Origin of the sequence: Gilvimarinus sp. 2_MG-2023 (assembly GCF_030547685.1) — a bacterium.
In the GTDB taxonomy this organism is placed as follows: domain Bacteria; phylum Pseudomonadota; class Gammaproteobacteria; order Pseudomonadales; family Cellvibrionaceae; genus Gilvimarinus.
Map to the genome: position 1 here is coordinate 230,687 of NZ_JAUOQM010000048.1, position 49,556 is coordinate 280,242.

The window sequence follows — 49,556 nt, forward strand, 5'->3', positions numbered from 1 at the left end:
CCCTGCCCGACTTGGTGGTCGATATTGATCAAAGTGTGCCCGATTTGATTGGCTGTGCTGCTGAAATTCAACAGGTATTACTCAATTTAGTACGCAATGCCGCCCAAGCATTAGGGCCTAATTTGGATAATCAAGCCAAAATATTTATCCAACTTCAGCAAAAAGACGATAACGCCATTTTAACCGTTAAAGATAACGGCCCTGGCATGCCTGAAGAAGTCACACGTCACATATTCGAGCCGTTTTTTACCACCAAAGAAATAGGCCTAGGGACTGGCTTAGGTTTATCGGTATCATACTTTATAATCACAGAGCACCATGGAGGGTCGATCAGTGTCAATTCGACCCTAGGTGAGGGAACGGAGTTTGTTATTACTCTTCCTCTGTCCAAGCCTGCTACGGAAAGTACACATAATTCCGCCCACCAAGCCTCACCGGAGTAAATGTTATGTCATCACAGATGGTCATATTTCGTACAGCCGTATTGGTAATGCTGTCAATGTTAGTCATTTCTTGTCAGACCAAAGAGCCACCACCGGTGACTGACGCAGAGATCTTACAACTATCAAAACAGATTCACCCCCGCGCGATTGAGCAAATGGTGTCTTTAAATGGTTGTATGAGCCTCGGTGGTGAGATTGGTGATGAGGCCAACTCCCTTTACCTTGACTGGCTCAAAGCAAATTCAAAGCCTATAAATGCCAGTGAGTTGTACCTTGCTCACACGCGACAGGACTGGGTTCAATGGCAAGGGGGTACTTTTTCACTGCAGGATATTAAACAGTACCGAGACGTTGTAGTGCGGGTGCAAAAGCAACAGAACTTAGCCAATCGCGGCCCAGACGCACGCTATGACATTTGTCAGGCTAGCTTTGAACAAGCCAATGCCTTTTATGATTCCTATGCAGAACCTCGAAAACTATCAGCACTTTATGAGCAAGTTAGCTCAATTAATGCCGGCGCCCTGGGAGCCTTTGAGTTGTTCAAGTTATTACCAAAACTCCCTACGCCAGGCAAATCTTTCTACCAGGTCACCCAATCATTAGCCCAAACTTGCCCCCGAGCGGTTGAATTGCTCACGCTAAACAACAGCTGGCCCCAAGAAACCTATGCGAGCTACTGTCAAAATTCTGGGTTGGCATTAATCGAATGTGACTGGGGAAAGTGTAGCAAGCAAGAACCTACCGATATTCAAGACTAACTTAGAGATAGCAATGACAATAGTTCCATTTTCGGATGAAAGTTACCCAGCACAGCTTGATGAAAAGCTAAACAAAGTAAGACGCTTACTTTCTGATACTGACATTCCCGAACCAGAAGTGTACGAATCCCCCGCATCCGGATATAGGATGCGGGCAGAGTTTAAAGTATGGCAGGAGGGCTCAACGGCTTTTTATGCGATGTATAAAAAAGGTGAATATAAAACCCCTTACCTAATCGAGGAGTTTACACCGGGCTATCACCGCATCAATGAATTGATGCCTCGCCTTTTAGCTGAAATTAACCAAAGTGAAACCCTTCGCAAAAGACTATTCCAGGCAGAGTTCTTGACCACTCTAGCGGGTGAGACCGTCATCACTCTGATTTATCATAAGAAGCTGGATGATGCTTGGCACGCTGAGGCTGAAGCTCTAACCAGCTTACTTAGTGTGAGTATCATTGGTCGCAGCCGCAAACAGAAAGTGATCATTGGGCGCGACTATGTCATAGAAAAGCTATCCGTTTTGGGCCGTGAATATACCTATCAACAAATTGAGAGCAGCTTCACTCAACCTAATGCTGTCATTTGTCAAAAGATGCTGACATGGGCGGTGGAAAAAAGCTTAGACATTGGTGGTGATTTGCTCGAACTTTATTGTGGTAACGGTAATTTCACCCTGCCGCTCGCGCAGAACTTCGATAAAGTTTTAGCCACAGAAATCTCTAAAGTTTCGGTCAATTCTGCTCTGTATAATATGCGCGAAAATAATGTGGAGAACATTAATGTGGTTCGAATGTCGAGTGAGGACTTCTCGCAAGCACTCGATAATGTGAGGCCATTCAGGCGCTTAAAAGACATTGCCTTAGAGGATTACAACTTCACTACCATCTTTGTCGATCCGCCCAGAGCGGGCTTGGATGAACACACGACCGAGGTGGCCAAGCGATTTCAGAACATCATGTATATTTCATGCAACCCTGAAACCATGGCCAGAGACATACAGGCGATGAGTGCTAGCCATAAGGTGGTTGAATTTGCCGTGTTCGATCAATTCCCATTTACTGATCATATCGAATGTGGTGCTGTATTGATGAAACGGTAATAGATCCATAAAATGTCATAAATCACTGGAGGGTGCTACACCCTCCAGCCATACTAAAAGTTCCGCCCAATAATTTCTTTTGCCGCCTTAAGCACGGCCTCCTGATGTCGCGCCTCGGCCGCCACTCTCTCTTTAGTTAATCGGCGTTTTTCCTGCTTGTCCAGCTTCTGCCATGCCTCAAGGAAAGGTATGTGGGATGTCGCTTCCCGGAGCTGATAGAACGCTGAAAATTCAGTATTCACTGCCGGGTCGACATCAAGGCTGTCTAACAGCATAGATATACGGATACTGGCTTCGGTAAGAGTGATGTCTTCACTACCAACGGCTTTTGCAATCACCTGGATGCTTGTGTTCACCCTACCCCTCTGGGCTTGTGTGGCCTCGTGCTGGCGTTCAATCTCATTGTGTTGCTGTAATCTCAGCTTTTTCAGCTTCCAAAGGTAGACGCCTGCTGTGATGGTTAATATTAGGATAATAAATAACGCTAACAATAATACCCATGCTGGAAACTCATTCATTGTTTTCATCCTGATTCGGTGATTGATTTATTGCACTGTGATAATGCTCGGGCATGATTTTCTTAGTTTTAGCGCCGAGCTTTTTCATATTGTCCACCTTGCGCAATAGATTGCCTCGGCCGAGTTGTAGTCGTCTTTGGGTTAAATCGAACGCCTTTTGGGTGCGGTCCAGGCCATCACCCACAGCCTCGAGAGACTCCAATAACAATATAAATTGATCGTGCAACGCACCCGCCTCATTGGCAATACGCTCAGCGTTACGGTTTTGCTTATCGTTGCGCCAAAGGTTCTCAATGGTGCGCAACATGGCAAGCAATGTCGTTGGACTCGTTAGAATTATATTTTTATTATACGCATCACTATAAAGTGACATGTCGTTTTGTAAGGCAAGCATAAAAGCGGCCTCGATGGGTACAAATATAAATACAAAATCGAGCCCTCGCACTTCAGGCAATTGCTCGTAGTCTTTGGCGCTTAAGTTTTTAATATGAGATTTAAAAGAGTTAATGTGCGCCTGCAAGTGTGTTTGGCGAGAATCTTCATTATCGGCGCTGCAATATTTCTCATAATGAGTCAAGGAAACTTTTGCGTCGATAACAATATGCTTCCCCTCAGGTAAATGAATGACAACATCAGGGATTTTCTTTTGCCCTTGCGCATCCTTCATTGACTGTTGTGTTTCGTATTCTCGTCCTTTTTGCAGGCCGGATTGCTCCAGTAATCGCTCTAAAATAACCTCACCCCAGTTGCCCTGTGATTTATTATTTCCTTTTAAAGCGTCGGCAAGCTGAATAGCGTCTTGACCAATTCTTTGAGCTTGTTTTTGTAGCTCAATGATTTGCCCAGCAAGTTTACTTCGGTCTGAGTTCTCTTTTTCATAGACATCTTCAACTTTTTTGCGAAAGGATTCGATTTGATTTTTAAATGGTTGTAGCGTGCCTGTTAATAAGTTTTGGCTGGTAGCATCAAACTGATGCGCTTTACGATCGAACAGTTTGTTGGCCGTATTCTCAAACTCCTTAGTCAGTGCCTGTTTGGCATCATCTAAAATAGCCAACTTTTCAATAGACTGACTTCGTTCACTGTCAAGCTCCGCCTCTAATTTAGCATTCGAGGCGGTTAAGGATACAAATTGGCGCTGTAGATTTTTATAATCATTTTGTAATTGTTCAAACTGCGCCAATTTGGTTTTCGCTGTGGTGTTAAATTCGCGCAGTGTTTCATGGCGCTGTTTGTACGCCTCCAATTCAGATCGAGCGCTTTGCAAGCTAAGCTGATGCCTAGATACACTTTCTTCCAGCATACTCATTTGATGTTGGTGGTCTTTATTGTTCAGGTTCGCGGCATGAGTGAGTTCTGATATTTGCGCTCTGTACTCTCGAATAAGACGGCTGGTGGGGCGAATATAGGTTAGCCAGAGTGCCAGAAGCAGTGTGAAGAGTACCACAGCGAATATAACCGCCATCTGACCATCAAAAATGTTTACAAATTGATCAAACATAGTGTTTTTTCACGGTTGAAGCTAAACAATCTTGTATTGTATCGCTATACTGTTGATGCATTGACTGATGTGTCTCAATTCTGCATAAAACAAAAAGATGCTATCGAATGAGTGACAACCTACTAACACGCCAAATTCGTCGATTCTGCGCTGATGGTTACCGTTTATACGACAAGGGCGAGTACAGGCTAGCATTGCGCTCATTCTATCAAGGGTGGCTTACAATCCCCAAACCCCAAATAGAACACCAACAAGCCGGCTGGGTACTAACCGCTATTGGAGATGCTTATTATAAGCTCAAACAATACGAGCAAGGGGTGGAGTCATTAATTTCGGCAACCCATTGCCCAGGTGGCGACAAGAGCCCTTTCGTCTATATGCGTTTAGGGCAATGCTTGTGGAATTTAAGACAAGATAGCGAAGCTCGGAAATACCTTTTTAAAGCCTACCGCATGCCCACTGGCAGCGACCTACTGGAGCAAGAAGACAGTCGTTATCTAACAGCCATAGCGGATTTATGCGAACATGGTTGAGCCCTACCCAAACATATTGGTTTTTGACTCAGGCGTCGGCGGACTGACTATTGTGCATGAGGTACGACAGCACTGCCCGTCGGTAGGCATAGATTATCTGTCTGATAATGCCGGTTTTCCCTATGGTACAAAATCCGAAGCCTTTGTTATTGATCGCTGCGTCCATTTAATACAACAAACTTTAGAGTTATCAGACAATCCCATCGATTTGGTGGTGGTTGCTTGTAACACGGCAAGCACTTTGGCCTTACCTAAGTTAAGAGAGGTCTTGGACCTACCCATTATCGGGGTTGTGCCGGCCATTAAGCCGGCAGCCGAACAATCTGCCAATCAGTATTTTGGTGTGCTGGCCACGCCAGGCACAGTCAACCGCCCCTACACTAAGCAGCTAATTCGTGAGTTTGCTTCCCACTGTACGGTTGTGTCGGTGGGTAGCTCAGAGCTTGTGCAAATTGCCGAGAATAAACTGAGAGGAGTCGAGCCAAACAAAGAGGCGCTTAACGCTATATTGGCCCCGCTATTGACTATATCTCGAGATAATCCAACACCCGAAAAACTAGACACCCTGGTGCTTGCCTGTACACACTTCCCCTGGTTAAAGACCGACATTGAAGCTGTTTTAGCCAGACCTATTCAGGTTATAGATTCGGGGCTAGCTATCGCCCGACGAGTAAGCTCTATTTTAAACCTCGACAATTCTCAAGAGCGAATATCGAACGTGTCTGCCACTAAGCAAGGGGTTTACTGGTATACCCAACCACCCGGATACAGTGACAGTAGGCCTGCGGCAACCACAAGTAAGACAAACTTCACCTTAAAGAACCGCCCCCTTGAATTAGCTTTCGCTGCTGGTCTCAGAGAACAATAAGGTCATAAAGTGGTCCATGGGCAATGGGCGACTATAATAAAAACCTTGACCAATATGACAGCCTCGCTGCGCCAAGAAATTATGCTGCTCCAGAGTCTCTACACCCTCTACAACCACTTCATAATTAAGGCTTTTAGCCATGGCAATAATGAGTGAGGTGATTTCACGGTCTTCTTCATCGCCGGGCAAATCCTGGACAAAACTTCGATCAATTTTCAAACAGGTTATAGGCAGCTTCTTAAGGTAACTTAACGAAGAATAGCCGGTACCAAAGTCATCAATTGCAATGCTGCAGCCGCGCTGGCGTATCTCACGAAGCTTTGCAATAACCGCTTCAGTATCTTCCATTAGTGTGCTTTCTGTTACTTCTAACTCCAGCAAAGATGGGTCTAACCCTGCTTCATTGATACAGGCATCTAATATTTTGATAAAGTCGGGCTCACTCAGTTGGCGCGCGGATAAATTCACTGATACGCCAAATTTTCGACCCAGCGCTTTTTGAATCCCTTTGGTTTGATAACACGCTGTTTTTAAAACCCATTTTCCAAGCGGTACAATTAATCCAGATTCTTCGGCTGCAGGAATAAAGTCACAAGGTGGCACTAAACCATGAATTGGATGATTCCAACGCACCAGAGCTTCTGCACCCACTATTTGACCGGTTGTATAGCTCACAAAAGGTTGATAGTACACTTCAAACTGACCACTTTTTAATGCTTGTCGCAACTCCCGCTCAATGGTTAGACGCTGCTCCACCACATGATTCATGTCCGCGGTATAAAACTGGAATGCATTGCGGCCTTTTTCTTTCGCCTGGTACATGGCAAGATCGGCGTTTTTCATTAGCACATCGATATCAACACTATCATCCGGAGCAATCGTAATACCGATACTGCCACCAGGTATGACTTCTTTAGTTTGAATATCGATAGGTTTGTTTAGAGCTTGAATAATCTTATCGGCCACTACATAGGCATATTGTGGACTTTCGACATGGTGCAGTAATACCGCGAACTCATCGCCACCAAGGCGAGCCACAACGTCCTCTTGCCTTAAGCACTCTCTTAGCCGACGTGAGACTTCTATAAGCAAGTAATCGCCCGACTCGTGGCCGAATGTATCGTTAATACGTTTAAAATGATCCAAATCAATATAGAACAGGGCCATTTTTTGACCGCTGCGAGACACTCGCCCGAGCGCTAGCTGCAGCTGTGATTTAAACAGTGTCCGGTTAGCCAAGCCTGTGAGATGATCGTAGTAAGCGAGTTTTTCAACTTCTTGTTGTTTTTCTTTTAAGTCAGTAATGTCTTGCCCGACACAAACATAATATTCAAGTTCTTGATCCGGGCCTAAGATGGCAGTTACGGTTTGCATTAGCCAGAATTTATGGCCACTGGCTGTGATCGCAAGGTATTCAGCTTGCCATTTGCCGGAATCCTCACTGTAAAATCCACGCAGAATTTGCTCTTCTAGCTTGGTTTGAATTTCTTGAAAGGATAGCTTCTGCTCATCGTTGGCATCAAACAGTAATGGGTCGAACTCTAATGGCATATTTGTGGAGTCATAGCCACTAATTTGCCAATATTGTGAGTTGGCATATTCAATTTTCCAATGCTTGTTGAGTATAACGACTAGACTGGCGCTATTTTCAATGGCGCTCATCAAACGTCGAGACTCTTGGCTTGCACGGTCTAGCAAGTCAAGCTTATCGTCCAAACCGTGAACTAGGCGACGTATTTGATCAAGCATGTTATTGATGCTACTGCCTAAGCGAGCTATTTCATCGTTCCCTTCTTCGGGTACACTCAACCCCCAATTGTGCTGATTGATTTTGCCGGTTGCATTGGCGAGTGCGACTACACGCCGAACCACATATCGTCTTATGCTGAAAAAAAGCACCACAAAAAGGAATGCCGCCCAAACAATAATATTGGTATAAGCACCGCGCATAGAGCTTTGGAAATTTTTTTCAATATACGACTGTGGATAGTAAAAGCTAATAAACCATTCCATGTTGTTGAACTTTTGAGCCACAATATTGAGTTCGTTGCCGCCACTAGTTACGGCCGCCATTTCACCCAATTCGACATCACCAGATACAACTGACTTCATATAGGCTTTAAAGCCACTTTGCGAGGCTTTAAGAATTGGGTAATGCTCACCAGTGGTAATATTCTGCTGGGGTGAGTCTCCGCTATGTATAATTAATTGTCCTTTCTCATCATAAATAAAAGAGTGTATTTGATTGCCGTCAGCATCTAATTGATTTAACTTGTCAATTAAGTAACTAATGTTAATGTCCCCACCAACAATGCCAATAAAGTCATCATTGATATAGACTGGATACAGCAGTGATATCATCCATGTTTGTGAATACTTATCGAAGTAAATTGGCGTCCACTGGGGGCTTCTACTAGGATTTTTTTCGGGTGCGGCTTCAGTGAAAAAGATTTCTTTCGTAACATCATGCTCGGGTAAGTGGCCAGTAACAATATTAACCGGCCAAACCCGAGATACATTATTATGGCTAATAAAATAAAAAGCGTTGAATGTTTGCTCAACGACTGGTGTTAGTGTTTCCCAGGTCTTACTACTAACGGATACCCATTTATTTACATCCTCGTTAATTTTACGAAAGCTCGGTACAAAAACGCCTGAGTATTCTTCAAATAAACGATAGGCTCCATCGGCGTCCCGGTACGGTCTTAAGTCGATAGCAGTGTCCGGAGAATACAGAGAGTGATTATCAATAAAAATCGAACGAGAAGCGGCCAAGATGTTGGCTCGTTGTTGGAGCTCATCCTGTAAAAATTGTATGTACCGAGTGGATAGACCCTGCAGACGATTATTATAGAGGGCCTCGATTCTTTGCGATTCTGCAAAACCCACACGAATAGCGCCTAGTATGCCACTTAAAATGACAAAACCGATCACAATCAATAGTAACTTAGTGCTCAATGAGCGATTTATAGCGTACAACGTAACTCCATGGCTTTTAAGTGGCGCCTAAATGTCATTCTATATCAAATTTAGCCCTTTGGGATGCCTACAGCAAAAATGTTGCGGTGCACTCCCTTACAGCTTTAAACTTTAAAACTTAACGCAATTATGGGATGGACATGTCAGCTATTTTAATGGATATCAGTGCTTTTGAGCCGGCACTGAGAGCGGGAAAACTGATTGTCACCGCCAACAATAGGCAGAAAAATCAGATACTTAGAGCCTTTAATAACCTGCAAAATAATCATTCATGGGTAGCTCCGCGGGTATTGACACTGAGCCAATGGCAGCAACAATTGTGGGCTCGTTATCAATTATCAGGCCTGCCAGATAATGACCTGTCTTTGATTGGCGCCCATCAGCGCGATTACCTCTGGCGAGTTGTGATCGAACACTACGCCACAGCTCAGCAATTGCTGCAATCCAATCGCCTGATTTCACAAGCAGAATCGGCCCGTATGGCGCTCGATGCCTGGCTTTGCCCAATACAAACCTTGCGTGAAGCGCAACAAACCAATGAGACCAGCCACCCATTTGATGTGTGGTATTTAGCCTATCATAAAGCTTTAGCCGACTATCGACTATCCACCGAAGAAAACATTCAACACCTGTTAATTCATGCTATAAACGCCGGCCACCTACCCTTTGAAGAGGGTGCCCTACTCTACGGTTTTGATGACTTTACCCCATTGGTCACCCAATTTATTCAGGCGGCGCTGCCAAATGCGGAAACAATAACCTCTCAAACCAACCCAAATCAGGTTCACCTGCAAGCGCTCACCGATACCCCAGATGAAATATTGCAGGCGGCGTTATGGTCGAATCGTATCCTACAGCGACAACCGGATGCCGTTATTGGGGTTGTTATCCCTAATTTAGGTCAAATCCGGCATCAGGTGGAAGGTATTTTTCAATCGATTTTCTCGCCGCTGCAACCGATGCCCACAACCCCTGCTGAAGTTGCTCCCTATAACTTTTCGGCTGGCACCCCTCTGGCGGACACTCCTATCATTGATGCTGCACTGATGCTGGCACAAGGGCTATTGAAAAAACACAACTTAACCTCGGCCTGTGACTTTATTGGCAATCGGTATATTGGCCAATATTCGATCGAGTGGCGAACACGGCAACAAGCGATTAATCAAATTCGCAAAAAAGCTGCCCAGCAGTATTCGCTAGGCAGTATCCGACAAGTATTTAGTGATTTGCCAGACATTGAAAGTGACAGCGAGGAGCTCTACACGTTACAACGCTGCTTAGTGAAAGTGGCGTCTCAATCTAGAAATTGGAATGCACAGAAAAAATTTCATCACTGGAAGCAAGAACTTCTTCAATTACTGAATTTATTTTATTGGCCGGGTGATCGTGTTTTAAACAGCATGGAGCATCAGCAAGTAGCCATGTTTTATCAAGTACTAGAGGAGTTAGATACTCTGAGCTTGGTGCACCCTATTTGCAGTTTTTGGGATTACCTGGAAGCGTTGAGTAATACGCTTCGCCGTACCCCTTTTCAGGCGCAAACACCAGACTCCCCCATTCAAATTTTAGGCACGCTAGAAGCGGCTGGGTTACAATTCACGGATTTATGGGTTATGGGTATGCACAATGGCGCCTGGCCACCGGCGGCCAGCCCCAACCCTTTGTTGCCGGTACAACTGCAACGTGACTGGGGTATGCCTAAATCGAGCTCAGAACGTGAGCTCAACTATGCAGCTCGCTTGACCCAGCGCTTGTTACATAGTGCTCCACAAGTGGTTTTCAGCTATCCCACCATCAGTGGCGACCGGCATTTACAAGTAAGCCGAATCATTGAGGAGCTTTGCCCTGCACACTCGATGAATGAGGTTGTGCTCACAGAGCAAAGTACTCAGCAAAAAAACTATTTAACCGTATCGACATTATCCAAGCTTGAAATCGTTAACTGTGAATACGCACCCGCCTTACCACCTGGCCGCCTACCTGGCGGCACCGGAATACTCAAGATGCAGGCCACCTGCCCGTTCTCGGCGCTGGCTAAATTTCGTTTGGGAGCCAGAGCCTTTGATGAACCAATCCTGGGTTTGTCAGCTTTAGACCGTGGCAATATTTTGCATCAAATTCTGGCTGATTTTTGGCAAACCGTCGGCAACAAAGCTGCGCTCATCGATATGTCAGAGGAGAAAATCCAGCAATTGTTTGCAAGCTTAATCGACCCGGTCTTAGCGAAGGCTAACAACCAATTGAATCAAACCTTAGGGCCGCGTTTTATCGCAAAAGAAAAAATACGTCTCATTAAATTATTGAATAAATGGATTGACGAGGAACGACAGCGGCCTGACTTTACAGTAACCGCGATAGAGCAGCTCTACGCTATTGATTTATCCGGTTACCAACTGAACGTACAAGTGGACCGAATAGACACCTTAGATGGGAAAGGCACACTGATTATCGACTATAAAACCGGGGCGACAGCCACTAAGAACTGGCAGGCAGCGAGTTTTTTTGACCCACAGTTACCGCTCTATGCCTGTGAAATCAACCCTTCAGAGGTGCAAGGAATTAGTTTCGCCACACTCAACAGCCATTCAACCGCTTTTACCGGTTGGGGCGACAACATAAGTATTAAGGGTATAAGCGAACCAGAGAGTGAATCTTGGCAGGCGCAACTGCAAGTTTGGCGAGAACAGCTATCGGGCTTGTTGAATGAAATAACCACGGGGTATGCGCCTGTGGATTACCGCTTTGAACAAAGTAAAAGATTTGAACAAGACCTTATCAGCTTAAACCGTATTAATGAACACAGTGAACTCGATCGCTGGAGCCAAAACCGCCCATGAATACAATCGTACAGCCTAGTGATCACGTTGCACGCGAAGAAGCGCTTAATCCGGAGCGCTCTTTTGCCGTATCAGCTCCCGCCGGTTCTGGTAAAACTGGCCTTTTAACGCACCGCTTACTCAAGTTATTGCTAACCGTAAAAAGTCCTGAACAAGTACTCGCCATCACCTTTACTAACAAAGCTGCGAGCGAGATGCAAGAGCGTGTGCTCCACGCATTAATTGATGCACGCGACAACGCCATGCCGGGGCAAGCTCATCAACAATCACTTTGGCAAACTGCCAAAGACGTTTTAGCCCGAGACAGCGAGTTGAATTGGCAGTTATTAAACAACCCCAACCGGCTAAAAATACTGACCATCGATGGCTTATCTCGCTCTATCGTCTCGCAGTTGCCTATTGACAGTAAATTGGGTGGTGCGCCTGACAACTTAGATGACCCAGAGAGTGCTTACCGGGAAGCAGCGCAAAATTTATTAAGCGAAATGGAGGCCGATAACGCCACCGGCGAGGCTTTAATCGAGCTTGCAGCACACTTAGATAATCAGCTGGAAAAGGTCGTTGAACTTCTTGTTCGCCTATTGGGCAAACGCGAACAGTGGTTACCTTTAATTATGTCGGTAAACGGCGAATCCGCAAGACAATCTCTCGAAAGCTCTCTCGAACAAGTCGTTGAGGAGCATCTTGCTTATCTGACGGAGCTGTTATGGCCAGTGCAATCCGACATAGGCCAATTACTGGACGGAATTGGTAGCTATTTAGCAGAGGAGGATCCCGACAACCCTTACACGTGCTTTAAGGGGACCATTGGTTTACCCGCCGCTCAAGTTGATAAGTACAACCTGTGGCAAGCCTTGGGGCAAATCTTTTTAAGCTCAAGTGGCGACTACCGTAAGCGACAAGATAAACGTACCGGATTCCCTGCCGGCAAAGTGGGAAAACCACTTAAAGATAAGTTTTTAATGATCGTAGAGACTTTGCAAGATTGCGCCCCCGAGGCTCTACTAGCCTTGCGTGAGATCAAAACGTTACCTGCATTTCGTTATAGCGATAATGAGTGGGCAATATTAAATGCACTGTCTCAAATTCTACCCCGTTTAGTGGCGCAATTATGGGTGGTTTTCGCCGCGCGTGGCGCTAGTGATTTTACCGAAGTGGCATTGGCCGCTTTGCACGCTTTAAAAGATGAAGAGCAAGTCAGCGATATACTTTTAAAGCTGGATCATCAAATTCAACATATTTTAATCGATGAATTTCAAGACACGTCATTACCACAATTTGAATTATTAGAAAAATTAACCACTGGTTGGGAGGCAGGCGACGGTCGAACACTATTTCTAGTCGGCGACGGCATGCAATCGTGCTACGGCTTTCGCAATGCCAATGTGGGTTTGTTTTTAAAAGCCAGGCGTCAAGGAATCGGTGATTTAACGTTGCACCCGCTGGATTTGACCGTTAACTTTCGTTCGCAAGCAGGCGTTGTAGATTGGGTCAACCAAACGTTTGCCCAGGCATTTCCTTCACAGGATGACATTTCCCGGGGGGCCGTCAAATACAATCCCTCTGACGCTTTTAAGCCCAAGACGCAAGAGCCGGCGGTGGTTACCTATCTCAGTCATTTCGATTCGGCCATTGTTAACAAAGATCAAGCCCGTCAGCGAGAAGCTGAGCATATTGTCGATTTAATTATTCAAACTCAAGAACGTAGGCCCGATGCATCCATTGCGGTATTAGGTCGGGCGCGCTCGCATTTGCAATTAATCATGCAAGAGCTGGGAAAACGTCGCCTGGATTATATTGCCCAGGATATGGAGTCACTGGCTGGACGCATGGTTATTATTGACCTGCTTACCTTAACCCGAGTGATGCTGCAGCCCGATAATCGAATTGCCTGGTTATCGCTTTTGCGCACGCCTTGGGTTGGACTGAATCATTTTGATTTATGCACACTTGTGGGTGAACCTGACCGCGAGGCCAAAGATCGCGACATTCAGGGCTTTGAGTTTATCTGGCAGATCTTGCAAAACGACGAGCGTTTACAGCAGCTATCCAATGACGGACAAATGATTTGTACTCGGTTAGTAACAACTCTCAAGTCGAGCTTTTCACAATCGGGGCGAAAATCCTTAGCCAGTTGGATTTATGGCACATGGTTGGCCCTTGGCGGCCCGGCCGGACTTCTTCGCGATTCGGACCATCGTGATGCCGAACAATATTTCAACCTACTTCAAAACCACGATAGCGCTGGCAGAATTACCGACTGGCCAGCGTTTGACCGTGCAATTGAAAAGCTCTTCTCAGACACGGCCAATGCACACAGCAACATCCAATTAATGACCCTGCACAAATCAAAAGGGCTTGAGTTTGATACCGTGTTTATTGCCGGTCTAGACCGCCGCTCAGCCAATGATGACAAACAACTTATACTCTGGCGAGAACGTCTCGATCTACAGGGGCAGGCTCATTTGCTATTGAGCCCGGTGGCCCCTACAGGCGATGATCAAGGGGCCCTTTATCAACATCTAAAATACGAACAAAAGCTACAAAGTGAATATGAGTTGACCCGCTTGTTTTATGTGGGCTGCACCCGCGCGATTGAAAACCTTTATTTAACCGGCTGCGTTCAAACAACGGAACCATCCGACGGCGAAGCTCCCGTCCCGGCCAACACCAAGCCTCAGGGATTGTTAAAACAACTGTGGCCACTGCTGGAAACAACACTCAAATTTATTGCGCCCAGCCCCGAACGCAACCAATCGTCACAGGCGCCATCCAGCCACCCGGGGACATATATTCGACGACTGCAAGCGAACTGGAGCTGCCCGGCCCTGGCGGACAACCCTACCTTGGCCCATCTACGCACCGAGACACCGCCGCCTGAAAATGCACGCAACCTGCCAGAATATGAGCCTAAACATGCTCGTTTGTTGCGAATTACCGGCACTCTAATTCACAGTATATTCGAGCAATTGTGCCTTGCCGGGCTACCTGATGAGACAGAAACTTATTGCCTTAATCGGGAAAAGGCTTGGCGATCCATTTTGTTGAAAAGCGGTGTTTTGCCCGAAGATCAAAATCAATGCATCGAGATTGCCCGCCACGCCATCACCCAGGCACTCAGTACCCGCACTGGGTGTTGGCTGTTAAATAATCAGCATGAGTCGAGCCTAACCGAGCTAGAGCTTTATTCTAAATCACAGACCGCGACTCGACGCCATGTGATTGACCGGACATTTATTGAGCGCGATACGCGCTGGATTATTGATTATAAAACCACCCAAAAAGAGCCAGACGAAGCCTTGGAGAGTTTTGTGACCCGCTTAAAAGAGGAATACAGGCCCCAGCTAGAGCGATATCGCGACCTATTCTCAGGTTCAGAGCACACCCTACAATGCGCTATTTACAATCCTCTACTGCCCGAGGAGCACGCATTGATTCTCTATTAAGTCCAATTTGGCGAATATAGCCAAAACAAATAGCGACAATTGCTAAAAACATCCACAAAACACCGTTAAATTTCAGTAGAATAGCCCCATGAACCCATTATGGGTGGTTAACATAGCGATAACTGGAAAGCGAATGTCACACGAAGTTACAGAAAATGCCGTTGATGACGTCAACGTAGTCTCTCAAGAGTTGTTGATTTCTCCCGCAGAATTAAAGCGCGAGCTGCCCTTATCCGACGCGGCTCGTAAAGTAATCACCGAAGGTCGCCAGACGATTCGCAATATTCTGGAGCGCAAAGACGACAGAATATTTGTGGTTATAGGCCCCTGCTCTATCCACGATGTCGAAGCCGCCAAAGACTACGCCGCCCGGCTGAAGAAAATTGCCGAAGAGGTTAGCGACACGATTTACATCGTAATGCGTGTTTACTTTGAAAAGCCTCGCACTACGGTAGGCTGGAAAGGTTTGATCAACGACCCTTACTTGAACGATTCCTTCAAAATTCAAGAAGGCTTGCATATTGGTCGTAAGCTCTTACTCGACATCGCCGAGCTTGGTCTGCCGACGGCTACCGAAGCGCTGGACCCAATTTCACCTCAGTACCTGCAAGACCTAATCAGCTGGTCTGCCATTGGTGCGCGTACCACTGAGTCGCAAACTCACCGCGAAATGGCCAGCGGCCTGTCTTCTGCGGTCGGCTTCAAAAATGGCACCGACGGCAGCCTAACCGTGGCCATTAACGCCTTGCAATCGGTATCTAAGCCGCACCGCTTCCTCGGTATTAACGCCGACGGTCAGGTTTCTATTATTCACACCCAAGGCAATGGTTACGGGCATGTGGTATTGCGCGGCGGCAATGGTAAGCCCAATTACGACTCTGTTAGTGTTGCCATGTGCGAAGACGAGCTGAACTCAGCTAAAGTTGTGCCCAACGTTATGGTTGACTGTAGCCACGCCAACTCCAACAAAGATCACAACCTACAGCCATTGGTTATGGACAATGTGGCCAACCAAATTGTGGATGGCAATAAGTCCATTATCGGCCTGATGGTTGAGAGTAATATAGGCGCCGGCAACCAAAAGATTCCAGATGACTTAAGCCAATTGGAATACGGTGTTTCGGTAACGGATGCTTGTATTGACTGGGAAGCCACCGAAAAAGCCTTGCGCTCTATGCGAGACAAGATCAAGCCGGCACTGGCTCAACGCAATAAGTCGTAAACGACTTATTGCGAGTTAAGACTCGCAGGCATTAAAAAAGGGGCGCATTTAGCGCCCCTTTTTTAATGCCGGTCGTTATGGCGATACGTTAGCCATTAATAATAAGCTTGGGTGCGATCAGTGTGGTCGGTTATATCGCGTATGCCTTTTAACTCTGGCAGTTTATCCATTAGGGCGACTTCCACCCCATTTTTGAGGGTCATATCCACTGCACTACACCCCTGACAACCGCCGCCAAAGCGTAAAATAGCGTAGCCATCATCGGTTATTTCCACCAGGCTTACTTCTCCGCCATGTGCTGCTAGCCCCGGGTTTACCTCGTTGTACAGAATATAACTAATCCGATCTTCGAGAGGACTGTCATCAGTAACCTGTGGCATTTTGGAGTTGGGGGCGCGGATAGTAAGCTGACCACCCATTTTATCGGCTGAATAGTCTACTTTCGCATCTTTCAAAAAAGGCAGGCTGCGCTCTTCAAACAGCGCATTAAAACCTTCTAGCTCCATGCTGACATCGCCTTCTTTTTCTTCCCCCGGACGACAATAAGCGATACAGGTTTCAGCCTTGGCTGTGCCTGGGTTAGCGACGAACATACGGATGCCCATACCGTCATTGTTTTCCTGCTTTTGCAGGAGCTCTTTCAGGTACTGCTGGGCGGAAGGTGTGATATCAACTGCAACCATAACTATTCTACTTACCTAGATACTTGATCAAATTACTCAGGTATTTTACTCGAATTCGCGCCATATTGAAAATACTGTGGATCCGTCAAAACATTTATTTACTCCACGGGCGCTCAAGGGCCACCCAGCCAGAGTTTAATTCTTCTTTTTAATCTCATCTTCTTCAAATCGACCGCGCTGCATGGCGTCGCTAAAAGCCGACGCCAATATACCGGTAGGCATTGCCACCAGTGCGATGCCCGCAATAGCAGTCAGCCCGGCCAGCACCTTGCCCAAATGCGTTATTGGGTAAACATCGCCGTAACCCACGGTGGTAAACGTAATCACCGACCACCAGAGCGCTCGTGGAATGCTGCCAAATGCCTCGGGTTGAACATCACCCTCCACAAAATAGAGCAGAATTGAGGCAAACACCATAAAACTCAGTGCAATAATCATACTGATGGAGAGCTCGTAGCCGCGCGAGCGCACCGCCACATTAATTCGGTGAACCGCCCGTGAAAAGCGCCCAAACTTGGCAAGGCGCACAATACGTAACAAACGAACAAAACGCAGGAGTAAAGTCTGGGGGCCGACCACCCCTAGCAGCAAAGGCAAAACCGCCAATAAGTCGAGTACGGCCGCGGGCGACAGTAGGTACGCCAAGCGGCCTTTAAACGGGTGACGATAGTGGCGATTTTCCACGCAGCACCAAACCCGAACGATATACTCCACGAGAAAGACACTGCTGAACACAAGCTCGAGGCCATGAATTAAAGCCTCGCGGCCCTCGCGCACCCCAGGCTCAGTTTCCAGTATCGCCAAGGTAGAAGACAGGGCAATCAGTGCGCATATCACCCAGTTAAATGGCGATAAGCCATAACCCCAGGCTTTTGGTTCCAGCTGAAAATAGAGCCACACACGCAAGCGGCCAAGAGAGTGACGCATTGCTAGATACTCCGCCAAAATGGCCGTTCGGCGACGCCTGAAACCTCCGAATCATCATGCGGATGGGTAAAGCGCAGCTCACTGGCGTGTAATAGTAGTCGGTCGGCTAGCGCTCGCGTCGCCTCGGGCGCGTAAAACTCACACCCCAGTATAGGACACCCCAAGTGAGCCATATGCAAACGCAGTTGGTGTGAACGCCCTGTTTTGGGTTCGAGTGCCACCAAGCTACGATTGAGCGCCTCGTCAAACGCTAATACTTTGTAGTGAGTCACCGATGGCTTACCTTCGGGGTCAATTTTACACTTGGGCCGGTTTTCGGCATCGGGGGCAATGGGCAGATTTATAACGCCGCTCTGCTCTGGCGGGCCCCCCGCTACTACCGCGTAGTAGAGTTTGAAGGTTTGCCGCTCCTGAAATTGGCGGGCTATTTTGGCGTGCGCGGGCTTATTGAGAGCGACGACCATAATACCGGAAGTGTCAAAATCGAGGCGATGCACGATACTGACCGTGGGGTACTCCAGCTGCAGGCGCGACGCCACACAGTCATGATTGGCTGGGTTGCGACCGGGGACTGAAAGCAGCCCAGCAGGCTTTTCGATCAATAAAAAGTCTTTATCGCGCCGTAAAATGCGCACCGGATCGTGGCATTTGGGTAAAACGGTCAACTGATCGGCCGCAGGTGGAGTATTATTGTTCATGCACGGATCTTATAAATAATGGGATTTTCATGCCGGCAACCGAGCCAAGAGCGGATGACACAAGCTATGATAGAATTTAGCAACAGTTTACCCTATCTGACCTGATGGATAACCCCGAAATGCAAACTCGCAATGACACAAATGCCCACGTTGAGCCTCACACTGAAGCTCCGTCCACTAAAGAGAATAAGCCTCTGGGGTTTGCTCAGGTAGTGCTCAGCACGCTGGCAGCAGCGCTGGGTGTACAGAGCAATAAAAATCGAGAGCGAGACTTTTCGGGCGGCAACTTAAAAGTTTATATTGTCTCAGGTGTGATATTTATGGGTATTTTTATTGGCGGCTTGGTGGTACTGGTCAATTATTTACTGGCTAGTCACTGACTTACCCCAACCACCAGCAACGGCCGGTTAGTCGATATTGCGCCACTGGCGACTCGATTCAATACCCCCTTCACGCAGCAGTTTTTGAATGTGCGTTTTGAACACTCGAACCTCTGTGGCCGGCAATTGCGCTAAAAAGCGCTGTTGATGCTGCATGGCTAACTGGTCTATTTGCTGCATTTTACTTTCACCCAAGGCGGTAAGAGCAATGCGTACGCAGCGGCGATCACCATCATCGTGGACCCGTGTCAGCAATTCTTTTTCAGCCAAACGGTCCAGTAGTCTTGTCACCGCAGAACGATCGATACCGATACTGTCGGCAATTTGAGCAGGTGTGTCGGCCTCACCGTGGGCGAGCACATTTAAGCTCAACCACTGTGGCCAGGTAATGGATTGCTCCACAAGGGCTTCATTAAAGGTTTCACGCATAGAGCTGGCCAAGCGGTTTACCCAGTAAATAAGGCTATTATGGGCTTGTAAACGGCCGCTATCGGTTAGGTCAGAGTCAGTTGGCTTCATGCGGTAGGAATATCAAATATGGGGGAAGTTCTGCCGCAGCCTGTAGCCCCGGCAGAGAGTCAAAACACCGATTACTGACCGCTGATCCAAAAAATACAAGCGGTTACAAAAACAGCAATAAGACATAGTGCCGCAACTGCATCAGCCACACCATCACCCTGCTCTTGCATTTCAATTTGATCATTCATTGTTTTTATTCTCCCAGTTATTTATATGATTTTTCGAGTTTTTATGTGCCGAGTAGGTCATTTTGGGCACAATTTCCATTAACTACAATCCATGCAGTGACACTCCAATGGTTATTTCTTATACAGAATCTTATCCTGCTGCGCAAGGTTTTGAGCCCATATAACTAATGTTTAGCTTTATATAGAAAACAATTCGTTCAAAATCCGCAGCTTAACTGCTATGTTGCGCGTTTTTCAGCTCTCGCGAATACGGCCATTTTGCTGTATCCTTGCGCGCCTGCGGAACCCCAAATAGGGGGTCATTTCAGTAACGGTACACTGATTTATGTATATATACGACAAATATGACCACGACATCTTAAGCCAACGCGTGGCTCAGTTTCGTGACCAAACCCGTCGCTACCTTGACGGTAGCTTAAGTGAAGCTGAGTTTTTGCCCTTGCGCTTACAAAACGGCCTGTATGTACAGCGTCTAGCGCCTATGCTGCGAATTAATGTGCCCTACGGCATGTTAAACACCACTCAACTACGCCGTTTGGCCCGCATAGCGCGAGATTACGACAAAGGCTATTGTCACGTCAGTACTCGTCAAAATATTCAGTACAACTGGCCAGATCTAGAGCAAGTGCCTGACATTCTGGCGGAGCTGGCTGAGGTTGAGATGCACGGCACCCAATCCAGTGGTAACTGTATACGCAACATTACCTCGGACCAGTTTGCAGGCACTGCCCCCGATGAGGTAGTCGACCCACGCCCTTACTGTGAAATTATTCGTCAGTGGTCAAGTTTTCACCCTGAATTTGCCTTTTTGCCACGCAAGTTCAAAATTGCCATTTCAGGTTCTGAGCTAGATCGCGCAGCCATTCAGGTTCACGATATTGGCTTGCAATTGGTGACCGACAATAATGGCGAGATCGGATTTAAAGTAATCGTCGGTGGCGGCTTGGGTCGTACACCCGTTATCGGCAGTGTTATTCGTGAGTTTTTGCCTCGCCTGGAAGTATTGAACTACCTGGAAGCTATTTTGCGGGTGTACAACTTGCACGGGCGCCGCGATAACAAATTTAAAGCACGCATTAAAATATTAGTGCGCGCCATGGGTGCCGATGTTTTTGCCGAAGCGGTAGAGCAAGAATGGCAGCAAATTAAAGAGTCGCCCAGCACCCTACGCGATGAAGATTTCGACAATGCGAAAGCCTTCTTCACTGAGCCCGCCTATGAAACGCTCAATGACGATGCCGTGCAAACCGCTCTCGAGCAGCAATCGGCCGACAATCGCGCCTTTAGCAAATGGCTTGAGCGCAATGTACGCCCCCACAAAGTAGCCGGCTACGCGGCGGTTACCCTGTCCCTGAAGCCGACAGGGATTGCACCGGGCGATATCACCGATGGTCAATTGGAAGTCATCGCCGACCTGGCCGATCAATATAGCTTTAGTGAAGTGCGCACCACACATGAACAAAACATGGTGCTGGCCGATGTGAAAAAGTCGGATCTGTTTGCCTTGTGGGAGGCGGCCCGATCTGCGGGCTTTGCAACACCGAATATCGGCACCCTTACTGATATTATCTGCTGCCCCGGCGGCGATTTTTGTTCTCTGGCCAATGCCAAATCCATCCCTATTGCCGAGGCAATTCAGCGTCAGTTTAGCGATCTCGATTACGTCTATGATCTGGGCGACCTGGACCTGAATATCTCGGGCTGTATGAACGCCTGCGGTCACCACCATGTGGGACATATTGGCATTCTCGGTGTGGACAAAAAAGGTCAGGAGTTTTATCAGGTGATGCTGGGAGGCAACGCCGGTAATAACGCATCGCTGGCCAAAGTATTAGGTCCGGCTTTTGGCGCTGACGACATGCCCCAAGTGGTACAAAAGGTAGTGGATGTCTTTTTAGAAAACCGCACCGAAGAAGAACTATTTATCGATACTTATCAGCGTATCGGTATCACCCCTTTTAAGGAGCGAGTTTATGCCAAAGCTAGTTAAAGACGGCGCGATCACGGAAGACCAATGGACCTTACTCGACAAACCCGATGACAGCCCCGAAGCGGTTGTGATTCCGGCCGGTTGCGTTATTGTGCCTTTATCGGTGTGGCAAGCACAGAAAGATAGCCTGACTCACCGCTCTGACATTGGCGTTTGGATCGATAGCGACGAAAGCGCTTTTGATCTCGGTGAAGATGCAAGCACACTGCCTCTGGTGGCGGTTAATTTCCCGGGCTTTATGGATGGTCGCGCCTTTTCAACTGCGCGCTTATTGCGCGAGCGCTTTCATTTTGGTGGCGAGCTTCGCGCTATCGGCGCTTTTATTCGCGATCAAATGGGTTATTTGTCCCGCTGTGGTGTTAACGCTTTTCAGTTTGAAGACGAAAGCATCGATTTAACCGAAGCCATGAAATCACTCAATGATTTCACCGAGTATTACCAGGCCAGCGTGAACCAGCCCCAGCCGTTATTTCGCCGTCGCAGCGCTTAACAACGCCAAGGTGGTCCTGCAGTAAAAAGCAGAGCATTCACAATCAAAAAAGCCGATCAGTTTTAAAAACTGATCGGCTTTTTTGTGGATAGATATTACAGACAGTAGCAGTAAAAGTGATTTAATGTTTTGCTGCCAGCTAGGCTTGTGCCTCTACCGGGCCACTGTGGAAACGAAATTCATCATCCTCACCCATGACTAAGGTTTGCTCCAATAGCAAAAAGTGCTCTACCCGTTCTGCAATGGATTCATCTCCTGCGGCTTTTTGTGCAAGCTGTAAATAGTCTTGAAAATGACGCGCCTCGGACTTTAATAAAGACAAATAAAACTTTTGTAGCTCATCGTCTAAAAATGGCGCCAGCTTGGCGAATCGCTCGCAGGATCTCGCCTCTATAATGGCTCCCACAATAAGGGTATCAATCAAGCGCGCGGGCTCGTGGGTACGCACAGGCTTACGCAATTCGGCGGCATAGCGAGCCGCGCTGATTTGCTCATAAGCGATACCGCGTGACTGCATAATAGCAATCACCTGCTCAAAGTGACGCAACTCCTCGCGGGCTAGGCGCGACATTTTGTTGAGCAGCTCGAAATCGGATACATAGCGATACATAAGCTGTATTGCCGTCGATGCCGCCTTTTTTTCGCAGTTGGCATGATCCAGCAATAGAATTGCCGGATTGGCAATAGCATTGTCAATCCAGCCCTGGGGAGTTTCGCACTTTAGGAAGTCGGTGATCGGAGTAATATCAGTCATTAAAATTGCTCGGTAGCGGCCAAACCTGGCGCGATATATCGTTCATAGTAGGCGCAAGAGAGTGCATAAAAATCTTTATCAATATCATCGCGTATAGTGGGCAGGGGCAGATCGCGCCAAGGCGTGTTGAGCTGCAAACCATAATCGGCAAGTGTCGCAATCTGACTGGCCCCTGCTCGCAATAAATCGAAAACCCAGCAATACGGTGACTGCTCGGGTTTAAAGTTAATTTGCTGATGCTCGATTTGGGTTAACAGGAGAGCTTCGTCGACGATGGTAAAGCGATTAGCCACCAACTGAGTCAAGTAGCCCTCCAGCCTTTGCGCGATAATTTGACGCTGAGCTTCGGTATAACCGTTCCAGTGAATCACTTCATGGGAAAAACGCTTACACCCCCGGCAGACGCTATCACCAATGCCTGTTGAACAAATACCAACACAGGGGGTTTTTACAGGGTTGAATACAGACATGGGACTCCGCTAACACAAACCAACAGCCTGCATTTTATCACTCGCAGCTTGGTTCAGTAAGGCATTCCCGCTACATCCAGCTCAATTTCCCACAGCGCACCCATACCGGTCACATAAAGTGTGGTGCCCTGCACTCCGCCAAACGCTGCATTGGTCACATTGGCATCAAACTGGGCATCGGCAATTTGTTCTCCGGCGGCGCTAAACACCCGCATTCTTTGAGCGGTATGCTCGGTTACATAGATATTACCCAGGCAATCCACCGCCATACCATCGGGTACGGTAATGTCTGAGGCAAAAGTACGCTGCGAATAAGGTAAATCGCCGCTCAAATCATAAGCTCGGACAAAGCCATGTTCGCCGCCACCAGCCACATACAAAGTGGTTTGATCCGGGCTTAGGGCAATACCATTGGGATTAGCTATGGTGTCGTCAATCAGCGTTACTTCGCCGTTTTTAACCTGATATACACCGGTGACGGGCTGACCGCCGGGGGCGGCTGCGCGCTGAAAGTCAGGGTCGGTAAAAAACAGGCTGCCATCGCGGGCAAGGGTTAAATCATTGGGGGAGTTAAACACATTGGCCTGATACTCGCTCGCCACGGGGGTCGCTTTACCCGATTCGATATCTAGCTGGACCACCGCTTTGTGTTTGTGTGCCCCGGCCAAAAGCTGGCCCTGCCCGTCGATCGCCAAGCCGTTAGAGCCTGAGTCTTTTATGGCGACAGACAAGGTCTGACCATCGTAAGCCAGCACCTTGGAGGGAAAGCCCTCAGAAAACAAAAAATGCGAAAAGTACAGTGTGTTATTGTGCCATACCGGCCCCTCATACAAGCCTGCTGCTGTGTTATCCGCCACACTCAGGCGTTGTGGCTGTAGCGATCCTTGTGGTGCCTTGCCTGCCGGGGCCGTACAAATCCCCTCCCCGGCCAAAGCCATGGAAGAGGCAACTAACGAGGCTATAAATAATCCACTGCAAAGAGTGATTTTTTGAATACGGTGCATGGGCTCTCCTTATGATTGTTATGGCATCGGGCCGCTGACTTTAGCGAATAGGGCCCAACGCTTTGACAGCATAATAGCAAAATGATTGCGCTATCACAGCTAATTTATAACCCAATAGCGAGCTTTGACCACGAGCCCATAACGGTTTCTGTTGAAAATAAATGACGTATGAGTACGTTGCAGCACTTTATCGCACCACTGAGACCTGCCGGCGCCCCTTTACAGCAACAACTCCATTCACTTGAAAGTCAGCCTGCAATGGCAGGAACTGAGCAAACACTTTACACTCTGCTCTCACTAACACGCTCAGCAACGGCAGCGAGTATTGCCAGCTGTGGACTATTGATCACCAAGGAGTAAACATGAGCCAGCAACGCAGTATTTTAATCACCGGCTGCTCTACCGGCATCGGTTATTATTGCGCTCACGCTCTCAAACAAGACGGCTGGCAGGTAATTGCCAGTTGCCGGCACTCAGAGGATGTCGACCGGCTAAAGTCCGAAGGGTTGCAAGCCATTCAGCTGGATGTGGCCGACTCTGACAGTATTTTTCAGGGGTTGGAGCAAGCCTTAGCGTTAACCGACGGCAAACTCGATGCCCTGTTTAACAACGGCGCCTATGGTCAGCCCGGCGCGGCTGAAGATCTAACCCGCGCAACCCTGCGCAAACAATTTGAAACCAATTTTTTTGGCTGGTGTGAATTAACCAATGCCGTTATCAAGGTAATGCTTAACAACAATGGCGGGCGTATTATTCATAACAGCTCGGTACTGGGCTTTGCCGCCATGCCGTTTCGCGGTGCTTACAACGCCAGTAAGTTTGCCCTGGAAGGCATGGCCGACACCATGCGCTTAGAGTTGGCCGACACCGACATTCAACTGTCTTTGATTGAACCCGGACCTATTACTAGCGACTTTCGCAAAAATGCATTGCGAGCTTTAGAGAGTAATATTGATTTTAATGAAAGCCGGCACGGCTTTAAATACGCCGCCGCTGTACACCGGTTGGCCAAAGAAGGCCCTGCCTCAAAATTCACTTTGGGCCCAGAGGCGGTCTATAAAAGACTGACCCACGCCTTAAACGCGAAACGAGCCAAGCCCCGCTACTACGTCACCTTCCCAACTTATTTAATGGGGACATTAAAGCGGTTTTTATCCACCAGAATGATGGATAAAATATTGGGGCGTATTTCCAGTTAAATCTTACTGCCAGAATTATAGGTAACATCATGGATTATAAAGAAATCACCTTGCCGGCCAATAAATCCATAGCCTTGGTCGCACACGACAATAAAAAACCCGATATTGTTAAATGGTGCCGGGAGCACAAAGCGGTTTTAGCCAGCCACACCCTGTATGCCACCGGCACAACCGGATCGGTTATCAGTGAAGCAACAGGCCTAACCATTGAGCGTTTAATCAGCGGGCCTTTAGGTGGCGACCAGCAAGTGGGCTCATTGATAACCGAAGGTAAAGTGGATTTTCTTATTTTCTTTTGGGACCCGTTTGAGCCTATGCCCCACGACCCAGATGTAAAAGCACTGCTGCGCATCGCCGCGGTTTGGAATATTCCGGTCGCCTGTAACATTATCAGTGCTGACTTTATGGTCAGCTCACCGCTGTTTTCAACTGAGTTTAATCGCAGCGTGCCCGATTATGAGAGTTATATCAAAAATCGCACCCAATAAAAAAGAGCTTTTGTAGATCTGTGTGGAGCCATGTTTATTATCTACATGTCGAAATAAGGGGCCGCACGATTTAAGCGAAAAATTAATTTTACAATGTGACGCTATCAATAAAGGCTGTAGAAGGCTGCCGCATACGCGGATACTTTATAAACTAATGTCGTCGAGCGTGGCGAGTTACTTTTCTTTGCGTGGCCAAATCAAAGTAACCAAAACAAAGGCCAGCCCGACATCTGGCCCTACGGGTTCCCTCTCTCCAGCCTATTGTAGTGGGCCGTATCGACAGGTCATCCATGCCCTGACGATACTTGCGTGAGCGTCCTGCTCACTTACCCTCTAAAATAAGTATCCGTTCGGCTCAGTTGTAGGGGCTTAAAGCGTTAGCTATTGAACCAACTCTCGAAGGTTGTTGCAAAGCTACTTGCATGCTCAGTATGCCCTGAATAGCTAATGGGTATTCAAATGCCGACCAAGCTTATGTGCTCAATCAGTATCCACGGTATTACCGAATAGATCAGTGGATACTAAACAAACTTACGAGGAGCCATAAAAAAGCCCGCTAACGCGGGCTTTTTTATGCAATATGCTCAAACCTTAAAAGCTAACTTTCAAGACCCAAGCGCATGGTACTGGTCTATCTATTGTAGCTACCTACTAATGGCTCAACTCAAGCAGTAGCTTGTTAAGCTTTTTCACATAGGCTGCCGGGTCCGCTAAGTGAGCGCCTTCGGCTAAGCTCGACTGATCGAACAGCACATCAGACAAGTCCGCAAAGCGGTCTTCGTCTTGCTCTTGATCGAGCTTCTTAACCAGCGGGTGCTCGGGGTTTAACTCAAAAATAGGCTTAGAGTCAGGCACTTTTTGACCGGCTTGCTCTAACAGGCGGCGCATTTGCGCACCCATTTCATCTTCCGGCACAACCACGCACGCGGGTGAGTCCGTCAGGCGATGGGTAATGCGTACTTCAGCCACTTTTTCACCCAGTGCTTTTTGCACACGCTCGATTAAGGGCTTCATGTTTTCGGCCACTTCTTCCTGAGTTTTCTTCTCTTCCTCAGAATCCATGCCGCCTAAGTCCAGCTCACCTTTACCTACGTCGGCAAGTGACTTACCGTCAAATTCCATCAGGTGGCTCATCAGCCATTCATCCACACGGTCTGACAGCAATAATACTTCAATGCTTTTTTTACGGAAGACCTCAAGGTGTGGGCTGTTTTTAGCTGTGTTGTGATTATCCGCCGCTATGTAATAGATTTTATCTTGCCCTTCTTTCATGCGGGCAATGTAATCGTCCAGCGACTGATCTTGCGCATCGGTTTCGGTGTGGGTACTGGCAAAACGCAACAGCTTGGCAATTTTTTCGCGGTTGGCAAAATCTTCTGCTGGCCCCTCTTTGATTACTTCGCCAAATTCATTCCAAAAGGTTTGATACTGCTCAGGGTCGTTTTTGGCAAGTTTGGTCAACATATCCAGCACACGCTTCGTTAACGCGGTACGCATGGAGTCGATGTTCGGATCTTTTTGCAAAATCTCCCGCGACACATTGAGTGACAAGTCGTTAGAGTCGACCACCCCTTTAACAAAGCGCAGGTACAACGGTAAAAACTGCTCGGCATCGTCCATAATAAAAGTACGCTGCACGTAGAGTTTTAGGCCACGGGCACCGTCGCGATTATAAAGATCGTATGGCGCTTTGGCAGGAATAAACAGCAAGCTTGTATAATCCAACTTGCCCTCTACCCGATTGTGGCTCCAGGTTAATGGGTCCGCATAGTCGTGACTCACATGCTTATAAAATTCTTTGTACTCTTCATCACTCACCTCAGAGCGTGAACGCGTCCACATGGCGGTAGCGGTGTTGATCACCTCATCTTCCGGCTCAGCGGGGGTTTCTTCGTCCTCGCCCACTGGTTGCTGCTTCTGCATAACCACCGGAATTGCGATATGGTCTGAGTACTTCTTAATGATAGTGCGCAGACGCCAGTCATCGAGAAACTCTTCAGCGTCAGCTTTTACATGCAGCTCAATTGAGGTACCGCGGCCCGCTTTTTCGATATTTTCAATCTCAAACTCGGCGTCGCCATCACACTCCCAGCGCACCCCTTGGTCAGCAGCGCTGCCGGCCTTGCGGGTTGTCACAACTACCTTGTCGGCAACAATAAAAGAGGAGTAAAAGCCCACACCAAACTGACCAATCAGTTGGGCGTCTTTCTTGTCGTCGCCGGTTAGTTGCTCCATAAAGGCCGCAGTGCCAGACTTGGCAATAGTACCCAGGTTCTCAATGACCTCATCGCGGTTCATGCCAATGCCATTATCACTAATGGTAATGGTCTTTGCGTCTTTATCGACGCTGACGCGCACCTGAAGCTCTGAGTCACCCTCGTACAAAGCGTCATCTTTTACGGCCGCAAATCGCAGTTTATCGGCCGCATCAGAGGCGTTAGAGACCAGCTCACGCAGGAAAATTTCGCGGTTGGAATACAGCGAGTGGATCATTAGGTGCAGAAGCTGCTTGGCTTCTGTCTGAAAGCCACGGGTTTCTTTTTGGGCTTCTAGGGTCATCGGGTTCGCTCCTATCTACAAAGAACCTACTATAAAGTACCTAGCCGTTAGGGCTGTTTACGTCTGGTTCAATAATTGGGGGCTAAGCTTAAGTTTTCAAGCCCTACAGCAGTGGAAAAACCTTTCGCGGTAAAAGTCTGAGGAAGGTGATATACAGAAATAACAAACAACATTAAGAACACATGCTATATCATTGATATTTATGATTATTATAAAAGGATAAAGTCACAGGAATCGCCAGATTAGTTGACCTTAGAGCCTTTAGAACCTGCCCGGCCCCCGCTCAGACAGCGCTATAGCGCAATCTACCTATAACCCATTAAGCGTGAATGTCGATTGGGGCGTGCCCCACCCCGTAACCCGCAAGCGTTACGGGGTAATGGCCCATAACGCAGGAGAGCTTAGACTTAGGCCGATGAGCCGGTGCGCAGCTTAGCGAACCACTGGCTCAAATTGTGGAAAATAAGGTAGTTGACCGGCACCATTAACAAGGTGACAAAGGTGGTAAAAATGATGCCAAAACCTAGTGAAATCGCCATAGGAATCAAGAACTGAGCCTGAGTTTCCTTTTCAAATAACAAGGGCATTAAGCCAAAAAAGGTCGTGAGCGATGTGAGCATCACCGGCCTAAAGCGCGCCGCGCCCGCGGTAAGGAGTGCATCCATAACACTGCGCCCCTCGGCGGACTTTTTATTAATGTAATCCACCAGTACCAGTGAGTCGTTGACCAGCACACCCATTAGCGCCAACATGCCGAGCAGGCTCATAATGGTTAATGTCATGCCCATCACCCAGTGCCCCACCATGGCGCCAATAACACCGAAAGGGATTATTAACAGAACAATAAAGGGCTGAACATAGGACTTAAACGGAATTGCCAACAAACAGTAGATTACAAACAAGACCGCGCCCAAGCCGTAATAGAAGTTCAGCATAGACTCGGCCTGCTCTTCTTGCTCACCACTTAATGAATAACTGACGCCCGGGTAACGTGCGATGACGTCGTCCACAAAGAGCGTTAAATCATTCACCAGAGCGCTCATATTAACGCGATTTTTTTCCACATCGGCCACAACATTGACCACCCTAAAACCATCTTCGCGTTTGATTTCCGTCGGGCTGGAGTCTGGGGTCAGCGTCGCTATTTGCGACAGTGGCACCGCGACGCCCTGCCCGTTACTGATTAGCATATTATTTAAATAGGCGGTGGAGTTACGCTCGCTGCGCGGAAAGCGCACCATAACCCGCACATCGTTGCGTCCGCGCTGTATGCGTTCAGCCTCCACCCCAAAAAACGCCTGCCTGACCTGGCCGATAACATCTGAGCGCGTCACGCCCATTAAGTGCGCCTCGGGTTTTAAGTCGATGCGCAGCTCTTCTTTGCCCTGAGACAGGCTATCGCTAATATCAAACACACCATCGTAGGTGGCCAATTTTTCCTGAATTTCAGCCGAAATAGCCTGCAGCGCTTCAAGGTTATCTGAGCGCAAAACAATATCAATCGGGTCACCGGAGCGACCAAACTCCGCCCTAAAGGCGAGATTCTCCGCCCCGGGAATGGGGCCGATTTGCTCGCGCCACTCTTTGGCCAATTCAAGACTCGACACATTAATAGAACGACTCTCGGCCGGTGCCAGCTCAAACCTGGCCCGCCCCAGGTGCGAAACACCACCAAAACCGCCGGTACGCACCAGAATATCGCTAATAATACTTTCGCCGGAGGACTCATCGGTGTATTTGGTTTGCAGGTCTTGCGCGGCCTGCTGCACTCTTTGCATATGAGAGTCGGTCACCTCAAACGGTGTGCCCGTCGGCATGGTGATATCCAAACTGACGGTTTCGCTCGGAATTCGGGGAAAAAAGGTAAATCGAGTGTGGCCGGTATTAATGGCGGCGATAATAATCGCCAGCGCGCCAAAAAAACATAAACTGGTAATGAGTTTGTTGTGTAAACAACGCTCCAGCAGTGACTGATAAAACTTTAAAATGGCACGCTCAAAGCCATTGGCAAAATCGCGCTGCCAGCGCTGTAACTTGCTAGAGTTTTCACCCTTGCCAACCCGAATATGCTTTAAGTGAGCGGGCAGAACTAATTTAGACTCCACCAATGAGAATAAAAGTACCGGCACCACAATCAATGGAATTTGAGCAAAAATATTGCCGCGATTACCCCCTAGAAACATCAGTGGTATAAAAGCCACCACCGTGGTGATAACGCCAAAGGTCACCGGGACTGCGACTTCTTTCGTGCCATTAATAGCCGCCGACAGGCCAGATTCCGATGTCTGTAAATGGGTATAGACGTTCTCGCCGGTGACAATAGCATCGTCAACCACAATACCCAGCACGATAATAAAGGCGAACAAGGTAATCATATTAAACGACACACCCAGTAGGGGCATCATCAACCAAGCACCGCAAAAACTGATGGGAATACCTAAAAACACCCAAATGGCCACAGAAGGTCGTAAAAATAACGACAGCAGTAGTATCACCAAAATACCGCCCTGAATGGCATTTTTGGTTAGGGTATTAATGCGTTTTTTAATTACGGTCGACTTATCGTTCCAGTAGGTAAGCTCGATATTGTCGTTTAGAGTCGCCTGGCGCTTGTGCACATAGTCTTTAACTTCATCGGCCACCTTAATTACACTTTGGTCACCCACGCTATACACATCTAAAATGGCGGCCACGCGGCCATTAAAACGGGTGCGCACGGCCTCTTCTTCAAAGCCATCGGAAACTGTAGCGATGTCGCCCAGTCGCAACAGCGTGCCATCGGGCAGGCCTCGAATCACAATGCGTTCGTACTCGTTTTTGCGGTAGGCCTGGCCCTTGGAACGAATCAGTACATCGCCACCCGAGGCGGCGACATTACCACCGGAAAGATCGAGCGAACTCTGCGCAATAGCCTCGGCCACCTGATCAATGGTCAGGCCAAACTCGCGCAATCGGTCTTGCTCAAGCTCGACAGCAATTTCATAATCTCTGACCCCGACAATCGAGGCTTGTGTCACTGTGGGTAGTTGCAGTACATCCAGCTCAAGCTGCTCGACCAACTCTCGCATTTCAAGCTCGGAAACATCACCGGCAATGGTGAGCGTAATGGCCGCGCGCTGGCGTCGGGACAGTGTTATAACCGGCCGCTCGGCATCTGCCGGAAAAGTATTGATGGCATCCACCCGCCCCTTAACATCATCCAGAAGTTCGCGCGGGTCGTAGCCCTCTTCTACGTTAATGCGAACACTGGTACCGCCCTCGGAGGATTCACTGCTGTAATCTTCAATGCCCGACAGGTCTTTAATCGACTCTTCAATTCGTGTGGCCAAACCGAGCTCAGCATCTTCCGGGGTGGCGCCTCGCAAGGTGACATCAACGGTAATACGCCGACTTTCAAACTCCGGGAAAAATTCCAGGTTAATCACGTTGCTCATTGAGTATAAACCCAGCAACGCAATGGTAATCATCAATAAATTGGCAGCGACATCGTTCTTGGCAAACCAACTGATCATGGTGCCGCTCCGGCAGGCTCGGCTGTAGGAACCCTATCTGAATCACCCGCCTTCGTTTTACTCATACTAAGGTCGGATTCACCACCAAGTGCAGCGGGGCTGTGACCGGATGAAACACTGACCAAAGTGCCGGAAACAACCTGCCCCAGTGGTGAGGTTACAACCTGGTCGCCATCCTCAACGCCCTGAGTAATAATCGCAAAGTCGCCATTTTGCCAACCGATATCAACCGGGGTGCGAAACACCGCTCCGTCACGATACAGATACACATAGGCGCCCTGATAAATAGACTGGTTGGGGATGCTAATGACACCCTCCTGAGTAACGCCTTCAATAATCGCGGTCACATACTGACCAATTTTTAACGGAAACCGCCCCACTGAGCGCTCGCCAAAAGGGTCTTCTATTCGGGCAACCACATAGAGCTGCCGGCTACTACTGTCGATTTTGCCCGCGGTACGAACAATATTGCCCTGCCACACCTCGTTTTGAGCTAACTCAGAGCGTATGCTCACCTTGGGTAATGGTTCGGTAGACTGCGCCTGAGTGCGATAGGCCTCCGGCAGAGACAGCAGCGCAAGATCCTGATTTTTAACCGGCAGGCGAATTTCCACCGCATCCGTCGCGTATATTTCACCCAACTCGGTATTGTTCGCAATGACCTGCCCCACATCCACACTGGTGGAGAGCACGCGGCCATCATAAGGCGCGCGGATTGACGTGCGCTCCAAATTCACCTCTGCCTGCTTTAACAATGCCTGAGAAGATGCCACCCGAGCCTCCGCCGCCCGCATATAGGGCTCGCGCAGCACCAGTGGCCGCGCAGCGACGTTACCACCCAGCTGATCCCAATCCACCCGCGCTTGCTCAGACCGCGCCACCTCTTCGGCTAGCGCCTGCTCAGCCTCCGCCAGCGTTGCCTTGGCGATGGATAATTCGATTTCATAATCGGTAGGCTCAATTTGCAGCAGCAAATCACCCTTCTGGAAGAAACTGCCGTCGGTAAAGGATTCAGAAATGCGCTCAACCCGACCACCGACCTGAGAGACCAAACGCGTTTGAGTGCGCGGCTCAACCAGCCCATAAGAGAGCACCTCCGGGGCAATGTCAGACTTGTGAACTGGCAGCGTCTCCACACTGATTTTAGGGCCATCGCTCTGAGGCCGGGTACCCGGTGTTGGCTTAGAATTAACCAACACCACAATAATGACCGCCACCAAAAGCACAATGGCCACCGGTATTATGATTTTTGTCGGGGTTAGACCGTCTTTCATACTACTTCTCATTAGACTTAATTAGCCCCCAAACCAGTCAGGAGACAAATAAAAACGACAATGCCATAGCCGTGAAACAATGTAAATTAGAGAAGCTGGGCTTTTTATACACGCGGGAGGGCCAAGGACCGGCAACAAAGGATCGACCAATAAGAAAGGTTAACAAGCATCACTGGCCAAATAGGCCCACCAGAGCGAGCCGGCCCCTTCTGCACCCAGGTTGGCCAATCAGCTAAGGACAGGGCGAGCAATAGCGATATGGCGCTCCTGCACCCCAAGCTTTTGTAGAATCGCTCTAACTTGTTCTGCATGAGCTACGCTGTTATCAGCCTGAATAACGAAGCTATAATCCCCACCATCAGCCAATAAGTGTGAGACTTTTTCTGACAATTGAGCAGTGTCTAGCGAAGATTCGTCGGTCGACATGAAAATGTCGCTTTAACAGCGGCTATGAGGAAGTTCTTGACCATCATAAACGCTATGATTCGTAATGGTCAGGAGTGGGCGTATTAAATATTTTTAGCTACGGATTGAACCACAGTCGCTTGTTATACCTATTTAGTGCTCAACCTTTGCTATCCACTGAGTATGCTCCCTTGAAAAGGCATTTTCCGCATCTCTAACGAATTCAGAGAATAATTCGTCCGTATCCGGCTCAGTGATTTTGCTCTCGATTATGCCAATTTCGTGCGCTGTGAGCGCATATGCTGTACCAATTTCTTGAAACCGTTTTAATTGCATCCATGCTGTTACGGAGCCAGCAGCGACCACAAAAACTTCTGTAGGCCATATTTTCCATTCAGGGAATGCAATTCTTGACAGAACTAAGCCAACAGCAATTATCTGAAGCATAACCAGCAATACGAAAAATAAAGTGCTTCTATTTTTATTATATTTTGACTTTTCCGCATACCAGTTTCTTTGTTCTTTAATTCTACTTGCCAGATAAAGTTGCCGTCTTTCTTCAATTGGCTTCGCCCTTGTATCGCGCATAAATTGTGTTATTTGATCCCGCGCGCAGTCATCTCCCCCAAGCAAATCACCAATTTGATTATTTGAAGATAAGATCCCCTCAAGTAAACGCCGAAAAACATTATTTACTTCGCCGACAGATGCTGCATCTAGAAATGGATCTGCTCGCATCATGTATCGCCAAGTTGATGTTTTCACCGACTCAGCTACCGCTCGTGCACTGTACCATGATTTTTCGTACCGTTTTGCAGCGATAAGCACTGATATTCCAAGGGCTGCCAGAAATACACCAGCGTTTACTAGCGAGTACAGCGCAGTTGGTACAGGATTTACTGCAAGCGCAGCACCCGTAATGAGGGTTACAATGTGCCACTGGAATGAGCGTAGATAAGCCAACTGTGCTTTAGCTGAGGCTGAATCGGCTGCTCTATATAAACCTGGATAATCCTGATGCTCCAAAAGAAAGCCTCCTACATTGTAGCTAAAGCTTGCAGATTGGCTTCGCTCCATGAGTATACCTTTATGCCATTTTGGGATAAGCAGCTAGGTATTTTCCCTTGGACACCGTTAAGTCTGATTGCATAAACAGGCTTACCTCGATCCAATGTCATTTGAACCTCATGTGGCACCCAATAACTTTTCCAAGTATCAGCACCGACAAAAACAATAGTTCTCGATGTGCCAGTTATGTTTTTGGATATAGCTTGCTTAATTACACTCTCATTTTCTGTTTGCCACCTTTTTAATAAATCTTTAACTCGGAAATTGAGAGAGGTATATCGAGGATTTACCGCACGCCCCTTAATTGTAAGAACAACTCCGCGGTCCTCTTCCTTGAAACTAAAAAAAACAACGTTTGGCATCTGTTTTATCTCCTTACTTTGAGAGAGTCACTGGACCCTGTGATTGGTATAACGCCGGCATTTGTGGCTGGTTTGAAGCGCAGCGGAAAACCAGTCCGACAACATGCGCTTGTTATAGCCCTTAATCACTATTATTTGGTTGTGGCTTTGGGGCTGGTGGTGGCTGAGTTGGTTTTACGTTACTAGCTTGTGCAGGCTTGTTAGCACCTTTTTCAATACCGCGTACATGGCCTTCTGTTAATGGCTGTTTTTTACTCACTTGTCTCTCCTAGTCTGTCTGTTGGTATTGCCTCAATCACTAACTGCCCCATTTCTCTTGATATGTATATCGTTGGCACGCTATACAAAAACACAGAGTCTTCATACCGATATACACTAACTTCCGAAAGAACAATCTCCTGAACTTTATCATTTTCAGAATGTGAAACAACACGGCCTTGGTATGTGAAATTATTTTTAGGATCTCTCACATATATCCAATCTATTTCTTCGGCATTCAGATAATACGAGTATAAATTTTCATCCCCATATTTGGTAGATACGTTAATTTTCTGAGCAAATTTATTAAATAATTTGAAATTAATAGTCCATGAAGCGAAGAACGCAACAGGCACAGAAAGAAAAACAGCGACACAAATTTCCCATGCTTTTATCCCAGCACCTCCATTTAGCGCACTATTCCAAATTGCGAGATTAGTCCAGCTGAATGGAATCAATGAAATGGCTTTGCACATATCCACTAGATATACAATAAGCTGTAAAGTAGCGTAAGTAAGAACACCTAAAGTAAACGCATACAGGCCAAACTTAAATGAATCCCATTTCGAATGAGTTGTAAGCTTGTCACTGATAATCGTCGCAATGATTCCTGGCAACAAAATCATGACCAAAACTACAACCAGTTGATTCATATTCATTCTCTCTAAATTGGGTTGCTATAACAGCTCATTAATGTGCGAGTTGAAAAATGCGCCTGGCAATGTATCACTCCTAGATTGATTTTAGTAGAAACACCGGGGTCAGACCTTACATTTTACATTTTGATGTGGAATGTAAGGTCTGACCCTCATCTATTTTTTTCTCAACCTTGTTAAATGCATTTAGTGGCATTGATGCACCTCTTTTGATGGATGATTATTTTCATAGTCACACGTACACAATTCATAATCATAGCTTCCACCATAACCTAAACATGAATCTATGTCGCTCCATGACATAAATTGAGGAGCAACCATCGCCACTAAAAAAGCAATAATAATTGGAGCAATGAAAACCCAAATCATTATCTTCGTTTCACGCTTAAAGTGTTTATTAATACTACCGTTATCCATGCTTGGCCATTTAACAGCTTATTATTGTGCGAGTTGAAAAGTGCGCCAGGCAGCCTATCTTTTCTAGAATAGCTTTAGAAATCATTACAACTCTCTATTAAGGCTATAATTTTTATTAAGTTAGCGCATTGTTTCGAGTTTAAAAGTAAGCCGCCTCATTTTACACTTGGCAACCTATTACTCTTAAAGTTATATATAAATACAACGCGTCAAACCGTTGAGTTTCAGTTGTTTTATGCCAAATATTCTGTCTCAACAATAAAAACAAAGCGAGCCAACTTTCTTTACAGTTCTCACCGTCAATTTAAAATCGTCTATAACTGAATTGAGATACAGGCTTGTCGGTTATTTATAGTTGCCACATAAACGCAGAAAAACAGAAGGGATAAGTGCCCGCACACCACTCCCGATGTACTTATTTACTTCACCTTCCAACTGGCCAGCCTACTGATTTGTGGAAATCAGATATAACCCCACAAAACCATTAAAACACTTGAGGAAAATAGTGCCATGGAATGGCCAGTTTGGCAACAGGCAAGCCTGAAGTAAAAAGGCACGCTACGAAGCTCCCCTCCAGTATCGTATCCAGCCGAATTCGATCTAATTTTGTGGGTTAATTGCACATGGATAATGTGAATGTCTGAGGTCGGACGTCTGATGTCTGACGCAAAAACAAAACCCGCTACAAAGCTCCCCTCCACCATCGCATCCAGCCTCATTTCGCGCTATTTCTGTGGGTAAGCACGCATGGATAATGTGAGTGTCTGAGGTCTGATGTCAGATCCAAAAACAAAATCTGCTACGAAGTCCCCTCCCCCATGCCACTGAGCCGAGTGGAGGTTGATTTTAGTGGGTAAGCAAACAGGACGTTTGTGCAAGCATCTTCTCGCCAAGGATGGCGAGTAGATGCGGCCCGCTAAAATCTACCGGAGCGAGGGAACCCGAAGGGCCAGTGGCCGGGGTGAGTTTCTTGGCTACTTCTTTGCTCACCAAAGAAGTAGCTCGCCCGCCCGGCGACAGAGGGCGATATACACGTCGGAGGTCTGATGACGGAGGCCTGATGTCTGGGAAATGAAAGCCTGATGAGAAATGAAAGTCCAACGTCTGAAGACCGACGCAATACCCACCCCAAAACCCCACCCAACAAACAAAAAAAATGCGCACCTTAAAAGGTGCGCATTCCACAAAACCATACTACGGTTAAAGCTTAAACCATCTTAACCGGCTCAGCTTTCGCATCCGTTGTCATGGCTTCAACCGGCGGACGGAAGTCCGTCAGTTTGATACCGCGAACCGCTGCCACATACTCATCGGACGTTGGCATACGACCCAGCACGGCGGACAGTACCACAAGCGGTGTTGAGCCAAGCAGTGACTCGCCTTTCTTGTCGTTGCTGTCAGCCACTACACGGCCCTGGAACAGACGGGTAGAGGTTGCCAGTACAGTGTCGCCCGGCTCGGCTTTTTCTTGGTTGCCCATACACAGGTTACAACCAGGGCGCTCCAGGTACATAATGTTTTCGTACTTGGTACGCGCTTCGCCTTTAGGGTGACTGTCGTCGAACTCAAAACCGGAGTATTTCTGCAATATCGCCCAGTCGCCCTCGGCTTTTAGCTCGTCCACAATGTTGTAGGTCGGCGGTGCCACGACTAATGGTGCTTTAAACTCAACGGCGCCTTTATCGGCTTCGATATTGCGCAGCATCTGGGCGATGATTTGCATATCGCCTTTGTGCACCATGCACGACCCCACGAAGGCCAGATCAACGGTTTTATCACCGCCGTAGTATGAAACGGGGCGAATGGTGTCGTGGGTATAGCGCTTCGACGGGTCGTCGTTGTTTACGTCTGGGTCGGCAATCATTGGCTCGTTGATCTGATCCAAATCAACCACAACTTCCGCAAAGTATTTTGCAGTGTTATCAGGCTTAAGCGCCGGGTTGGTACCCGACTTGATTTCTTCAATACGCTTGTCAGCCAGTGCGATCAAACCGGCAAGGGTTTTCGCTTCGTTGTCCATACCCTTATCAATCATGATTTGGATACGGCTCTTAGCCAATTCGAGAGAGCCAATCAGTGTTTCGTCATTAGAAATACAGATAGAGGCTTTCGCCTTCATCTCGGCGGTCCAATCGGTGAAGGTAAACGCTTGGTCTGCCAGCAAGGTGCCGATATGCACTTCGATAACACGCCCCTGGAAGACGTTTTCGCCACCAAACTGCTTCAGCATTTGCGCTTGAGTTGCGTGTACCACATCGCGGAAATCCATGTGGTCAGCCATTTCACCTTTAAAGGTTACTTTAACGGACTCAGGAATAGGCATGGCCGACTCACCCGTTGCCAAAGCAATGGCCACGGTACCCGAGTCGGCACCGAAGGCAACACCCTTGGACATACGCGTGTGGGAGTCACCGCCAATAATAATGGCTTGGTCATCGACGGTAATGTCATTCAGCACCTTGTGAATCACGTCGGTCATAGCCGGGTATTCACCCTTAGGGTCACGCGCGGTAATCAGGCCAAAGTTATTCATAAATGACATCAGACGCGGGATATTGGCTTGTGCTTTTTTATCCCACACAGACGCTGTGTGACAACCTGACTGATAGGCTCCGTCGAGCGCAGGTGAAATCACGGTTGCGGCCATGGATTCCAACTCTTGCGAGGTCATCAAGCCGGTGGTGTCTTGCGAGCCGACAATGTTTACCTTAACTCGAACATCGGAACCGGCGTGCAGCGGCGCATCAGAGGCAACGCCCACGGCGTTTCTGTTGAAGATTTTTTCTACCGCGGTCAAGCCCTGGCCGGCGTGAGATATTTCACTAGAGGGAGCATAGACGTCAGCGGGCTCAACTCCGAGCACTTCGGCGGCAAAGGTTTGCAGCTTCTTGCCGAATACCACAGCGTAAGAGCCGCCAGCGCGCATAAATTCCACTTTTTGTGGGGTGAATGCGTCCGCAACATCCGCGACAACGGCGCCGTCTTTATACAGCTTTTTCTCTTTAGAGTTGATGGTCAGTACGGTGCCAGTGTCTACCGAGTAGACTTGCTCCAGCACGGGCTCACCGGCATCGTTTCTGATGACTTTGCCATCGGCATCGGTCTTTTTGACCCAGTTTTTCAAATCAAGGCCAATACCACCGGTAACTCCAACGGTGGTTAAAAAGATGGGGGAAATACCATTGGTACCCGCCACGACAGGCTTCATATTCACAAATGGAATGTATGGGCTAGCAGGCTCGCCGGCCCACAGTGCCACATTGTTAACACCCGACATACGTGATGAACCTACACCCATAGTGCCCTTCTCGGCCACCAACATCACTTTTTTACCTGGGTTGTCGGCTTGTAGCGCTTGAATTTTTTGCTGCGCTTCGGGGGTGATCATGCACTGGCCGTGCAGTTCACGGTCAGAGCGAGAGTGCGCCTGGTTACCTGGCGATAATAAATCGGTAGAAATATCACCTACCGCAGCCACATAAGTGACAACATCGGTGGTCTCTTCCAATTCGGGAAGCTTGGTGAAAAACTCGGCCTTGGCATAGCTTTCCAGAATCTCTTTGGCAAGTGCGTTGCCTTCTTTATACGCTGCGCTCAAGCGGTCGTAATCAGCTTCGTACAGAAACACCTGGGTCTTTAATACTTCAGCGGCAGATTTGGCGATCGCTTCGTCATTCCCAAGCGCCAAGTCAAGCAGCACTTCGATAGACGGACCACCTTTCATGTGCGAGAGCAACTCAAACGCAAATTCGGGGGTGATTTCGGCAACCGTCTCTTTGCCCAGAATAATATCTTTTAAAAATACCGCTTTAACGCCTGCGGCACTGGTGGTGCCTGGCAAGGTGTTGTAGATGAAGAACTTCAATGAGTCTTCGCGGTGCTCGTGCCCGGTCTCTTTGATTTGCTCGATAATTTCAGACAGCAAATCAGCGCTGTCGATGGGCTTGGGCTGCAACCCTAGCTCCGATTTGCGGGTTTCGATCTCAGCCAAATACTCTGCATATAAACTCATAATACTTCTCCTGACTCAACTCTTTATACAAGCGCTGTATTTGTGTCGCCATTGCGCAGGCGCACACGCTTCTAAGAAAAACTGGACACATTTAAGCACCGCCAGCCCATCAATTTAGGCAAACAACACCACCGCAGGCTATCACTCGTTACTTTTTAGTTTTTTTATTACCGCAATCTATGCTCGCCATACACCCCACTTACAAGGTTGATTACTTATGTAGCCAATGGTTTGTTGCGCAGACCCGGGCCGATTGAGCACAGACCAATACAGCTGGACCGCTATTGGGCGGCCCACTCGTATTATCCAATTCGCAACACGTCGGCCCGGCCGGCAATCCTTATGGGCGACACATAGGTAGGTAAGCCAACACGGTTAGCCAATACTTTCCTGCTGCGGACTGAACCAACAAACAAACTAAGTGGGTGTGTATCGCACAACTGCCGATCGTGGAAGGTGAGATACCGGGCTCGCATCATACAGACTGCCGCCAAAAATGACTATATCTAGGGTGATATCTGTTGATGCAATTACCCCCACCGATGGCGTTAAATCGCCACTTTTAGGCCTAATAGTGCCATTGACAAGAGTTTTTCCAGCGCGGGGGCAACTGGCAACCCACTCCAATATCAAGCCTCGATAAAAGCGCAAACACAAGGGTCAAACAATTGGGAGCCAGAGGCGAAAATAACACAACAGAAATAACTGCCTATTATTAATCCCCTGTTCAGCTTTCCAGTCGCATACTCACCATCAATCAATAAGCGCAGAACATAGAACTGGCGCCGCCCTAGGCGACATAAACGATAGGTCAAGAAAATAGAGGGAAATTGGTACGACCGAGTGGACTCGAACCACCGACCCCCACCATGTCAAGGTGGTGCTCTAACCAGCTGAGCTACGGTCGTACTAAGGCGCTGCGAGCATTGCGCTCAACAGGGCGCGAACTTTATCAAGGGTTGGCAACACTGGCAAGTGTTTTTCAGCCCCCTAGTTAACAAATTAAAACAGATATTAGCCAACGAGTGCCCAATAATAGGCGAATTACGTGTTGAGACTCACTCTTTCTCGACAAATACCGTATAATAGCCCCGCTTAAGGATGTAGATCGCGTGTTTTTGACCACTAGGCCCTTTTTAATGCTAAAAGCGTTATTTGATTCATCAAGAACGACCAAACGGTTAGTTTCTCTTGCCTACGACACCTTTGCGATTGCAATCGCCCTTTACGCCTCTGTCTGCCTACGTCTGGGCAAATTCGACATCCCCATTACCGAAAGAGAGCTTGGCACCCTAGGCATTACCATCGTATTTACCCTGATCGCCTTTATCAAAATGGGCATGTACCGCGCTATTTTACGCTACATGACGCCACAGGCGCTCAATACTGTATTTTTAGGCAGCTGCTTCTCAGCTTTAACTCTAGCCGTGGGCAGTTTTTATACCCATTCATTTATACCTCGTTCCGTCCCCTTTATTTACTTAACCGTCAGCCTAATATTGCTCGGTGGCCCCCGTTTACTGGTGCACCATATCGCCATGGTGCTGGATGGCACCCGAGTCGGCAAACGCGAGCCGGTTATTGTGTACGGCGCCGGTTATACCGGGCACCAGCTGCGACTGGCGCTTAAAGCTACAAACTATAAAGTCGTCGCCTTTATCGATGATGACAGCGCTCGCCAAGGCTCGGTTTTTGCCAACATTAAGGTTCAGAGCCCCGAGCAGCTTCCGGAAATTATCCGTAAATGCAGTGCCACACGAGTATTGCTAGCACTGGGGAACACCCCTCACTCGCGCCGAGCTCAGATTATTAAAAGACTCGAGCCATTAGGCGTTACCGTACAGACTGCTCCGGCCATTCCCGACTTGATCAGTGGCCGGGCCCGAATTGAGCATATACGTGACGTTGATATTGAAGATTTGCTCGGCCGTGACCCGGTTAAAGCCAATACCGAGCTACTAAGTGCCTGTATATCTGGCAAAGTAGTGATGGTCACCGGCGCCGGCGGCTCCATTGGAGGCGAGCTTTGCCGACAAATCATTCAGCGTAAACCGCGCCGAATCGTATTGTTTGAGCTGAATGAATACAGCCTGTACCGTCTGGAGTCTGAGCTTAAGAGCATTGCCAGCGAACATAATCTTAAGCTTGAGATTATCCCCCTACTCGGCTCGGTGCAAAAAGAACACCGTGTAGAAACAGTAATGCGCACCTTTGGTGTACAAACCGTTTACCATGCCGCCGCCTATAAGCATGTACCACTGGTTGAGCACAATATCGTTGAAGGTGTACGCAATAACGTTTATGGCACCTGGTACACCGCTGAGGCAGCTATACGTGCCGGGGTAGAATCTTTTGTACTCATTTCTACCGACAAAGCCGTTCGCCCCACCAATATTATGGGTGCCTCGAAACGTATGGCAGAACTGGTACTGCAAGGCTTGTCACAACGCCAGAACAGTACAAGGTTCAGCATGGTGCGTTTTGGTAATGTATTGGGTTCATCGGGCTCAGTAGTCCCCCTGTTTCGCCAACAGATCAAAGCCGGTGGCCCCGTTACCGTCACCCACCCAGAAATTATTCGTTATTTTATGACTATTCCCGAGGCGGCAGAATTGGTTATTCAAGCCGGCTCCATGGGAACCGGTGGCGATGTACTGGTCTTGGATATGGGTGAGCCGGTTAAAATTGATGACTTAGCCAAACGCATGATTCACCTATCGGGCCTGACGGTTAAATCACAAACCGAGCCCGATGGCGATATCGATGTCACCTACACGGGTTTACGCCCCGGTGAAAAACTCTATGAAGAGCTTTTAATTGGCGATAATGTCAGTGGCACCGATCACGATCGCATTATGCGCGCCGAAGAGTATTGTTTAACCTGGCCCGAAACAAAAGTCATATTGGATGATCTCGATACCGCTTGCCACGATTACAGTTGCGACCGGGTGCGAGAACTGCTGATGACAGCCCCCACCGGTTATACCACCCAAGAAGCACTTGGAGATGCGGTGTGGCTACACAAGTCACACAGCGGCGTTCTACGCGTGGTTAAATAAATAACCCAATAGACTTTTCTAAGTCTCACCCGCCGCTAGTGAAATATTTTAATGCTGGCCTACCGCTTCCTTTTCTGGCTTACCCGCCTTCAACCTTAAAGCGATAGAGACTAACGGGGTATAAGCGACCAACAACCCCACAACACCTGATACCGACCCCACCACCACTGCTACCGCCCATGGCAACAACCAACACACATTTACCACGACAGCCAAAAGCGTTACCTTTGTATGCGATTGTAAAGCCCTTGCACTGTATTGATAGGCGTGGGTTCTGTGAGCGTTAAAAATGGCTTGTCGCAAAATTGCGCGTCTCAGTAAGGTGCAAGTTGAATCCACCACAAAGACACCCATTAAAATTAACAGGGCCCAAAACATCACAGCATTAGTCGCCACAAAATAAACACTCAGCGCCGCAAACAAAGCCCCTAAAAAGGCACTGCCAGAGTCACCCATAAATATTTTTGCATTGGGGAAATTCCAAAGTAAAAAGCCAAATACGGCGCCAGCCAACAGTAAAAAATAATGTGCTAACTCTGTGTACTCAACGCCTAACAAAAAACATAAGGAAAGCAACACACTGATGGCCTCTAGTGCTGCCAAGCCATTAATACCATCCATAAAGTTATATAAGTTGGTACACCAGACAAACCACACCAGCAGTAACAACCATAACCACACACCAGTGAGCAGCCAACCACTCAGTGACAGCGCCTCGGGACGGATGCAAAAGACAGCCACCGCGGCCGACAACAATTGGACGACCAACCGCAATCGACGCGACGCTTGTCGATAATCATCGTACAAACCCACACACCCCACCCACAATGCTGACAACAGTATTGGCCAGACGGTTTGTACGGGCAACAGCAATACACCACCGACTATAGCGATAAGTATAATGCTCACGCCACCGCCACGCGGCGTGGCTACCGTGTGTGAGCTGCGCTCACCGGGAACGTCAAGCATATGCATTTTGCTGACAGCCATACGAATGGCGCCGGTTAAGAGTGCACCTAGCACAAACCCCAAAAAAAGTAGCGCCATTAGTCAGCCCCCTTGGGTGATTGAGCGTGGCGAGCGTAGGCGATCAAGCTTTGCCGGGTGGAGACACTCGCTGCCGAAGAGAAATTTAAAGCAGCGTGCAACTTTGAAGAGTCGACGGTTAAATCAGAGGTGAGTTTTGATAATTTTTTTTGCTGCCCCAAGACAAAAGCAGCCGCTTTTAATAAAGCCGACGGCAAAGTAAAAAGGGTTAACGACACCTTGGAGCCCTCAGCCAAGCTGCGCATAATATCAGGAGTGGATACAGGCTCGGCACTGCCCACTAAATACAATTGATTGTATACCTTAGCATTATTGAGGCAGGCTAAGACAATACTCGCTAAAGTATCGACATCCAGTAAGGTGCGCTTGTTGTGTATGCCTGCCAATGGCAGAGGCAGCCTCGCCTGTGTTAGCTTTAATAAACTGTTCATATTGCCCTTACAGTTGGGCCCGTAAACCAGAGGCAGGCGCAGTATGGTTATATTAAGCTCGGAGTTGCCGGCCACCTGCCATAATTTTTGTTCAGCTAAATATTTTGATTGCGCGTAAGGTGTGCGCGGACTGGGGCTGTCTTTTTCGGTATAGGGCTCACATTTCCCCTCACCATTCACACCAATGGAACTCAGAAAAATAAAATGTGCGACTCCAGCTTTTACACAAGCGAGAGCCAACTTCTCGGTAAACTCAGCATTTACCGAAATAAATGCCTTTTTTTGCGCTGGGCTTGGGCGAGCGATATGGGCCAGGCCCGCGCAATGAACAACGACTTCGACGCCTTTTAACTTTTCACTTAACATCTCAATCGTATCAGTGGCGGCGAGCGTTAGCCCCTGATGCATGGCTAGCGAATGTGAAGCGGGTATTAGGCGATGACCTGAAGATTGAGAAATCAATTGCAGCAATGAGCGTCCAATAAAGCCGCTTGCCCCTGTGACGAGTACGCTCAAGCCAGCCATTACTGATCGATACTTTCTATATAATTATTAGTAAAGCGGACCACATCGTCATCGCCAAAATAATCGCCAGTTTGTACTTCGATTATTTCCAGCATCTCTTCACCCGTATTATGCAAAGCGTGTACATCTCCCGCCTCAATATAGATTGATTCATTCTTAACCAATGATTGAGCTTTGCCACCCACGCTAACATCAGCTTCACCCTGCACCACAACCCAATGTTCCGCACGATGCTTATGCACTTGCAGTGAAATACTGGCCGACGGCTTCACCCTCACATGCTTAACTTGATAGTGCTCACCTAAATTCATTACCTCGACACTGCCCCAAGGCCGATGCAATAAAGAGTGGCGCCGGTGTTCCGAGCGCCCCGACTGTTTAATTTGAGCTACAATTTCTTTAACTCCCTGGCCTTGATTCATATCCATTACAAGCAAAGCGTCTGGAGTATCAACCACCGCCAAGTTATGAATCCCTAGAGTACTCACTAAACGAGAAGTGGAATAAATTAAAGAGTTCTCCGTATTTTTGACGATAACATCGCCAACCACCGCATTACCTGCAGCGTCTTTAGGCATGGCGTCTAACACTGAGTTCCAGCTGCCAATGTCACTCCAGTCGGCACTGAACGGAACAACCACGCCAAGCTTGGTACGCTCCATGATAGCAACATCAATGGATACTGAGGGAGACTCCTTAAAGGATTTTTCTTCGGCTCGAACAAAGTCCAAATCAACGTATTTTTCACTGAGTGACTGAGCAATACACTGATATACCTCAGGCTCATAAATTTCCACCTCAGATAGTAGTGTATTTGCAGCGAATAAAAACATTCCACTGTTCCAGTAATAATTACCTGCCTGCAAATACTCTTCAGCAGTAGCCGCATCGGGTTTTTCATGAAAAGCGGTAATATTACTGGCAACGCCAAACTGTTCAGCTTCAATGTAGCCATAACCCGTTTCTGGATATTGAGGAACAACACCAAAGGTCACAATCTTTCCTTTTTGAGCAAAATTCAAACCCTGCTCAATAGCCTGACTAAAAGCTGTTGCATCATCAATAATATGATCAGCTGGAAGGGCCAGAATAGTAGCGCCAGGGTATTTCTCAGCAACAAACGCCGCCGCCAATGCTATAGCTGGTGCAGTATTTCGTGCCGCCGGCTCCAGCAATATATCGCAACTGCGATTAATATCACTAAGCTGTTGAGCGATAAGAAAGCGGTGGTCGTTATTGCATACAATGACAGGACGGGTATCGATACCGCATGCCTCCACTCGTTTGAGTGTTTTTTGTATCAATGTCTGCTCAACATCTGTCAAATGCAGGCACTGCTTGGGAAACAACTCACGAGACATAGGCCAAAGACGGTTACCAGAGCCGCCAGCCAATAACACAGGAACGATCATAAGTTTCTCTATTTATCAAAATATCAAAAAGCGTAACCCAATGGCTGCGCCCTTAATGTCTGCCGCTATTTTGACATAATGACGACAAATAGAGAATCTACGAGCTAACCATGCCTCTGAAATAAGCAGCTCAGCTAACACTTATTGGCGCATTCGAGCCCGAGCCATCGAGTGTAAATAAGGCCTCGCGCCACAATACGGCGTTCCGTCGGTTAAGCTAACGCCAATTAAGTTGAAATTCGAAGCCCTGAATCTGACAATCATCGGCATTGGGCTTAAGCTATCCCCCAAAGCGCGAAGATTTTCCCTTTTTATTAATGGCCGTAAACATGTTTGATTTTGCTAAGCGGGGTTTGTTTTTACAGGGGGTTCTTGTCCTAACAGCCTGGAGAATTTTAGGGGCGAAGGCTGCCAGTAACAAGCCTACATAACCCCAACCCAATATTGTTACTTTCATAATGATATAACGTCAAACATTGTTTACATGTCAGCCAGTAAACCTATGAACTTTTACATTGTTTTTAGAATTCGTTATTCGCCCGCCACACCGCGAATCGGCTTCACAGTCCCCCAGGCTTTACAGCCTGGGCAAAGCCAGTGCATGGTGTTGCCGGTAAATCCGCATTTATTGCAACAAAAGCTTGGCTTCTCTTCCACGACGCGATCAACCAGTTGTTTTAATAACTGTAGATTTTCGCGAGCCCTCCCCTCTGAATAGGGCAAGTGCAGCTCCACCAGACGATTAAGCGTTCTGATGCTGGGTCGCTCTTTTAAATGAGCTGCAATAAAGTCAGCGGCCGTATAATCATCGTTAGTCCAGCGCAGGCGTTCAGCCACTTTTAGAACCAAGCTATTTCCAGGGTGCTGATTTAACAGTACAAGCAAATATTTATGTAACCCGCGTACATCACCAAGCTTGTCGTAACATTCACAAAGCATATCCAAACCCAGCAATATGTAGTCTGGATCTTGCTGTGGCACCCTATGTAAGTGCGCTTGAGCTTCCCGATAACGGCCCTGCCCTAACTCTAACTGAGCGAACAATAAACTGGCCCGAGCGGACTCTCGGTCAAATTTTAGAGCTTCTTGTAGGTGGCTGCGAGCCTTGCCCCAACTTTTAAGGATTAAATCTTCTTCGGCTTGTTCGCAGGCAAAGTGAGCTTTTAGTTCCGCCAAGGTGGCGGCAGAGCGAGGGCGAAACAGTTTTTCATCCATGGTGCTGGCCGCAGCAATGGCTTTATCCCACTCGTTTTCATCTTGGTATATTTCCACCAAATGGTCGAGCGCTTGCTGCTTATAGCTCGGCGATAATTTCACCAGCTCTAATAATAGTGCCTCAGCCCGATCCAGCAGGCCAGATTTGACATAATCGCGAGCCAGCTCCAGCTGTGACTCGTGCTGTTGGCGTACATTAAGTCCGGGGCGAGCCAATAGGTTCTGGTGGACTTTAATGGCTTTGGTCACCTCGCCCCGCCGGCGCAGCATATTACCGAGCGCCAAATGCGTTTCGAGGGTGTCACTGTTCACCTCCAAAGCGCCGATAAATGCATCGATAGCACCATCAGGCTGCTCATTAAAGAGGTAACTTAACCCTTTATAATAATTAAGCGCGTAATCTTTGGGGTGTGTTTGCTTGCTACTTCGAGTACGAGAGAAACGACCGGCCAGAAAGCCAATCGCAACACCAGCCAGCAATAACAAAAAAATGGCGATATCGCCCATATCAATCCCGCAAGCTCTGACTTCTCAGCAGCTGGACTTCTTGTTCCAATTGTCGATTTTGACGTTTTAAAGCGGCAATCCGTCGCCTGTGATCAAGGGATGGCAGCAGACTGACAAACATACCTATCAGCAGCCCTACTAAGCAAAAAGCGAGTAACCAAACGCCGAGTGAAAGCTCTGGTAACTGATGGCCAAACACCATCACTGAAACCGGTAGATTGTTTTCCAAATTGAAGAGGTAGCCCCCAAATAGAGCCACTAGCAGGATAACTGTGTAAACCCAAAAGCCTATTGTTCTCATAATGCCCTCTTATGAACAAGCGGCGATAAGCTCTAACCTAAGCATCAATCATTAATGCTTTCATTAACTCTGTCGCGCATTTCTTTACCGGGCTTAAAGTGAGGAACATATTTGCCCTCAAGCTCTACGGCCTCACCGGTCTTGGGATTTCTGCCCATTCGCGGTGCCCGATAATGGAGAGAAAAGCTTCCAAAACCACGAATTTCTATGCGATCCCCCTCGGCGAGGCGGTCCGACATATAATCCAATAGCAATTTAACCGCCAGCTCAACATCTCTGACAGGTAAATGGTCCTGCTTTTCCGATATGTAGTCAATCAACTCAGATTTTGTCATGCCTTGATCTCGATTGTCCGTTTTTGTCCAGGCAAAAAAAGCAAACTGGGGATCGAAACTTAGCTTATAACGGACTTAGGTTAGACGCAATACTTAAACCCAACATAATGAAAAGTTTGTAAGTTATTGATCTAGAATAACAATAATCAGCAGTACAAAACTTCAATGACAAATTAAAGACCAAAAAAAAGGCCAGCTTTAAAG

General features: G+C 47.8%; 40 protein-coding genes and 1 tRNA gene (1 of these 41 cut by a window edge). 14 read left to right on the forward strand and 27 right to left on the reverse strand.

The genetic code is table 11. The features are described from left to right. The 3 genes in view from Q4526_RS12800 to trmA are tightly spaced (at most 13 nt apart) and all read left to right on the forward strand, a layout consistent with a single transcriptional unit that may run on beyond the window. Window positions 1-443: the 3' portion of a nitrogen regulation protein NR(II) gene (locus Q4526_RS12800; protein ID WP_303609652.1), read on the forward strand. It extends 985 nt beyond the left edge of the window; the window shows 443 of its 1,428 coding nt (coding positions 986-1,428); its start codon lies beyond the left edge, outside the window; its stop codon occupies window positions 441-443. A gap of 5 nt (window positions 444-448) precedes the next feature. Beyond that, complete coding sequence (locus Q4526_RS12805) at window positions 449-1,201, forward strand: hypothetical protein (RefSeq protein ID WP_215977475.1); 753 nt, start codon at window positions 449-451, stop codon at window positions 1,199-1,201. Between the two features lie 13 nt (window positions 1,202-1,214). Continuing rightward, the gene (trmA, locus tag Q4526_RS12810) at window positions 1,215-2,303 is read left to right on the forward strand and encodes a tRNA (uridine(54)-C5)-methyltransferase TrmA (protein ID WP_215977476.1); all 1,089 of its coding nucleotides are present in this window, start codon (window positions 1,215-1,217) and stop codon (window positions 2,301-2,303) included. 53 nt (window positions 2,304-2,356) lie between these two features. Here the strand turns inward: trmA and Q4526_RS12815 are convergent, their stop codons facing one another. Together Q4526_RS12815 and rmuC are read right to left on the reverse strand one after the other, a co-directional pair. After that, window positions 2,357-2,821 (reverse strand): DUF2489 domain-containing protein, encoded by a 465-nt coding sequence (locus Q4526_RS12815; RefSeq protein ID WP_215977477.1) that lies wholly within the window; start codon window positions 2,819-2,821, stop codon window positions 2,357-2,359. Next, complete coding sequence (gene rmuC / locus Q4526_RS12820; RefSeq protein WP_303609653.1) at window positions 2,814-4,322, reverse strand: DNA recombination protein RmuC; 1,509 nt, start codon at window positions 4,320-4,322, stop codon at window positions 2,814-2,816. The genes Q4526_RS12815 and rmuC overlap by 8 nt, the downstream gene beginning before the upstream one ends. 107 nt (window positions 4,323-4,429) lie before the next feature. On the opposite strand from rmuC, the gene Q4526_RS12825 reads away from it, so the two are divergent. Both Q4526_RS12825 and murI read left to right on the forward strand, forming a co-directional pair. Next, window positions 4,430-4,855, forward strand: coding sequence for a tol-pal system YbgF family protein (locus Q4526_RS12825; protein ID WP_215977478.1), 426 nt, complete (start codon window positions 4,430-4,432; stop codon window positions 4,853-4,855). Next, entirely contained in the window at window positions 4,848-5,723 is an 876-nt protein-coding gene (gene murI, locus Q4526_RS12830; RefSeq protein WP_215977479.1) for a glutamate racemase, read from the forward strand. Before Q4526_RS12825 ends, murI begins: the two co-directional genes overlap by 8 nt. On the opposite strand, the gene Q4526_RS12835 is transcribed toward murI, so the two are convergent. After that, on the reverse strand, window positions 5,691-8,612 hold the full coding sequence (locus Q4526_RS12835; protein WP_303609654.1) for an EAL domain-containing protein: 2,922 nt from the start codon (window positions 8,610-8,612) through the stop codon (window positions 5,691-5,693). The genes murI and Q4526_RS12835 overlap by 33 nt on opposite strands. A 230-nt stretch (window positions 8,613-8,842) precedes the next feature. Here Q4526_RS12835 and Q4526_RS12840 point away from each other — a divergent pair, with 230 nt between their 5' ends. From Q4526_RS12840 to Q4526_RS12850, 3 genes are all read left to right on the forward strand, one after another. After that, complete coding sequence (locus Q4526_RS12840; RefSeq protein WP_215977481.1) at window positions 8,843-11,539, forward strand: PD-(D/E)XK nuclease family protein; 2,697 nt, start codon at window positions 8,843-8,845, stop codon at window positions 11,537-11,539. Then, window positions 11,536-14,985, forward strand: coding sequence for an exodeoxyribonuclease V subunit beta (locus Q4526_RS12845; RefSeq protein WP_215977482.1), 3,450 nt, complete (start codon window positions 11,536-11,538; stop codon window positions 14,983-14,985). Before Q4526_RS12840 ends, Q4526_RS12845 begins: the two co-directional genes overlap by 4 nt. 133 nt (window positions 14,986-15,118) lie before the next feature. Beyond that, window positions 15,119-16,207: a 3-deoxy-7-phosphoheptulonate synthase gene (locus Q4526_RS12850; RefSeq protein WP_215977483.1), complete on the forward strand. Its 1,089-nt coding sequence runs from the start codon at window positions 15,119-15,121 to the stop codon at window positions 16,205-16,207. A gap of 95 nt (window positions 16,208-16,302) precedes the next feature. On the opposite strand, the gene nfuA is transcribed toward Q4526_RS12850, so the two are convergent. From nfuA to Q4526_RS12865, 3 genes are all read right to left on the reverse strand, one after another. Beyond that, entirely contained in the window at window positions 16,303-16,890 is a 588-nt protein-coding gene (nfuA, locus tag Q4526_RS12855; protein ID WP_215977484.1) for a Fe-S biogenesis protein NfuA, read from the reverse strand. A gap of 135 nt (window positions 16,891-17,025) precedes the next feature. Continuing rightward, complete coding sequence (locus tag Q4526_RS12860) at window positions 17,026-17,817, reverse strand: potassium channel family protein (RefSeq protein ID WP_215977485.1); 792 nt, start codon at window positions 17,815-17,817, stop codon at window positions 17,026-17,028. Between the two features lie 2 nt (window positions 17,818-17,819). Beyond that, window positions 17,820-18,515, reverse strand: a complete 696-nt coding sequence (locus Q4526_RS12865) for an RluA family pseudouridine synthase (RefSeq protein ID WP_215977486.1) — start codon at window positions 18,513-18,515, stop codon at window positions 17,820-17,822. Window positions 18,516-18,634: 119 nt separating this feature from the next. Between Q4526_RS12865 and Q4526_RS12870 the strand changes: the two genes are divergently transcribed. Then, window positions 18,635-18,895, forward strand: coding sequence for a DUF2970 domain-containing protein (locus tag Q4526_RS12870; RefSeq protein ID WP_215977775.1), 261 nt, complete (start codon window positions 18,635-18,637; stop codon window positions 18,893-18,895). Window positions 18,896-18,922: 27 nt separating this feature from the next. Here the strand turns inward: Q4526_RS12870 and Q4526_RS12875 are convergent, their stop codons facing one another. After that, window positions 18,923-19,414: a MarR family winged helix-turn-helix transcriptional regulator gene (locus Q4526_RS12875; RefSeq protein WP_215977487.1), complete on the reverse strand. Its 492-nt coding sequence runs from the start codon at window positions 19,412-19,414 to the stop codon at window positions 18,923-18,925. Window positions 19,415-19,927: 513 nt separating this feature from the next. On the opposite strand from Q4526_RS12875, the gene Q4526_RS12880 reads away from it, so the two are divergent. After that, window positions 19,928-21,592: a nitrite/sulfite reductase gene (locus tag Q4526_RS12880; protein WP_215977488.1), complete on the forward strand. Its 1,665-nt coding sequence runs from the start codon at window positions 19,928-19,930 to the stop codon at window positions 21,590-21,592. After that, a complete protein-coding gene (locus tag Q4526_RS12885; RefSeq protein WP_215977489.1) occupies window positions 21,576-22,082 on the forward strand; it encodes a DUF934 domain-containing protein in 507 nt (168 codons plus the stop codon). The genes Q4526_RS12880 and Q4526_RS12885 overlap by 17 nt, the downstream gene beginning before the upstream one ends. A 139-nt stretch (window positions 22,083-22,221) precedes the next feature. Here the strand turns inward: Q4526_RS12885 and Q4526_RS12890 are convergent, their stop codons facing one another. The 3 genes from Q4526_RS12890 to Q4526_RS12900 are packed head-to-tail and all read right to left on the reverse strand — an operon-like array spanning window position 22,222 to window position 24,310. After that, window positions 22,222-22,836 (reverse strand): tRNA-(ms[2]io[6]A)-hydroxylase, encoded by a 615-nt coding sequence (locus tag Q4526_RS12890; protein WP_215977490.1) that lies wholly within the window; start codon window positions 22,834-22,836, stop codon window positions 22,222-22,224. Beyond that, complete coding sequence (locus tag Q4526_RS12895) at window positions 22,836-23,306, reverse strand: DUF1289 domain-containing protein (protein ID WP_215977491.1); 471 nt, start codon at window positions 23,304-23,306, stop codon at window positions 22,836-22,838. The genes Q4526_RS12890 and Q4526_RS12895 overlap by 1 nt, the downstream gene beginning before the upstream one ends. A 53-nt stretch (window positions 23,307-23,359) precedes the next feature. Then, entirely contained in the window at window positions 23,360-24,310 is a 951-nt protein-coding gene (locus Q4526_RS12900; RefSeq protein ID WP_215977492.1) for an SMP-30/gluconolactonase/LRE family protein, read from the reverse strand. A gap of 362 nt (window positions 24,311-24,672) precedes the next feature. Between Q4526_RS12900 and Q4526_RS12905 the strand changes: the two genes are divergently transcribed. Next, on the forward strand, window positions 24,673-25,509 hold the full coding sequence (locus tag Q4526_RS12905; protein ID WP_215977493.1) for an SDR family oxidoreductase: 837 nt from the start codon (window positions 24,673-24,675) through the stop codon (window positions 25,507-25,509). Between the two features lie 29 nt (window positions 25,510-25,538). Continuing rightward, window positions 25,539-25,997, forward strand: coding sequence for a methylglyoxal synthase (locus Q4526_RS12910; protein WP_215977494.1), 459 nt, complete (start codon window positions 25,539-25,541; stop codon window positions 25,995-25,997). A gap of 651 nt (window positions 25,998-26,648) precedes the next feature. On the opposite strand, the gene htpG is transcribed toward Q4526_RS12910, so the two are convergent. From htpG to Q4526_RS12965, 11 genes are all read right to left on the reverse strand, one after another. Next, window positions 26,649-28,556: a molecular chaperone HtpG gene (gene htpG / locus Q4526_RS12915; RefSeq protein WP_215977495.1), complete on the reverse strand. Its 1,908-nt coding sequence runs from the start codon at window positions 28,554-28,556 to the stop codon at window positions 26,649-26,651. Between the two features lie 407 nt (window positions 28,557-28,963). Continuing rightward, window positions 28,964-32,068, reverse strand: coding sequence for an efflux RND transporter permease subunit (locus Q4526_RS12920; RefSeq protein ID WP_215977496.1), 3,105 nt, complete (start codon window positions 32,066-32,068; stop codon window positions 28,964-28,966). Further along, window positions 32,065-33,342, reverse strand: coding sequence for an efflux RND transporter periplasmic adaptor subunit (locus tag Q4526_RS12925; RefSeq protein ID WP_215977497.1), 1,278 nt, complete (start codon window positions 33,340-33,342; stop codon window positions 32,065-32,067). The genes Q4526_RS12920 and Q4526_RS12925 overlap by 4 nt, the downstream gene beginning before the upstream one ends. Window positions 33,343-33,570: 228 nt before the next feature. Next, window positions 33,571-33,768, reverse strand: a complete 198-nt coding sequence (locus Q4526_RS12930; RefSeq protein ID WP_215977498.1) for a hypothetical protein — start codon at window positions 33,766-33,768, stop codon at window positions 33,571-33,573. Window positions 33,769-33,900: 132 nt separating this feature from the next. Continuing rightward, complete coding sequence (locus Q4526_RS12935; protein WP_303609655.1) at window positions 33,901-34,824, reverse strand: DUF4231 domain-containing protein; 924 nt, start codon at window positions 34,822-34,824, stop codon at window positions 33,901-33,903. Then, complete coding sequence (locus Q4526_RS12940) at window positions 34,785-35,177, reverse strand: TIR domain-containing protein (RefSeq protein WP_215977500.1); 393 nt, start codon at window positions 35,175-35,177, stop codon at window positions 34,785-34,787. Before Q4526_RS12940 ends, Q4526_RS12935 begins: the two co-directional genes overlap by 40 nt. A gap of 121 nt (window positions 35,178-35,298) precedes the next feature. Then, window positions 35,299-35,436, reverse strand: coding sequence for a hypothetical protein (locus Q4526_RS12945; RefSeq protein ID WP_215977501.1), 138 nt, complete (start codon window positions 35,434-35,436; stop codon window positions 35,299-35,301). Continuing rightward, a complete protein-coding gene (locus tag Q4526_RS12950; protein WP_215977502.1) occupies window positions 35,429-36,088 on the reverse strand; it encodes a hypothetical protein in 660 nt (219 codons plus the stop codon). The genes Q4526_RS12945 and Q4526_RS12950 overlap by 8 nt, the downstream gene beginning before the upstream one ends. 189 nt (window positions 36,089-36,277) lie before the next feature. Then, a complete protein-coding gene (locus Q4526_RS12955) occupies window positions 36,278-36,508 on the reverse strand; it encodes a hypothetical protein (protein WP_215977503.1) in 231 nt (76 codons plus the stop codon). Between the two features lie 1,207 nt (window positions 36,509-37,715). Continuing rightward, window positions 37,716-40,520: a bifunctional aconitate hydratase 2/2-methylisocitrate dehydratase gene (locus tag Q4526_RS12960; RefSeq protein WP_215977504.1), complete on the reverse strand. Its 2,805-nt coding sequence runs from the start codon at window positions 40,518-40,520 to the stop codon at window positions 37,716-37,718. An 831-nt stretch (window positions 40,521-41,351) separates the two neighbouring features. Next, window positions 41,352-41,428 (reverse strand) — tRNA-Val (locus Q4526_RS12965). A 231-nt stretch (window positions 41,429-41,659) separates the two neighbouring features. Here Q4526_RS12965 and Q4526_RS12970 point away from each other — a divergent pair. Then, window positions 41,660-43,579 carry a nucleoside-diphosphate sugar epimerase/dehydratase gene (locus tag Q4526_RS12970; protein WP_215977505.1) on the forward strand — a complete coding sequence of 640 codons (1,920 nt, stop codon included), beginning with the start codon at window positions 41,660-41,662 and terminating at the stop codon, window positions 43,577-43,579. A 48-nt stretch (window positions 43,580-43,627) separates the two neighbouring features. Here Q4526_RS12970 and Q4526_RS12975 read toward each other — a convergent pair whose 3' ends face one another. The 6 genes from Q4526_RS12975 to ihfB all read right to left on the reverse strand — a co-directional run bounded on the left by Q4526_RS12975 (window position 43,628) and on the right by ihfB (window position 49,352). After that, window positions 43,628-44,626 carry a glycosyltransferase family 4 protein gene (locus Q4526_RS12975; protein WP_215977506.1) on the reverse strand — a complete coding sequence of 333 codons (999 nt, stop codon included), beginning with the start codon at window positions 44,624-44,626 and terminating at the stop codon, window positions 43,628-43,630. Beyond that, complete coding sequence (locus Q4526_RS12980; RefSeq protein WP_303609656.1) at window positions 44,626-45,573, reverse strand: NAD-dependent epimerase/dehydratase family protein; 948 nt, start codon at window positions 45,571-45,573, stop codon at window positions 44,626-44,628. Before Q4526_RS12980 ends, Q4526_RS12975 begins: the two co-directional genes overlap by 1 nt. 8 nt (window positions 45,574-45,581) lie before the next feature. Continuing rightward, complete coding sequence (locus tag Q4526_RS12985) at window positions 45,582-46,994, reverse strand: mannose-1-phosphate guanylyltransferase/mannose-6-phosphate isomerase (RefSeq protein ID WP_215977508.1); 1,413 nt, start codon at window positions 46,992-46,994, stop codon at window positions 45,582-45,584. 531 nt (window positions 46,995-47,525) lie between these two features. Continuing rightward, window positions 47,526-48,716: a lipopolysaccharide assembly protein LapB gene (gene lapB, locus Q4526_RS12990; RefSeq protein WP_215977509.1), complete on the reverse strand. Its 1,191-nt coding sequence runs from the start codon at window positions 48,714-48,716 to the stop codon at window positions 47,526-47,528. A gap of 1 nt (window position 48,717) precedes the next feature. Then, window positions 48,718-49,017, reverse strand: coding sequence for a LapA family protein (locus Q4526_RS12995; RefSeq protein ID WP_215977510.1), 300 nt, complete (start codon window positions 49,015-49,017; stop codon window positions 48,718-48,720). A 44-nt stretch (window positions 49,018-49,061) separates the two neighbouring features. Further along, window positions 49,062-49,352: an integration host factor subunit beta gene (gene ihfB / locus Q4526_RS13000; protein ID WP_215977511.1), complete on the reverse strand. Its 291-nt coding sequence runs from the start codon at window positions 49,350-49,352 to the stop codon at window positions 49,062-49,064. Window positions 49,353-49,556 lie beyond the last annotated feature (204 nt).

Bases quoted from the DNA above. Each gene is read 5' to 3' on its own strand.
- Q4526_RS12805 (WP_215977475.1), top strand. From the start codon at position 449: ATGTCATCACAGATGGTCATATTTCGTACAGCCGTATTGGTAATGCTG.
- trmA (WP_215977476.1), top strand. From the start codon at position 1,215: ATGACAATAGTTCCATTTTCGGATGAAAGTTACCCAGCACAGCTTGAT.
- Q4526_RS12815 (WP_215977477.1), bottom strand. From the start codon at position 2,821: ATGAATGAGTTTCCAGCATGGGTATTATTGTTAGCGTTATTTATTATC.
- rmuC (WP_303609653.1), bottom strand. From the start codon at position 4,322: ATGTTTGATCAATTTGTAAACATTTTTGATGGTCAGATGGCGGTTATA.
- Q4526_RS12825 (WP_215977478.1), top strand. From the start codon at position 4,430: ATGAGTGACAACCTACTAACACGCCAAATTCGTCGATTCTGCGCTGAT.
- murI (WP_215977479.1), top strand. From the start codon at position 4,848: ATGGTTGAGCCCTACCCAAACATATTGGTTTTTGACTCAGGCGTCGGC.
- Q4526_RS12840 (WP_215977481.1), top strand. From the start codon at position 8,843: ATGTCAGCTATTTTAATGGATATCAGTGCTTTTGAGCCGGCACTGAGA.
- Q4526_RS12845 (WP_215977482.1), top strand. From the start codon at position 11,536: ATGAATACAATCGTACAGCCTAGTGATCACGTTGCACGCGAAGAAGCG.
- Q4526_RS12850 (WP_215977483.1), top strand. From the start codon at position 15,119: ATGTCACACGAAGTTACAGAAAATGCCGTTGATGACGTCAACGTAGTC.
- nfuA (WP_215977484.1), bottom strand. From the start codon at position 16,890: ATGGTTGCAGTTGATATCACACCTTCCGCCCAGCAGTACCTGAAAGAG.
- Q4526_RS12860 (WP_215977485.1), bottom strand. From the start codon at position 17,817: ATGCGTCACTCTCTTGGCCGCTTGCGTGTGTGGCTCTATTTTCAGCTG.
- Q4526_RS12865 (WP_215977486.1), bottom strand. From the start codon at position 18,515: ATGAACAATAATACTCCACCTGCGGCCGATCAGTTGACCGTTTTACCC.
- Q4526_RS12870 (WP_215977775.1), top strand. From the start codon at position 18,635: ATGCAAACTCGCAATGACACAAATGCCCACGTTGAGCCTCACACTGAA.
- Q4526_RS12875 (WP_215977487.1), bottom strand. From the start codon at position 19,414: ATGAAGCCAACTGACTCTGACCTAACCGATAGCGGCCGTTTACAAGCC.
- Q4526_RS12880 (WP_215977488.1), top strand. From the start codon at position 19,928: ATGTATATATACGACAAATATGACCACGACATCTTAAGCCAACGCGTG.
- Q4526_RS12885 (WP_215977489.1), top strand. From the start codon at position 21,576: ATGCCAAAGCTAGTTAAAGACGGCGCGATCACGGAAGACCAATGGACC.
- Q4526_RS12890 (WP_215977490.1), bottom strand. From the start codon at position 22,836: ATGACTGATATTACTCCGATCACCGACTTCCTAAAGTGCGAAACTCCC.
- Q4526_RS12895 (WP_215977491.1), bottom strand. From the start codon at position 23,306: ATGTCTGTATTCAACCCTGTAAAAACCCCCTGTGTTGGTATTTGTTCA.
- Q4526_RS12900 (WP_215977492.1), bottom strand. From the start codon at position 24,310: ATGCACCGTATTCAAAAAATCACTCTTTGCAGTGGATTATTTATAGCC.
- Q4526_RS12905 (WP_215977493.1), top strand. From the start codon at position 24,673: ATGAGCCAGCAACGCAGTATTTTAATCACCGGCTGCTCTACCGGCATC.
- Q4526_RS12910 (WP_215977494.1), top strand. From the start codon at position 25,539: ATGGATTATAAAGAAATCACCTTGCCGGCCAATAAATCCATAGCCTTG.
- htpG (WP_215977495.1), bottom strand. From the start codon at position 28,556: ATGACCCTAGAAGCCCAAAAAGAAACCCGTGGCTTTCAGACAGAAGCC.
- Q4526_RS12920 (WP_215977496.1), bottom strand. From the start codon at position 32,068: ATGATCAGTTGGTTTGCCAAGAACGATGTCGCTGCCAATTTATTGATG.
- Q4526_RS12925 (WP_215977497.1), bottom strand. From the start codon at position 33,342: ATGAAAGACGGTCTAACCCCGACAAAAATCATAATACCGGTGGCCATT.
- Q4526_RS12930 (WP_215977498.1), bottom strand. From the start codon at position 33,768: ATGTCGACCGACGAATCTTCGCTAGACACTGCTCAATTGTCAGAAAAA.
- Q4526_RS12935 (WP_303609655.1), bottom strand. From the start codon at position 34,824: ATGGAGCGAAGCCAATCTGCAAGCTTTAGCTACAATGTAGGAGGCTTT.
- Q4526_RS12940 (WP_215977500.1), bottom strand. From the start codon at position 35,177: ATGCCAAACGTTGTTTTTTTTAGTTTCAAGGAAGAGGACCGCGGAGTT.
- Q4526_RS12950 (WP_215977502.1), bottom strand. From the start codon at position 36,088: ATGAATCAACTGGTTGTAGTTTTGGTCATGATTTTGTTGCCAGGAATC.
- Q4526_RS12955 (WP_215977503.1), bottom strand. From the start codon at position 36,508: ATGGATAACGGTAGTATTAATAAACACTTTAAGCGTGAAACGAAGATA.
- Q4526_RS12960 (WP_215977504.1), bottom strand. From the start codon at position 40,520: ATGAGTTTATATGCAGAGTATTTGGCTGAGATCGAAACCCGCAAATCG.
- Q4526_RS12970 (WP_215977505.1), top strand. From the start codon at position 41,660: ATGCTAAAAGCGTTATTTGATTCATCAAGAACGACCAAACGGTTAGTT.
- Q4526_RS12975 (WP_215977506.1), bottom strand. From the start codon at position 44,626: ATGGCGCTACTTTTTTTGGGGTTTGTGCTAGGTGCACTCTTAACCGGC.
- Q4526_RS12985 (WP_215977508.1), bottom strand. From the start codon at position 46,994: ATGATCGTTCCTGTGTTATTGGCTGGCGGCTCTGGTAACCGTCTTTGG.
- lapB (WP_215977509.1), bottom strand. From the start codon at position 48,716: ATGGGCGATATCGCCATTTTTTTGTTATTGCTGGCTGGTGTTGCGATT.
- Q4526_RS12995 (WP_215977510.1), bottom strand. From the start codon at position 49,017: ATGAGAACAATAGGCTTTTGGGTTTACACAGTTATCCTGCTAGTGGCT.
- ihfB (WP_215977511.1), bottom strand. From the start codon at position 49,352: ATGACAAAATCTGAGTTGATTGACTACATATCGGAAAAGCAGGACCAT.